The sequence below is a fragment of the Nocardia sp. NPDC088792 genome, assembly GCF_044750615.1.
In the GTDB taxonomy this organism is placed as follows: domain Bacteria; phylum Actinomycetota; class Actinomycetes; order Mycobacteriales; family Mycobacteriaceae; genus Nocardia.
The window spans coordinates 115,343-170,649 of sequence record NZ_JBIVKC010000005.1; the positions used below are offsets into that span (position 1 = coordinate 115,343).

Annotated in this window: 55 protein-coding genes (2 of these 55 running past the window's edge); 22 read left to right on the forward strand and 33 right to left on the reverse strand. The window is 67.9% G+C overall.

The window, feature by feature from the left end; genetic code table 11:
• Positions 1-953, forward strand: the 3' portion of a protein-coding gene (locus tag ACIP5Y_RS32720; RefSeq protein ID WP_400356056.1) for a serine/threonine-protein kinase. Its footprint begins 940 nt before the window's first position; only the last 953 of its 1,893 coding nucleotides appear in the window; its start codon lies beyond the left edge, outside the window; its stop codon occupies positions 951-953.
• Here the strand turns inward: ACIP5Y_RS32720 and ACIP5Y_RS32725 are convergent.
• The 8 genes from ACIP5Y_RS32725 to ACIP5Y_RS32760 all read right to left on the reverse strand — a co-directional run bounded on the left by ACIP5Y_RS32725 (position 923) and on the right by ACIP5Y_RS32760 (position 5,992).
• The gene (locus tag ACIP5Y_RS32725) at positions 923-1,375 is read right to left on the reverse strand and encodes a DUF1707 and DUF4190 domain-containing protein (protein ID WP_400356057.1); all 453 of its coding nucleotides are present in this window, start codon (positions 1,373-1,375) and stop codon (positions 923-925) included. The genes ACIP5Y_RS32720 and ACIP5Y_RS32725 overlap by 31 nt on opposite strands.
• Positions 1,376-1,462: 87 nt before the next feature.
• Positions 1,463-1,852: a DUF5313 family protein gene (locus tag ACIP5Y_RS32730; protein WP_400356059.1), complete on the reverse strand. Its 390-nt coding sequence runs from the start codon at positions 1,850-1,852 to the stop codon at positions 1,463-1,465.
• A gap of 94 nt (positions 1,853-1,946) precedes the next feature.
• Positions 1,947-2,408, reverse strand: a complete 462-nt coding sequence (locus ACIP5Y_RS32735; RefSeq protein WP_400356061.1) for an SRPBCC family protein — start codon at positions 2,406-2,408, stop codon at positions 1,947-1,949.
• Positions 2,409-2,489: 81 nt separating this feature from the next.
• Positions 2,490-3,452 (reverse strand): copper resistance D family protein, encoded by a 963-nt coding sequence (locus ACIP5Y_RS32740; RefSeq protein ID WP_400356917.1) that lies wholly within the window; start codon positions 3,450-3,452, stop codon positions 2,490-2,492.
• A 2-nt stretch (positions 3,453-3,454) separates the two neighbouring features.
• Positions 3,455-4,030: a copper resistance protein CopC gene (locus ACIP5Y_RS32745; RefSeq protein ID WP_400356063.1), complete on the reverse strand. Its 576-nt coding sequence runs from the start codon at positions 4,028-4,030 to the stop codon at positions 3,455-3,457.
• Positions 4,031-4,076: 46 nt separating this feature from the next.
• Positions 4,077-4,727 (reverse strand): YcnI family protein, encoded by a 651-nt coding sequence (locus ACIP5Y_RS32750; protein WP_400356065.1) that lies wholly within the window; start codon positions 4,725-4,727, stop codon positions 4,077-4,079.
• Between the two features lie 47 nt (positions 4,728-4,774).
• Complete coding sequence (locus ACIP5Y_RS32755; protein ID WP_400356067.1) at positions 4,775-5,341, reverse strand: hypothetical protein; 567 nt, start codon at positions 5,339-5,341, stop codon at positions 4,775-4,777.
• Between the two features lie 12 nt (positions 5,342-5,353).
• Positions 5,354-5,992: a DUF6474 family protein gene (locus tag ACIP5Y_RS32760; protein ID WP_400356069.1), complete on the reverse strand. Its 639-nt coding sequence runs from the start codon at positions 5,990-5,992 to the stop codon at positions 5,354-5,356.
• A 211-nt stretch (positions 5,993-6,203) separates the two neighbouring features.
• On the opposite strand from ACIP5Y_RS32760, the gene ACIP5Y_RS32765 reads away from it, so the two are divergent.
• The 3 genes from ACIP5Y_RS32765 to ACIP5Y_RS32775 all read left to right on the forward strand — a co-directional run bounded on the left by ACIP5Y_RS32765 (position 6,204) and on the right by ACIP5Y_RS32775 (position 10,336).
• The gene (locus ACIP5Y_RS32765) at positions 6,204-7,877 is read left to right on the forward strand and encodes a TM0106 family RecB-like putative nuclease (RefSeq protein WP_400356071.1); all 1,674 of its coding nucleotides are present in this window, start codon (positions 6,204-6,206) and stop codon (positions 7,875-7,877) included.
• Positions 7,874-9,820, forward strand: a complete 1,947-nt coding sequence (gene htpG / locus ACIP5Y_RS32770) for a molecular chaperone HtpG (protein ID WP_400356073.1) — start codon at positions 7,874-7,876, stop codon at positions 9,818-9,820. Before ACIP5Y_RS32765 ends, htpG begins: the two co-directional genes overlap by 4 nt.
• A gap of 315 nt (positions 9,821-10,135) precedes the next feature.
• A complete protein-coding gene (locus ACIP5Y_RS32775) occupies positions 10,136-10,336 on the forward strand; it encodes a cold-shock protein (RefSeq protein WP_033085228.1) in 201 nt (66 codons plus the stop codon).
• A 315-nt stretch (positions 10,337-10,651) separates the two neighbouring features.
• Here the strand turns inward: ACIP5Y_RS32775 and ACIP5Y_RS32780 are convergent, their stop codons facing one another.
• Positions 10,652-11,419, reverse strand: a complete 768-nt coding sequence (locus tag ACIP5Y_RS32780) for an SDR family NAD(P)-dependent oxidoreductase (protein ID WP_397008059.1) — start codon at positions 11,417-11,419, stop codon at positions 10,652-10,654.
• 266 nt (positions 11,420-11,685) lie between these two features.
• Between ACIP5Y_RS32780 and ACIP5Y_RS32785 the strand changes: the two genes are divergently transcribed.
• Together ACIP5Y_RS32785 and ACIP5Y_RS32790 are read left to right on the forward strand one after the other, a co-directional pair.
• A complete protein-coding gene (locus ACIP5Y_RS32785; RefSeq protein WP_400356076.1) occupies positions 11,686-12,597 on the forward strand; it encodes an SDR family NAD(P)-dependent oxidoreductase in 912 nt (303 codons plus the stop codon).
• Between the two features lie 27 nt (positions 12,598-12,624).
• Positions 12,625-13,272: a TetR/AcrR family transcriptional regulator gene (locus ACIP5Y_RS32790; RefSeq protein WP_400356078.1), complete on the forward strand. Its 648-nt coding sequence runs from the start codon at positions 12,625-12,627 to the stop codon at positions 13,270-13,272.
• A gap of 21 nt (positions 13,273-13,293) precedes the next feature.
• On the opposite strand, the gene ACIP5Y_RS32795 is transcribed toward ACIP5Y_RS32790, so the two are convergent.
• The 3 genes from ACIP5Y_RS32795 to ACIP5Y_RS32805 form a co-directional block, all read right to left on the reverse strand.
• Complete coding sequence (locus ACIP5Y_RS32795; protein WP_400356080.1) at positions 13,294-14,067, reverse strand: TMEM165/GDT1 family protein; 774 nt, start codon at positions 14,065-14,067, stop codon at positions 13,294-13,296.
• Between the two features lie 296 nt (positions 14,068-14,363).
• Entirely contained in the window at positions 14,364-14,885 is a 522-nt protein-coding gene (locus tag ACIP5Y_RS32800; protein ID WP_400356081.1) for a peptidase, read from the reverse strand.
• 287 nt (positions 14,886-15,172) lie between these two features.
• The gene (locus tag ACIP5Y_RS32805) at positions 15,173-15,796 is read right to left on the reverse strand and encodes a superoxide dismutase (RefSeq protein ID WP_397008069.1); all 624 of its coding nucleotides are present in this window, start codon (positions 15,794-15,796) and stop codon (positions 15,173-15,175) included.
• A 196-nt stretch (positions 15,797-15,992) separates the two neighbouring features.
• Between ACIP5Y_RS32805 and msrA the strand changes: the two genes are divergently transcribed.
• Positions 15,993-16,673 carry a peptide-methionine (S)-S-oxide reductase MsrA gene (gene msrA, locus ACIP5Y_RS32810; RefSeq protein ID WP_397008071.1) on the forward strand — a complete coding sequence of 227 codons (681 nt, stop codon included), beginning with the start codon at positions 15,993-15,995 and terminating at the stop codon, positions 16,671-16,673.
• A 48-nt stretch (positions 16,674-16,721) separates the two neighbouring features.
• Here the strand turns inward: msrA and ACIP5Y_RS32815 are convergent, their stop codons facing one another.
• Positions 16,722-17,333 (reverse strand): hypothetical protein, encoded by a 612-nt coding sequence (locus ACIP5Y_RS32815; RefSeq protein ID WP_400356084.1) that lies wholly within the window; start codon positions 17,331-17,333, stop codon positions 16,722-16,724.
• Between the two features lie 330 nt (positions 17,334-17,663).
• On the opposite strand from ACIP5Y_RS32815, the gene ACIP5Y_RS32820 reads away from it, so the two are divergent.
• The 4 genes from ACIP5Y_RS32820 to ACIP5Y_RS32835 all read left to right on the forward strand — a co-directional run bounded on the left by ACIP5Y_RS32820 (position 17,664) and on the right by ACIP5Y_RS32835 (position 21,086).
• Positions 17,664-17,996, forward strand: coding sequence for a rhodanese-like domain-containing protein (locus ACIP5Y_RS32820; protein WP_400356918.1), 333 nt, complete (start codon positions 17,664-17,666; stop codon positions 17,994-17,996).
• A gap of 18 nt (positions 17,997-18,014) precedes the next feature.
• On the forward strand, positions 18,015-19,238 hold the full coding sequence (locus tag ACIP5Y_RS32825) for a DUF4328 domain-containing protein (RefSeq protein ID WP_400356085.1): 1,224 nt from the start codon (positions 18,015-18,017) through the stop codon (positions 19,236-19,238).
• Complete coding sequence (locus ACIP5Y_RS32830) at positions 19,235-20,002, forward strand: glycerophosphodiester phosphodiesterase (RefSeq protein ID WP_397008077.1); 768 nt, start codon at positions 19,235-19,237, stop codon at positions 20,000-20,002. The genes ACIP5Y_RS32825 and ACIP5Y_RS32830 overlap by 4 nt, the downstream gene beginning before the upstream one ends.
• A 166-nt stretch (positions 20,003-20,168) precedes the next feature.
• Positions 20,169-21,086, forward strand: coding sequence for a DUF5926 family protein (locus ACIP5Y_RS32835; protein ID WP_400356087.1), 918 nt, complete (start codon positions 20,169-20,171; stop codon positions 21,084-21,086).
• A gap of 156 nt (positions 21,087-21,242) precedes the next feature.
• Here the strand turns inward: ACIP5Y_RS32835 and ACIP5Y_RS32840 are convergent, their stop codons facing one another.
• From ACIP5Y_RS32840 to ACIP5Y_RS32855, 4 genes are all read right to left on the reverse strand, one after another.
• Complete coding sequence (locus tag ACIP5Y_RS32840; protein ID WP_400356089.1) at positions 21,243-21,791, reverse strand: ferritin; 549 nt, start codon at positions 21,789-21,791, stop codon at positions 21,243-21,245.
• Positions 21,792-21,883: 92 nt separating this feature from the next.
• The gene (locus ACIP5Y_RS32845) at positions 21,884-23,758 is read right to left on the reverse strand and encodes an LCP family protein (RefSeq protein ID WP_400356091.1); all 1,875 of its coding nucleotides are present in this window, start codon (positions 23,756-23,758) and stop codon (positions 21,884-21,886) included.
• Positions 23,759-23,832: 74 nt separating this feature from the next.
• A complete protein-coding gene (locus ACIP5Y_RS32850) occupies positions 23,833-24,630 on the reverse strand; it encodes a CPBP family intramembrane glutamic endopeptidase (protein WP_400356092.1) in 798 nt (265 codons plus the stop codon).
• 127 nt (positions 24,631-24,757) lie between these two features.
• On the reverse strand, positions 24,758-25,528 hold the full coding sequence (locus ACIP5Y_RS32855) for a DUF2470 domain-containing protein (RefSeq protein ID WP_400356094.1): 771 nt from the start codon (positions 25,526-25,528) through the stop codon (positions 24,758-24,760).
• Between the two features lie 86 nt (positions 25,529-25,614).
• Between ACIP5Y_RS32855 and ACIP5Y_RS32860 the strand changes: the two genes are divergently transcribed.
• From ACIP5Y_RS32860 to ACIP5Y_RS32870, 3 genes are all read left to right on the forward strand, one after another.
• Complete coding sequence (locus ACIP5Y_RS32860; protein ID WP_400356096.1) at positions 25,615-26,040, forward strand: hypothetical protein; 426 nt, start codon at positions 25,615-25,617, stop codon at positions 26,038-26,040.
• A gap of 80 nt (positions 26,041-26,120) precedes the next feature.
• On the forward strand, positions 26,121-27,038 hold the full coding sequence (pheA, locus tag ACIP5Y_RS32865; RefSeq protein ID WP_400356098.1) for a prephenate dehydratase: 918 nt from the start codon (positions 26,121-26,123) through the stop codon (positions 27,036-27,038).
• Positions 27,035-27,697 (forward strand): histidine phosphatase family protein, encoded by a 663-nt coding sequence (locus tag ACIP5Y_RS32870; protein WP_400356100.1) that lies wholly within the window; start codon positions 27,035-27,037, stop codon positions 27,695-27,697. Before pheA ends, ACIP5Y_RS32870 begins: the two co-directional genes overlap by 4 nt.
• Positions 27,698-27,744: 47 nt before the next feature.
• Here ACIP5Y_RS32870 and ACIP5Y_RS32875 read toward each other — a convergent pair whose 3' ends face one another.
• From ACIP5Y_RS32875 to ACIP5Y_RS32900, 6 genes are all read right to left on the reverse strand, one after another.
• Positions 27,745-28,575: an ESX secretion-associated protein EspG gene (locus tag ACIP5Y_RS32875; protein ID WP_400356102.1), complete on the reverse strand. Its 831-nt coding sequence runs from the start codon at positions 28,573-28,575 to the stop codon at positions 27,745-27,747.
• Positions 28,572-29,765 carry a PPE domain-containing protein gene (locus ACIP5Y_RS32880; protein WP_400356104.1) on the reverse strand — a complete coding sequence of 398 codons (1,194 nt, stop codon included), beginning with the start codon at positions 29,763-29,765 and terminating at the stop codon, positions 28,572-28,574. The genes ACIP5Y_RS32875 and ACIP5Y_RS32880 overlap by 4 nt, the downstream gene beginning before the upstream one ends.
• A 15-nt stretch (positions 29,766-29,780) precedes the next feature.
• Positions 29,781-30,092: a PE family protein gene (locus tag ACIP5Y_RS32885; protein ID WP_397008099.1), complete on the reverse strand. Its 312-nt coding sequence runs from the start codon at positions 30,090-30,092 to the stop codon at positions 29,781-29,783.
• A 139-nt stretch (positions 30,093-30,231) separates the two neighbouring features.
• Positions 30,232-30,585 carry a metallopeptidase family protein gene (locus ACIP5Y_RS32890; RefSeq protein ID WP_400356106.1) on the reverse strand — a complete coding sequence of 118 codons (354 nt, stop codon included), beginning with the start codon at positions 30,583-30,585 and terminating at the stop codon, positions 30,232-30,234.
• A 10-nt stretch (positions 30,586-30,595) separates the two neighbouring features.
• Positions 30,596-31,756, reverse strand: a complete 1,161-nt coding sequence (locus ACIP5Y_RS32895; protein ID WP_400356108.1) for a septum formation family protein — start codon at positions 31,754-31,756, stop codon at positions 30,596-30,598.
• 60 nt (positions 31,757-31,816) lie between these two features.
• Complete coding sequence (locus ACIP5Y_RS32900; RefSeq protein ID WP_400356110.1) at positions 31,817-33,418, reverse strand: GMC family oxidoreductase; 1,602 nt, start codon at positions 33,416-33,418, stop codon at positions 31,817-31,819.
• A 246-nt stretch (positions 33,419-33,664) separates the two neighbouring features.
• On the opposite strand from ACIP5Y_RS32900, the gene serS reads away from it, so the two are divergent.
• The 3 genes from serS to ACIP5Y_RS32915 all read left to right on the forward strand — a co-directional run bounded on the left by serS (position 33,665) and on the right by ACIP5Y_RS32915 (position 38,387).
• Entirely contained in the window at positions 33,665-34,924 is a 1,260-nt protein-coding gene (gene serS, locus ACIP5Y_RS32905) for a serine--tRNA ligase (protein ID WP_400356112.1), read from the forward strand.
• Positions 34,925-35,023: 99 nt separating this feature from the next.
• A complete protein-coding gene (locus tag ACIP5Y_RS32910) occupies positions 35,024-36,892 on the forward strand; it encodes a putative bifunctional diguanylate cyclase/phosphodiesterase (RefSeq protein ID WP_400356114.1) in 1,869 nt (622 codons plus the stop codon).
• A gap of 43 nt (positions 36,893-36,935) precedes the next feature.
• Positions 36,936-38,387, forward strand: a complete 1,452-nt coding sequence (locus ACIP5Y_RS32915; protein ID WP_400356116.1) for an MFS transporter — start codon at positions 36,936-36,938, stop codon at positions 38,385-38,387.
• Between the two features lie 178 nt (positions 38,388-38,565).
• Here the strand turns inward: ACIP5Y_RS32915 and ACIP5Y_RS32920 are convergent, their stop codons facing one another.
• Complete coding sequence (locus ACIP5Y_RS32920; protein ID WP_400356919.1) at positions 38,566-39,498, reverse strand: DMT family transporter; 933 nt, start codon at positions 39,496-39,498, stop codon at positions 38,566-38,568.
• 229 nt (positions 39,499-39,727) lie between these two features.
• Here ACIP5Y_RS32920 and ACIP5Y_RS32925 point away from each other — a divergent pair, with 229 nt between their 5' ends.
• The gene (locus ACIP5Y_RS32925; RefSeq protein ID WP_400356117.1) at positions 39,728-40,747 is read left to right on the forward strand and encodes a MauE/DoxX family redox-associated membrane protein; all 1,020 of its coding nucleotides are present in this window, start codon (positions 39,728-39,730) and stop codon (positions 40,745-40,747) included.
• A 103-nt stretch (positions 40,748-40,850) separates the two neighbouring features.
• Positions 40,851-41,204, forward strand: coding sequence for a calmodulin (locus ACIP5Y_RS32930; RefSeq protein WP_400356118.1), 354 nt, complete (start codon positions 40,851-40,853; stop codon positions 41,202-41,204).
• Positions 41,205-41,261: 57 nt separating this feature from the next.
• Here ACIP5Y_RS32930 and ACIP5Y_RS32935 read toward each other — a convergent pair whose 3' ends face one another.
• Both ACIP5Y_RS32935 and ACIP5Y_RS32940 read right to left on the reverse strand, forming a co-directional pair.
• Positions 41,262-42,815: a Rieske 2Fe-2S domain-containing protein gene (locus tag ACIP5Y_RS32935; RefSeq protein ID WP_400356120.1), complete on the reverse strand. Its 1,554-nt coding sequence runs from the start codon at positions 42,813-42,815 to the stop codon at positions 41,262-41,264.
• Positions 42,816-42,859: 44 nt separating this feature from the next.
• Positions 42,860-43,645 (reverse strand): hypothetical protein, encoded by a 786-nt coding sequence (locus ACIP5Y_RS32940; protein WP_400356122.1) that lies wholly within the window; start codon positions 43,643-43,645, stop codon positions 42,860-42,862.
• 97 nt (positions 43,646-43,742) lie between these two features.
• On the opposite strand from ACIP5Y_RS32940, the gene ACIP5Y_RS32945 reads away from it, so the two are divergent.
• Positions 43,743-44,495 (forward strand): lysophospholipid acyltransferase family protein, encoded by a 753-nt coding sequence (locus ACIP5Y_RS32945; protein ID WP_400356124.1) that lies wholly within the window; start codon positions 43,743-43,745, stop codon positions 44,493-44,495.
• Between the two features lie 167 nt (positions 44,496-44,662).
• A complete protein-coding gene (locus ACIP5Y_RS32950) occupies positions 44,663-46,033 on the forward strand; it encodes an MFS transporter (RefSeq protein ID WP_400356125.1) in 1,371 nt (456 codons plus the stop codon).
• Between the two features lie 8 nt (positions 46,034-46,041).
• Here ACIP5Y_RS32950 and ACIP5Y_RS32955 read toward each other — a convergent pair whose 3' ends face one another.
• The 6 genes from ACIP5Y_RS32955 to ACIP5Y_RS32980 are packed head-to-tail and all read right to left on the reverse strand — an operon-like array spanning position 46,042 to position 53,903.
• Positions 46,042-46,731: a hypothetical protein gene (locus ACIP5Y_RS32955; RefSeq protein WP_400356126.1), complete on the reverse strand. Its 690-nt coding sequence runs from the start codon at positions 46,729-46,731 to the stop codon at positions 46,042-46,044.
• Positions 46,728-48,395 carry an ABC transporter family substrate-binding protein gene (locus ACIP5Y_RS32960; protein ID WP_400356128.1) on the reverse strand — a complete coding sequence of 556 codons (1,668 nt, stop codon included), beginning with the start codon at positions 48,393-48,395 and terminating at the stop codon, positions 46,728-46,730. Before ACIP5Y_RS32960 ends, ACIP5Y_RS32955 begins: the two co-directional genes overlap by 4 nt.
• A 48-nt stretch (positions 48,396-48,443) precedes the next feature.
• Positions 48,444-50,108: an ABC transporter family substrate-binding protein gene (locus tag ACIP5Y_RS32965; protein WP_400356129.1), complete on the reverse strand. Its 1,665-nt coding sequence runs from the start codon at positions 50,106-50,108 to the stop codon at positions 48,444-48,446.
• 11 nt (positions 50,109-50,119) lie between these two features.
• Positions 50,120-52,012: a dipeptide ABC transporter ATP-binding protein gene (locus ACIP5Y_RS32970; RefSeq protein ID WP_400356131.1), complete on the reverse strand. Its 1,893-nt coding sequence runs from the start codon at positions 52,010-52,012 to the stop codon at positions 50,120-50,122.
• Positions 52,009-52,929, reverse strand: a complete 921-nt coding sequence (locus ACIP5Y_RS32975; protein ID WP_400356133.1) for an ABC transporter permease — start codon at positions 52,927-52,929, stop codon at positions 52,009-52,011. Before ACIP5Y_RS32975 ends, ACIP5Y_RS32970 begins: the two co-directional genes overlap by 4 nt.
• Complete coding sequence (locus ACIP5Y_RS32980; RefSeq protein ID WP_400356920.1) at positions 52,929-53,903, reverse strand: ABC transporter permease; 975 nt, start codon at positions 53,901-53,903, stop codon at positions 52,929-52,931. Before ACIP5Y_RS32980 ends, ACIP5Y_RS32975 begins: the two co-directional genes overlap by 1 nt.
• Positions 53,904-54,093: 190 nt before the next feature.
• Here ACIP5Y_RS32980 and ACIP5Y_RS32985 point away from each other — a divergent pair, with 190 nt between their 5' ends.
• Complete coding sequence (locus tag ACIP5Y_RS32985; protein WP_400356135.1) at positions 54,094-54,933, forward strand: HAD family hydrolase; 840 nt, start codon at positions 54,094-54,096, stop codon at positions 54,931-54,933.
• 201 nt (positions 54,934-55,134) lie between these two features.
• Here the strand turns inward: ACIP5Y_RS32985 and ACIP5Y_RS32990 are convergent, their stop codons facing one another.
• On the reverse strand, positions 55,135-55,307 hold the 3' end of the coding sequence (locus ACIP5Y_RS32990; RefSeq protein WP_400356137.1) for an N-acetylmuramoyl-L-alanine amidase. It continues 1,927 nt past the right edge of the window; 173 of the gene's 2,100 nt are visible here — the last part of the coding sequence; its start codon lies beyond the right edge, outside the window — the gene reads right to left on this strand; its stop codon occupies positions 55,135-55,137.

A 55,307-nucleotide genomic window follows, 5' to 3' on the forward strand; every position in this document is an offset into this window, starting at 1 on the left:
CCACCCTGCGCCGGGTGCTGCTGAAATGTCTGGCGCCGGACCGCGCGGATCGCTGGCCGTCGGGTGCGGCGCTGGCGCAGCAGCTGGAGCTCGTCCTGGACGAGCGGGCGCGGGATCTGGTGGATCCGCCGCCGAACAGCTTGCGGGCCAAGGTGGGACCGTGGGCGTTGCTGCTGCTCATCACGGCGGCCAGTGTGCTGGGCGATTTCCTGGGCATGCTGTACAGCAATCTGCACAATCATCCGTTGTTCCAGCTCTGGTTCTCGCCGGGGGAGCGGGCGAGTATGCAGGCGGTGGGTCTGTCGCTGGCGCTGGTGACGACTCCGGCGGCCATGGTGATCACGAATGTGCTGTGCCGCCGGGCCTTTCTGGTGTGGCGCGGCGTGCGGCGGGGCCGGGATTACGGTCCGGCGACGCTGGCGGCGGCGCGCCGGGACACGCTGATCGACGGTGACCGGGTGGCGCTGGTGGCGTTCGGCTGCTGGGTGGTGTCGGCGGTGGTGGCCGCGGCGGCGTTGGTGGCGTGGACGGATCTGGCGCCGGCCCGGATCGCGAATCTGGCGGTGACGCTGCTGGTTTCGGGGGCGATCGCGGTGGCGTACCCGTTCTTCGTGGTGAATTTCTTCGTGGTGCGGTGTTTCTATCCGCGGTTGTTGCGGCACGGGGAGACGGCCAGTGATCACGAGGCGCTGCGGGCGCTGGCCCGCCGGTGCACGCGGTATCTGGCGGTGGCGGTGGCGATTCCATTGATCGGCGTGGTGACCAGTCTGATGTCCCTGTCGGGGCCGGAGGCGGCGCTGGTGCTGACGCCGATCAAATGGTTGTGCGTGCTGGGGGTGCTGGGTTTCCTCGGCGCTTACTGGTTGTTCCGGCAGACGGAGGCGGATCTACGCGCGTTCGATCGTGCGGTGTCGGCGCCGCCTCATCGGAAGACGCCGACGCCTTTGATGTAGAGCCAGCCGAAGATGAGCATCCACATGGCGCCGACGGCGAGTCCGGCGATGGCGAAGCCCTTGTCGTCGCGGCGTTCCGGGTCGACGGTGAGGGCGATGAGGCCGAGGACGACGGCGGGGACGGCGGTGAGTCCGCAGAGGAAGCCGAGGACGCCGAGTACGAAGGCGGTGATCCCCATGCCGTGCGTGCGTGGCGCGACCGGTTGGTAGAACGTCGGGGAAATCGCGCGCTGCCATGGTAATCCGGTCATGACCGCGTCCAGGTCGGCGAAGGTCCGGGCGTTGAGCGCGTATCCGATGCGTTCGGACAATTCGTCCGCATTGATGCGCCCGGCTTGGAAGTTCTGTTTGAGTGCTTCGATCGCGCGTTCCCGATCCGCGTCGCCCGCGTAGAAATGCCCGCTCGCCCAGTGAGGTTCCATGGTGGTTCTCCGTCGAACCGAGGCCGGAATTGCTTTTGTCTCAGCGTATTCCTGTGCGCGGGTGCGCCGCTCGAATCGAGATGCGGATTACAGGTTTTCGCTGGGCGGGTGCTGTTGCCGGTAGGCGGCGCGGGCGGCGGCTTCGCGTTGCCGGCGGTCGAGGTCGGCGAGCGCCGGATCGAGGCCGTGCTTGATGAGCCGGTTGCGCCGGAACACGTAGGTGAGTGCGGCGGTGAAGTAGATGAGCGGAATGTAGAGCAGCGCCATCATGGCGAGGCCCATCCAGAGTGGTCCGGGGATGAGCAGGAACAGGCACAGCACCGGAATGATCGGCAGCAGGATGCGCAGCAGGTAGCGGCGGGTGGCGCCGGGTCCGGTGATGTCGTCGAGTACCCAGGCGGCGAGGGAGGGCGGCAGGGTGCGGCCGCAGATGTAGCCCAACCGCTGGAAGGGTGTCGGCGCAGTGCGTTCGGGCATGCGTCCAGGATCCCTGGTGCGGGTCGGGGCGGACAACCTCGGGGGCCGGCGGCTCTGACGGCCCCGCCCGGAGGGCAAGGGGAGGTGCCGGTGATCAGGCGTTGGTGCGTTCGGCGTGGAATGCGCGGACCTGGGTGACCAGGTTCTTGGTGGAGCCCTTCACGGCGAGCTTGACGAAGGGTTCGATGGTCTTGCCGAGGAGTTTGCCCGCGAAGCCGCCCGGCACCCGGTAGTCGACGATGGCGTCGATGGTGCAGGATTCCTCGCCCTTGTCGTGGAAGAGGAAGGTGGATTCGATTTCGAAGCCCTTGATGGATTTCACGGCGATGGCGTAGCCGGGTTCGTGCCGCACGATCTTGATGGTGGAGTGCAGGGTGACGGGCCCGAGCGAGATGGTGCCGTCGAAGGTGGCGTCCACGCCCTCGGTCTGATCGGTGATCGGCGTGAAGGCGCTGATCTCATTGATGAATTTCGGCAGGTGCCGGTAATCGTTGACGTAGGCGAAGGCCGATTCGGCCGAGGCGGCGCAGTCCGCGACGATCTTGACTTCGGTCATGGCAGAGACAGTAACGGGTTCCAATTCCACTCGCAGACGACGTGGTGGAGGCCACTGCGTGCCCGCCCCGCCGGTTCTCGGTCACGCGGTGACGGCCAGGGTGCCCGCCAGCCCGAAGGCCACGGCCATCACCAGCACCTCGAAAATCGCACGGCGCAACGACGATTCGGCGCTCATCCGATGGTCCTCGGCGACCGGCACCCACCGGCGCCGCCACCACCAGCCGAGCCCCAGCAGTGCGGCGAGAATCACAGTCTTGGCGAGCAGGATCCGCCCGTACCCGGTGGTCACGAACGGGGTCAGTCCGTGCTCGTGCACCAGCGCGTTGATCACCCCGGTCACCGTCACGGTGGCGGCCAGCGGCAGCGCCCACTGCGAGAACCGCGGCAGCAGCACCGCCCATTCGCCGCGGGTGCGCACGGTCAGCGCCAGCGCCAGCAGCAGCCCGAACCAGGCGGCCGCGGCCAGCGCGTGCACGGCCCCCAGCACCGACCCGAAGGTCTGCTGCGACATATGGCCGGTGATGGGCCGCAGCGCCAGCGTCACCGCCGTGAAGACCAGCACCAGATCCGGAGCGGCCCGGTCGGGGCTGCGGAAACCGAAGGCGCCGTAAGCCGTGACCGCGCCGCAGCCGATCAGCAGTGCGATGCCGATCTGCCCGCCGCTCGCGGTCGAGAGATAGTCCCCGAGCTGCGGTGCGCTCAACCGGTGCGCCGGAATGCCTTGCACTGCGGCGGCTTCCAGCACCAGCATGGTGAATTCCAGTGCCGTCCACAGGGCCGCGATCACCGTGAGCAGCCGCCATCGCGGCGGTAGCCGCACGGACAGCCGGGGCAGTGCGGCCAGGCCGAGCACGATCGCGCCCGCACCGTCGGCACCGGCCCGCACCGCCGCCTCGTCCTGTACCGGATCGTTTCCGGCCAGCAGCCAGGCCAGTGCCGCACCGGCGAGGCCGAGCGGGACGACCAGGAGCAGCAGCCACCGCAGTGAGCTGCTGCCGCCGGTCGTCCCGCGCTCCCGGCGACGATCGGTGCGGTCGGACAGGTTCACTCGGCCTGCTTGCCCCGTCCGCCGAACAGCGCGAAGGCCAGGCCGCCGCCGAACAGCACGACCGCGCCGACGATGAACACCCACAGCGGCACGCCGCCGCCGCTCGAGCCGCCCTCGGACTTGGCCGCGCTGTCGGCCTTCGGGCCCGGAGTTCCGTTGCCCGCCTTGGTCAGCGTGAAGGTGCGCACGCCGCTGACCGGATGCCCGTCCGCGGAGGTGACGCGGTAGGCGACCTTGTATTCACCGACGGGTCCGAGCTCGCCGACCGGGATGCTGATGGTCGCGCCCGTGATGGCGGGTTCGCCCTTCGACCACAGGTTGCCGTCCGGTCCGGTGACCGTCATGGACGGGAAGGCGGTCTGCAGGTTCTCGTTGAACGTGATGCTCGCCTGCGCCGGGGAGGTGTCGAGCTGCGCGCCATTGTCCGGGCTGGAGCTCACCGGCACCGAATGCGCGCTCGCGACACCACCGCCCAGCAGGGCGAAACCGAGGGCCAGCAACGCGGTCACCAGTCCCGCGAGCAGGGCGCGGCCGGTCGGGTGTGCGCCCGATGTCCTTGGGCGGATGCTCATGTCGGTTCTCCGGCTCTCGTGGTGCGGATGCTGTCGCCGGATCCGTTCACGATCGGCGGCTTCGGATGACGCTGCCCAGTCCGAGTGCCGCGCCCAGCGCGCCGAGCGCGAGGCCGATGCCGCCGAGCCAGCGGGCGGTGTCGTCGGTGCTCTTGCTGTCGGCGGCTTCGGGGGCGGGCCCGCCGTCGTCGTCACCGCCCTTGCCGGCCGCGAGGGTCAGCAGAGGCGCGGGGTTCTCGGGTTCGCTGCCGTCCTTGCCCATGGGCTCGTTCCAGTTCACGATCTTGCCGTCGCTGTAGGTCTGGACGGCGTTGAAGGTGACCTTGTCCTGCTTGGGCAGCGGCCCGACCGCGATGGCGAAGCGCTGGAACTGATCCGGCGCGATGCCCGGGTTGCCGGGGTTGGCGGTCCAGGTGACGCCGGTGATGTCGCCCTGCGGGCTCTTCTCCAGGGCGGCGGTCCAGCCCGGAATCGGTTCGGTGCGAGCGCTCTTCAGGCTGGGCAGGGCGATGGTGAGCTTGGTGGTGGTGGCCGTCGCCGACTCGTCGGGGACCCGGAAGGTGGCGACGGCGTAGCCGCCCTGCGTCGCACCGGGCGCGTCCACGACGACGTGCGCGGACGCGATGCCCGCGCCGAACAGGGTGAGACCGGTGACGGCGCCGCCGGTGACGAGCGCGCGCGAAAGGGAGGTGTGCATGGAGTGAATTGCCTTCTCTGACGAAAGGTTACGGGGTGAGTGGGGTTTCACGCCGTGACCGGTGGGGCGCGCGGCCCGATCGCACCCAGTCCGGGAAGGGTTTTCGGTACGGTGACCGACTGCGCCCACGGCGCCCGCATTCCGCTCGCCGCCCGCGCATGCGGCCGGGTCAGGGCGACCCGGACCGCCTGCGAGACAAGCGCATACAGCCGTTCGGCGACGAGAATCAGGAGCGCGCAGGCGACCGCCGCCGCGGCGTGCGCGGCCGCCATCATCCCGTCCATCGTGAATCCCGTTGCGGGGAAACCCGTTGCGGGGAAACCCATGGTCCCCGAACCGTGCTCGTGCGCCATGGAGCCGCTCAGCACGGTGTGGCAGGCGGGCTGCCCGAGCGTCATCAGCGCGGGCAGCGTCCACGGCGAGCGCAGTGTCCCCGCGCCCGCGCCGAGCGCGAGGGCCGCGAGCGCCAGCAGCGTGAGCCCGGAGGTGTCCGGGTACCCGCCGCCCGCGAGTCCGTGCGCCGCGACCGCGAGGGCCGCCATGGCGAGCCCGGTCAGCCCACCGCGCACCGCCCGAACGCCCTGCGGGCCGGTCGTGCGTGCGCGGTTGTGCATCGGGGCAGGGGTTCAGTTCACGCCGAGGCGTGCGAGCACGTCGGCTTCGATGCCGGAGAGCTCGTTGGAGATGGAGGCGTGCACGGCGCGGCGGCGCGGCACCGGCATCTGGGCGGCGGTGCGGATCGCGGCGGCCAGGCTGTCCAGGCGGTCGCGGGTGGCCGCGGCGAACTTCTTCGTCTCCACGTCGGAGTTCTTGCGCTCCAGATCGTTCAGCGTGGATTCGATGCCGGCCAGCCGGGCCTGCAGTTTGGCGCCGGGTCCGGAGAATTCGCTGAGTTGATCGAGGCCGACACCCAACTGCTGGGCGCGGCGGGTGTCGATCTGCCCGCGCAGCAGGGTGGCGCCGCGGTAGGCGAGGGGCGCCAGCACCGGCAGCAGCAGGCGCGCCACGCCGAGGTACTTGCGGACCGACGCCACGCTGAACACATCGCGCTCGGCCTTGGCGGCGAGCTTCAGCGCGACCTTCTCCTCGGCATTGAGTTTGGCGATCTCCGCCTTGGCGACCTGGCGCTGGGTGCGCGCCTCGGCGCGATGCTTCTTCCGCTCGTTGCGGGCGCCGAGCTTGGCCTCCACGGCGGCCTTGTGCTTGAGGGCTTTCGCTTCGGCCCGGCGGCTGACCGGCTTCTTGCGCTTGGTGAACAACCCCATTGGTGGCCTCCGTCATGCTGGTTCGCCATGGCAGCACAGGGCCGGGGGAAATGCCTGTCCGCCCATGAAACACAGTGTGCGAATCACCCTAACGGTACGGGTGGCGGTTACACCGCCACACCCCTGTTCGAGGTCGCGAATTCGACTCATGAGTGCACCGGTTGGGGGCGGGGCACGGGGTATGTCGGGGGTTGAGGCCATACTTCTAGGCGTGTATTCGGGCATCGGTGACCATGGCGAGCGGGCCGCGTTTCTGGACGCGCGCGCGCTGATCGGGTGCCGGCACCGGCTTTTTCTGGACGCCCACCACCCTGGGGTGTTGACCGGAGTGGCCGAGGACGCCGGCGTGCAACAGCGGCGGGAGGCGGCGGCCCAGCATCGATTGCAGGTGCGGGACACGCTGGTCGCGGCCGATCCGGACCGCTGGACGATCATCGCGCCGGGGCAGCCGGCGGGGCAGCGGGCGGCGGCCACCATGGCCGCGATCGAGGCCGGGGCGGAACGCATCTGGGGTGGCCTGCTGCCGCAGGAGTCCGATACGGGCCGCCGCGGCGGGTGCGAGATCCTGTGGCGGGACACCGATCGGGGCGGCTATATCCCGATCATCGTGGTGAATCACAAGGTGACCGATCCCCGGCAGCCGGATCCGGCCGATCATCATCCGCTGACCAGTGACCTGTATCGCTGGAATCCGCAGCCGGACAAGCATGTCCGCACCCGGCCGCAGCCGCGGGATCAGCAGCGGCTCGCGCATCTGTATCGGATGCTGCAGCGGCACGGGCAGGCCAGTCCGTCGCTGGCGGGCGGCGCGATCGGCTATCACTTCGACCGGATCCTGGTGCACGATCTGGGGCCGATCCTCGACGATTACGACCGCCGCTACGCCGAGCGCATCGCGGTGGTGCGCGGGGAACTGCCGACGGTCCCGTCGAAGGTGCCGGAGTGCCGGCAATGCCCGTGGTGGACCCGCGCTCCCGAGGAGGGCGATCTCAGTTGTGCGCAGTGGCTGTCCGAGCATCGGGACGTGAGCCTGGTGGCGCCGGGTTCGCGCGCCGAGGTGCTGCGCCGGCACGGCGTGGAGACCATCGACGATCTGGCGGCCTGGACGGGCGACGATCCGGACGACTGGCAGTACGAGCCGTTCACGGAAACGATTGTCACGGCCCGCGCCTGGGCCACCGGCGCCCCGCTGGTGCGGCGGGTGGATCGGGTCCGGGTGCAGCGCGCCGATGTCGAGGTGGATGTGGACCTGGAGAGTTTCCAGGAGCACGGCGCCTACCTGTGGGGCACCCTGCTGGACGGCGTGTACCGCCCGTTCGTCACCTGGGATCCGCTGCCCACCGAGGACGAGGGCCGCTCCTTCGCCGAGTTCTGGACCTGGCTGATGGAAGTGCGCGCCGATGCGGCGGCGACCGGCAGAACCTTTGCCGCCTACTGCTATTCGCGCACCGCCGAGGACAAGTGGCTGTACGAGTCGGCGCGGCGTTTCGCGGGCCGCCCGGGTGTGCCCACCGAGCGTGAGGTGCAGAAGTTCGTGGACGGCCCGCAGTGGGTGGACATGTTCCAGGCGGTGTCGGAGCAGTTCATCTGCCCGAACGGCAAGGGCCTCAAGAAGATCGCGCCGGTGGCGGGTTTCGCGTGGCGGGATCCGGAGGCGGGTGGTGAGGCGTCCATGTCCTGGTATCGGCTGGCGGTCGGTTACGACGGTGGCGAGCCGGACATGTCGCAGCGCACCCGCATCCTCGAATACAACGAGGACGATGTGCTGGCCACCAAGACGCTGCGGGATTGGATGACCGATCGGGCCGACGCCGAGGTGCCGGCCATCGCGGATTTCGCCCGCCGCCCCGCGGCGTCGGGGGCGGACAGTAATATCGCGTCGTGACCGAACACGTCGAACACCTGGAGTTTCAGGCCGAAACCCATCAGCTGCTCGAGCTGATGATTCACTCGGTCTATTCGAATAAAGACACCTTCCTGCGGGAGTTGATCTCGAACTCCTCGGACGCGCTGGACAAGCTGCGCATGGAGTCCTTCCGAGACAAGGACCTGCAGGCCGATATCTCCGATCTGCATATCGAGCTGGCCGCCGATCGGGAAGCACGCGTACTCACGGTGCGCGACAACGGCATCGGCATGTCGCGCGCCGAGGTCGTGGATCTGATCGGCACCCTGGCCAAGTCGGGTACCGCGCAGTTGCGCAAGCAGTTGCTGGAGACCAAGCCGGACACCGCGGCCGAGGAGTTGATCGGCCAGTTCGGTATCGGCTTCTACTCGACCTTCATGGTGGCCGACAAGGTCACGCTGAGCACCCGCAAGGCCGGTGAAACGACCGGTACGCGTTGGGAATCCGCGGCGGGCAGCCCGACCTACACCATCGAGGAGCTGGCGGAGGCCCCGCAGGGCACCACCGTCGAACTGCATCTGAAGCCGGCCGACGAGGACGATCACCTCTTCGACTACACGCAGGAGTGGAAGCTCCGCGAAATCGTCAAGAAGTACTCGGATTTCATCGCCTGGCCGATTCGCATGGATGTCACCCGCACCGTCATGGACGGTGAGGGTGAGGACAAGACCGAGAAGGAACTCACCGAAACCCAGACTCTGAACTCGCAGAAGGCGCTGTGGACGCGCCCGAAGAGCGAGGTCTCGGACGAGGAGTACAAGGAGTTCTACAAGCACGTCTCGCACGCCTGGGACGATCCGCTGGAGATCATCCCGATGAAGGCGGAGGGCACCTTCGAGTATCAGGCGCTGTTGTTCCTGCCGCAGACCGCCCCGTTCGACCTGTTCACCCGCGAGCACAAGCGCGGCGTGCAGCTCTACGTGCGGCGCGTGTTCATTATGGACAACTGCGAAGAGTTGATGCCGGAGTACCTGCGCTTCGTGAAGGGTGTGGTCGACGCACAGGACCTGTCGCTCAATGTCTCCCGCGAGATCCTGCAGCAGGACCGGCAGATCCGGGCGATCCGCAAGCGCCTGGTGAAGAAGGTGCTGTCCACCATCAAGGACCTGAAGAACGCCGAGGACCAGGAGAAGTACCGGACCTTCTGGCGTGAGTTCGGCCGGGTCCTGAAGGAGGGCATGCTCTCCGACACCGACAACCGCGAAACCATCCTGGCCGTCTCGTCTTTCGCGTCCACCCACTCGGAGAGCGAGCAGACCACCCTCGCCCAGTACGTCGAGCGGATGCCGGAGAGTCAGCAGGCCATCTACTACCTGACCGGCGAATCCCGGCAGCAGATCGAGAATTCGCCGCATATGGAGGCGTTCCGGGCCAAGGGCCTGGAGGTGCTGGTGCTGACCGATCCGGTCGACGAGATGTGGGTGGGTTCGGTGCCGGAGTTCGACGGCAAGCCGATCCAGTCCATCGCCAAGGGTGAGATCGATCTGGAGTCCGAGGACGAGAAGAAGGCGTCGGAGGCGTTGCGGGAGCAGCAGGAGAAGGATTTCTCCGAGCTGCTCACCTGGATGCAGCAGGCGCTCGACGCGTCGGTGAAGGAGGTGCGACTGACCGCACGGCTCACCACCTCCCCGGCCTGCATCGTGGGCGATGTGTTCGATTTCACTCCGATGCTGGAGCGCATGTACCGCGCCTCGGGGCAGGAATTGCCCGACAGCAAGCGGATTCTGGAGCTGAACCCGGCGCATCCGTTGGTCACGGGACTGCGTGACGCGTATGCCGAGCGCAAGGACGGCGACACCACCGGTCTGGCCGAGACCGCCGAACTCCTCTACGGCACTGCGGTTCTCGCGGAGGGTGGCGAGTTGAAGGATCCGGCGCAGTTCGCGCGGATTCTCGCGGAGCGCCTGACGAACACGCTCTGAGCTCGCGGCTTGTCCGGGCCCCCGCGGTGTCGCCGCGGGGGCCCGGTCTCATAGCGAGCGGGAATTGGTCATGCTTGGAATGTCACAACTGTGATGCCGGTTATGACCAGTGAATCCGGGGAACTTCACGCTCGCGCGTACGTTGTACGTCTTGGTCGTACGTTTTCGTGTTTGTGTTCAACTGCTCGCGCGGAACATTGTGCGGGCGTCGCTACACCTTGCAAGTCAAGTTGTCAGCCGCCTTCTGATTCGACCCGGCTGCCGCTACCGCGGCCGCCACGCACCAAAAGAGAAACACCTCGTCAGGAGAAGGTAATGGTTCAGGGCACCGTCAAGTGGTTCAACGCGGAGAAGGGCTACGGCTTCATCGCCCGCGAGGACGGCCCCGACGTTTTCGTTCACTACTCGGAGATCGAGGGCAACGGATACCGTCAGCTCGAGGAAGGCCAGGCGGTCTCCTTCGAGATCACCGAAGGCAAGAAGGGCCCGCAGGCCGCCGCAGTGCGTCCTCACTGAGGCTGTTCGCCCTCACTGATTCGGTCCGGACGCCCGCCTAGCGAGCGCCGCCCCGCTTCGAAACAACAAAGCCCGCACCGGGATTCGGTGCGGGCTTTGCTCGTTCCAGGGGACCTTCCCCGCCCGGCCTCAGCGGGCATCGCCGTGCGAGCCACGGGGATTGGGCTCCCCCTCTTGCGCCGGGGCAAGGGACCCTCCTCCACGGGGTTTGGGTCCTCCATGGGGTTTGGGGTTCCCGCCCTCCTTCAGGGGTGTGGGGGCTTGCCCCCACATTTCCCATCCGGGGTACGGGGGCGTAGCCCCCGGGACCCAGCGTCAGCGCGGCGCCATGCGGAGGGCGCCGTCCATGCGGATGGTCTCGCCGTTCAGGTAGTCGTGCTCGGTGATGTACTGCGCGAGCTGCGCGTACTCGTCCGGCCGGCCCAGGCGGGACGGGAACGGCACGCCGGCCTCGAGGCCCTTGCGGTACTCCTCGGTGACGCCGGCGAGCATCGGGGTGTCGATGATGCCGGGCGCGATGGTGTTCACGCGGATGCCGAACTGTGCCAGGTCACGCGCGGCCGGGATGGTCATGCCGGCGACGCCGCCCTTGGAGGCGGAGTAGGCGATCTGCCCGATCTGGCCTTCGAACGCCGCCACGGAGGCGGTGTTGATGACCACGCCGCGCTGGCCGTACTCGTCGACCGGATCGGTCTTGGAGATGGCGTCGGCGGCGAGCCGCATGACATTGAAGGACCCGAGCAGGTTCACGGTGATGACGGTGCGGAACAGCTCGAGGTCGTGCGGTCCGTTCTTGGACAGGATGCGTCCCGCCCAGCCCACGCCGGCGCAGTTGACGACGATGCGCAGCGGCACACCGGATTCCACGACCGTGGCGACGGCGGCCGCCACCTCGTCACCGCTGGTGACATCGGTGGGGATCAGCGTGACGCCGGCCGGGACGCTGTCGCCGGCGCGTTCGATGGACTGCGGCAGGTCCAGCCCGAACACGGTCGCGCCCGCATCGGCGAACCGCTTGGCGGTGGCCGCGCCCAGCCCGGATGCGCCTCCGGTGATGATGGCGGCGGAGCCCGAAATCTCCACGGTGGTTGGTCCTCTCTGACGTGGACGGCCCTCTCACTGGCCTTCCGTCAACAAGCACCATAACGGGACAGGCATTGCGGACATTCGGGGGCCGGGTTGTGTCTCGGGGCGGGTAGGAGTAGTGGCGGTCGCCGCTGAGCTGCGGTTGTGCAACTTTCACAAGATCGTTCCGGGCTTGCGGCTCATGCGAACTCGGCGAGCATTCGCCCGCTCATGGGCTGAATTTCTGCGAACATGCGTGTTCGTCTAGTGGTACGGTGACTTGCATGAACGCCCGCACGGCCCGACGACTGCGCCGTGGTCTCCTACGACCGGCTCCGCAGGTGGCCGGGAAACGCATCTTGGTCACGGGAGCGGCCCGCGGCATCGGCGCGGCCCTGGCCCGTCAGTTGCACGCGCACGGTGCGCATGTCGCACTGCTCGGTATCGAGCAGGACCTGCTCGCGGAGGTGGCCGCCGAATGCGGTGAGGCCCCGTGGCGGTACTGCGATATCGGTGATCCGGCGCAGGTGGAGCGCGTGATCAATTCTCTCGCAGCCGAATTGGGCGGCCTGGACGCGGTGGTCGCGAACGCCGGCATCGCCCGCCAGCTGTCCCTGCTGGGCGGCGATCCGACGATCATGGAGGAGACGCTCGCCGTCAATGTCCTCGGCGCCTACTACACCTTGCGCGCCGCGGGCCCGCACATCGCGCACGCGAACGGCTATGTGCTGCTGGTGACTTCGCTCGCCGCGGCCGTGCATCTCCCGTTGGCGGGCGCGTACAGCGCCTCCAAGGCCGCGGTCGAGGCGCTCGGCAACACCCTGCGAATAGAACTGCGGCACACCGGCGCTCGCGTCGGCATGGCGTATTTCGCGGAACTCGACACGGAGATGACGAGCCGTGGTTTCGGCACGGCGGCCGCGCGCGACATTCTGGGCCGTTCCACGGTCTCCGGTATCGCGCCGCTGGGCCCGGCCATCGATGCCATGGAGCAGGCTCTCGCCCGTCGTTCCCGTCGCATCGTGTCCCCGTATTGGGTGGGTGCGGTGCTCTGGTGTCGACCGCTGGCGCAACGTGTGATCGACTATGCGTTGCGGGGCGGCGTCGCGTCCGGATTGGATATCGCCCGTGCCGAACCGGCGTCGTTCACCACCGATCAGCCCGCTCGTCCCCGCAGAATGAGGAAGCTCGCCTGACCACCCCGGCACAACGGAGTCCACCGCATGACCGATTCGGCCGTCACCGCCCGTCAGCTGCCCCGTGGCCGCCACGGGTTGCCCCGCGAGACCGTGGTCGCCGCGCAGCGGGATCGCATCCTGCTGGCCATGGCCGAGGCGATGACCGAGAACGGTTATGTCGGAACGCCTGTGGCCGCGGTCATCAAACGCGCCGGTGTCTCCCGCGAGACCTTCTACGAGCAATTCCGTTCCAAGGAGGACTGTTTCGAGGCCGCCTACGAGCGGGCCGCGGAACTCATGCTGACCGGCATTCTCGCCGCGACCGGTACGGAGTTCGAGGGTGAGACGCATGCGCACCGCATCGAACGCCTGCTCACCGCCTACTTGGACGCCCTGTCCGCCGAACCCGCCTACGCCCGCCTGTTCCTGGTGGAGGTGTACGCGGTCGGCACCGAGGCCATTGCCCGCCGCAGTCAGCTGCAGGAGACCTTCGTCGCCATGGTCGCCGATATTCTCGGCGCGGACACCGATGCACAGTTCTTCGCCTGCCAGATGCTGGTCGCCGCACTGAGTTCCATGGTCACCGCCCGGATCGCGGTGGGTGACCTGGAGGGCCTGCGCGCCCTGCGTGAACCCTTGCTGGCCATGATCCGCCGCAGCGGCGAACTGTTCGGCCTGCCGTTCGGGGAGTGATCGCCCGGGCCGCGGTGCCGTTCAGGCCGTGCGTCTCCGGGCGGGGGTCTCGGTAGCCGCGCTGTGGGGCGCAGGGATGGGCGCGATCGCGGGTTCCCCGGTTGTTTCCGCGGCGGGTGCACTGTTCTCCCGCCGGCGCAGCAGCACGATCACCAGCCCGGCGAGTGCGGGCAGGACGGCGGAAGCCAGCGCGATCACGACCGTGCCGAGGTGCTCGGCGTAGGCATCGAGCAGGGTCATGCCCGCGAAGTACAGGAACAGCAGCCCGGAGCAGACCGCGATGAACCGTTCCGGAATGTGCTTCCCGACGGTCACGCCGATGAGGATGGCGAGCCCGCCCGCGGCGACCATGCCCAGGCTGGACCCGAGCCATACGCCCAGCCAGCCGTTCTTGGTGGCGAGCGCCATGGCGGCGAACATGGTCCGGTCGCCGAGTTCGGCGAGCAGGAAGGCGGACAGCACCACCAGGAAGGCATTGCGTGTTCTGGCTTGCGGCGCAGCCTTTTCGGTGTCCTCGCCGGTATCGGGTTGCAGGGTCTCGCGCAGTGTGAACACGCCGACGATGAGCAGGGTGGCGGCGGCGAAGATCGCGATGACGGTGGTGGGCAGTGCCGCCCCGAGGAAGTGCCCGACGCCGACGGCGATGAGGTTCACGGCGAAGCTGGCGACGGTGATGGCGGCGAGCACGGTGGCCCAGTGGTAGCGCAGCGCGAAGGTCAGGGCCATGAGTTGCGATTTGTCGCCGAGTTCGGCGAGGAACAGCACGCCGAATGTCAGCAAAATCGTGGTGATCATGGTGGGTCAGCTCTCCAGGTCTCCGGCCTGTCAGCTGAATGCGGGGGTGCTTCAGCCGACACCGCACCGGTAAAACGGTTTGGTTTTCTTCGGCCGAAGGTCTCGCCCACCGGAGGTCCGGTTCGTGCAGCCGGATCCCGGGGTGGGACCAGTATGTCGACTGCGCGATTGGGGGCTACTCCCCTTCGCTCGCCGCCATGCTACTCCGGCAAACCGGGCGCGTGCAAACCCGGCGTGTCGAAATCGCAATGCGCGCAATAAGTTTGGATGTACGGATGGTTGGAGTTCGGGAACCCTTAAGCGGCCAGCAGCATGGCCAGAACCGCGGTATCGGGATCACTGATCGGGTCGACCCCGACCCGGGAAACCATCGAGGTCACCGCGCCGTCACTGTCTGTTTCCACCCACGCCGCCCGATGTTCCAGCCCGAGATGCGGCAGCCCCGGCAGCAGCAGGCAGCCGGAGGCCGCGCCGGAGCATTCGGGGAGCGAGGGCCGGGTCTCGCGCGGCGGATGCAGCATGATCAGGGCAGGCGGCACATGTCCGGCAAACTTCCCGGGCTGCAACCCTTCCTGACCGAGAATCGTGCCTTCGGCGATGACCAGGCCGACCATGCCCGGTTGTGGTTCGTCGGGCAGTTCCTCGCGCGCCCCGAACACCGTGGTGGTCGGCAGCAGGCCCGGCAGGCCGGCCACGCGCACGGCGAGGACCAGCAATTGTGCCCATTCCTTGGTGGAGTCCGGCCAGCGGCCGGAGATCACGAATCCCCGCAATGATCCGTGTGCGTGGAACGGCATGACGCCGATCTGCTCACTCATCGTGTGCCTCCCGAAAATCGAACCCGGGGCGGCTTTGCCCGTCCTGCTGCTGGGAACACCAAGATGCGCCCGAACGGAACTGGCACACAAGTACCAGAGAGTGCTAGCAGCCGCATTGCACGACGCACAACGCGCCGCTCCGGCCCCGGAAACGACAAAGGGCCCGCGAACCTCCATGGGTTCGCGGGCCCGAAACCCGGGCGTGTCGCCGGGTTCACCGTCCATTCGGGGGTTTCGGGGGCTGCGTCCCCGTCCGTCCCGTGCGGGGGCGTGCGCCCCCGGAGGCATCAGCCGAAGATCAGGCCCTTGCCCTGGCTGACGGCCTTGGCGTGCCGCTGCTCGATCTCGGCCCAGTTGACGACGTTCCAGAACGCCTTCACGTAGTCGGCCTTCACGTTCTTGTACTGCAGGTAGAACGCGTGCTCCCACATGTCCAGGCCCAGCAGCGGGATGATGCCCAACGGCACGTTGCCCTGCTGATCGGTCAGCTGGAAGGTGAGCAGCTTGCCGGACAGGGTGTCCAGGCCCAGCCACGCCCAGCCGGAGCCCTGCAGGCCGTTGGCGGCGGCGGAGAACTGCGCGACGAACTTGTCGAACGAGCCGAACTGGTCGTCGATGGCGGCCGCCAGATCGCCGGTCGGCTTGTCGCCGCCGTCCTTGGACAGCGTCTTCCACCAGATGGAGTGGTTGACGTGGCCACCCAGGTGGAAGGCCAGGTTCTTCTCGTTCAGGAAGATGGCGGCGTGATCGCCCTTGTCGCGGGCCTCTTCCAGCTTCTCGAGCGCGGCATTCGCGCCGGCGACGTAGGCGGCGTGGTGCTTCGAGTGGTGGAGTTCGTTGATCTGCCCGGAGATGAACGGTTCCAGAGCGCTGTAGTCGTAATCAAGTTCCGGCAGCGTGTAAACAGCCACGATGTCCCTTCCTCAGTGTCGGGGCCGTGCGCCCTCGGTGTTCCGAGAGTCACCCAACCATCATTCGTACACCCGCTTCCCGGCAACCGGGCTGCGTGCCCCCATATTCCGGCGGATGTATATCTTTCTCACCTGTTGGACCCGCGGTGATCGCAACATCGTCGCCCGCGGTATCCCGTCCCGTAGCATCGAATTCATGTCGTTCTTCGACGAGTTCGTCGGCCGTTTACGACTACCCGAGCCGACCATGGTGAAACGGGACCAAGCCCTGCCGGGCCGGGCCGAGGCACTGCTCGTGCCGGAGAAACATTTCGTGAACGGCCATCCACTGCAACCGCCGTTCCCGGCCGGAATGCAACTCGCGGTGCTGGCCATGGGCTGTTTCTGGGGCGCCGAACAGGGCTATTGGCAGCTGGACGGCGTCTACAGCACGGCCGTCGGCTATGCGGGCGGATTCACGCCGAACCCCACCTACGAGGAGACCTGTTCGGGCCGCACCGGGCATACCGAATCGGTACTGGTGGTGTTCGATCCGCAGGTCGTCGACTACGCCGGAATTCTGCGGCAGTTCTGGGAGAACCACGATCCGACGCAGGGCATGCGGCAGGGCAATGACCGCGGCACCCAATACCGGTCCGCGGTCTTCACATTCGATGACGAGCAGGCGAAGCTGCTGGCGGAGTCGAGGACGGCGTATCAGGAACGCTTGACAGCGGCCGGATTCGGCGAGATCACCACCGAAATCGCGCCGCTGCCGGACCTTTCCGCCTTCTACTACGCGGAGAGCTACCACCAGCAGTATCTGGCCAAGAATCCCGGCGGCTACTGCCCGGATCACGGCACGGGGGTCGCCTGCCCGATCGGGCTGGGCGCCTGAGCCTTCCGGATCCGGGATCGGGGGGCGCCGGCCCCCCGATATCTGCTGCTACAGCGGCGGCACGATATTCGGCCGCATGGTGCGCGGGTCGCCCGCGTCGTGCGCCTGCCACCAGCGCACACCGCCCGCGATGAACTGCTCGAGCGGAATGTCGTTGCCCTGCTTGCCGGTCACGGTGATGCCCTCGAACCAGACCCGGACGTCGAGTTCGCGCGGGTCGACGCCCTCCTCCTGGGAGATCTCCAGCATGTGGGCAGCCGGGGTTTCACTGATCACGGTGTCGAAGCTGAGCAGCTTCTTCCACTGCGTCCAGGCGGTGTCGTCGAGGTCGAAGAATTCCCAGCCGTGCAATCCGCCGCCGCCGAAGCTGTTCACCGCGTCGTGCAGGCCGTCGAGGGCGAGGGGGAGCACGACCGGCTCCAGATCGTCCCAGGCCTGGCGGCGCAGCGAGGCGGCGACGCGGCTGACCCCGGTGAGGGTCAGGTAGATATCGCAGTCGTCCGGCGGCGGGCCGTCGACCGGAAGCGTCAGTACGTCGAGTTCCAGCCGGAGTGTGCCTGCTGCCGTATCGACGTCGATGCCGAGGCATGTTGCCTCCGACAACGCGGTGTTGAGTCCGGTGATGTCCAGTCCGTCGAGTAGCCCCCTGCTCACTGTCATAGCGCCAGGCTACCGATCTTGCCCGGCAGGACCCAGTATTTCCTTTTTTCGGTAGTGTTGTCGTCTTTTTTCGGGTGACCCGGAACCATGGGCTCACCTGCGGCGTCAGAGTTGGTAGGGCCACTCCGCAGGGCCCTGTCGGCCGGCCGCTCCGGAACCTGGAGGGGACTTCCGGATCGGCCGATCCGGACAGGTCCGGACCTGTGGATCAGGTTGTGGATTATGTGGATAACTCCGCTGCGGTGGCCCAGCACACCACGCCCGCGCGGAGCCCGTGGCAGGATCGAAACCGTGACTAGCCCGCATATCCCCTCGGTACCCATCGACGCCGTGCCTGCGGAATTCGATGCCCCCGAGCCCTGGGCTGCCGACGAGCCCGCACCCGCCCAGCTCCTGGACGTCCGGGAGGACGACGAATGGCAGCTCGGGCACGCGCCCGGCGCGATCCACATCCCGATGACCGATGTGCCCGCCCGCATCGAAGAAATCGATATCGACGCCCAGGTCTACGTGATCTGCCGGCAAGGCGGCCGTTCCATCCAGGTCGTGCAGTACCTGAACAATGTCGGCTTCGAGGCCGTCAATGTGACGGGTGGCATGGTGGCCTGGCAGCAAACCGGGCGCCCGCTCACCGGCGACGGTGACGCACCGAAGATCTACTGACGCAGGGAGATGGAGCCGATGGCTGGGGGACGCGACTCGCGCACCACGGTGGTACAGCCGTGTGCCCGCTGCGGCGCCCGCTGGGCGGTACAGAACAAACCGCTGCACTGGTGCCCCCGCTGCCACGGTGTCCTGCTCTCGCCCGCACCCGTGGACGCGCCACCGCAGCGCCGCAACTATCGCTGGGTCGCGCGCCCGCCCGGCCGCCGCACCGCCGACCGCAATGGCGCACGCCCGCAGCCCGATCCGGGCACGCCCCGCTACACGCAGATGCCGCGCTGGGGTCTGCAGGATCGCCCGCCCGTCGAGGCGCCCGCGCCGCGCCGCCCGCTGGCGCCGCTGACCACGCGCGTCCCGCGACTGCTGATCGCCACCGCGGTCATGTTCGGCCTGGCCGCGCTGGCCGAATTCGGCCGCTACGGGGTGTTGCTGTACAACCGGTCCCGGCTCGTCCAGCCCGCGGTGCTGTGGACTTCCGATGTCTCCGTGATCATTACGTCCGCGCTGTCGCTGGCGCTCGCGCTGGTGACTGCGGTCGCCCTGGTGGGCTGGCTCGCCGAAACCCGTAAGGGCGCGTATGCGGCTGCGGGTGAAGAGGATCCGCGGTCCCTGCGCCTGCTGGTGCTGGGTTGCGTGGTGCCCGTGGTGAATCTGGTGTGGCCGGGCGTCTTCCTCACCGAGATCGTGCGGGTGGGCGAGCGTGCCGCCGCCCGCCGGGCCGCCATGGGCAAGCGTCGCGTCGCCGCATCCGGATCGCCTGCCGCCGGATCTGCCGGTGCCACCGGCGATTACGCGCTGCTCGGGGATCCGCGACTGCTGCGCGCGGTGCGGATCTGGTGGGCCGTCTGGGTACTGAACGCGGTCCTGGTGGTGATCGCGTCGCTGTTCCGGCTGACGAACACACTGCAGGCGCAGGCCAACGGCGTCGAGGTCACCATCCTGACGAACCTGGTCGCGGCGGGAGTCGCGGTGCTGTCGCTGGCCCTGGTGCGGGCCTTCGCCGGCCTGGATCTGCGCGGCCACCCGCGGGTCGTGCACCGCTGGCTGATGTCGACCGGACCGGCTCGTCCGGTCATCGAACCGGTGCATGCCGGGGCCGCCCGGAGCGAATCCGGTTCCACCGGACGCGCGCCCGCGGCCGCCGTCGGGAATGATGAGCTCACCGCACCGATTCCGGACGACGGCCCCGCCGTCACCGACGGTGCGCCGCAAGCCGAGCAAGAGGAGGTATTGGCGAAGTGAGCCGGGCCAGTCGTGCGCCGTTCGTGGTAGCGCACCGGGGGGCGTCGGCGGCGCGACCCGAACACACCCTCGCCGCATACGAACTCGCCCTGCAGGAGGGCGCCGACGGTGTCGAATGCGATATCCGGTTGACCAAGGACGGGCACCTGGTCTGCGTGCACGACCGCACCATCGACCGCACCTCCACCGGATCGGGCGCGGTCAGCGAACTGACCCTGGACGAGTTGAACGCTGTCAACTTCGGCACCGCGGAACAGCCCGAAGGCGTCCTGACACTCGCGGCGTTGATCGAACTCGTCCTGGACTGGAAGAGCCGCCCCACCAAACTCTTCATCGAGACCAAGCACCCGGTCCGCTACGGCGCCCTCGTCGAGACCACCCTGCTGAACGAGTTGCAGCGCTACGGAATCGCGGCCCCCGCCTCCGCGGACCACTCCCGCGCCGTCGTGATGTCCTTCGCGGCCACCGCCGTCTGGCGCATCCGCCGCGCGGCCCCGCTGCTCCCCACGGTCCTGCTCGGCGAATCCTCCCTCTACCTCGCAGGCGGCGCCGCCCACACCGTCGGCGCAACGGCCGTCGGCCCCTCGGTCCGCACCCTGCGTGAGCACCCCGACCTCGTCGACAAGGCCGCCGCCGCGGGCCGCGCCACCTACGTCTGGACCGTCGACGAACCCGACGACGTCCGCCTCTGCGACGACCTCGGCGTCGACTGGGTGGCCACCAACCTCCCCGGCCGCACGAAGAGCCTGCTCACCCCGGCCTGAACTGCGAAACTTCCACCGACATAAGCCATTACCCTCAGGTTCGCGGCCCGGCTCGGTCTGGACTGAGTGGAGCGAAGCGGGGGAGCGGAGGGAAGACCGAGCTAGCAGGGCCGCGAACACGCCCGTAGCGAAGCGGAGGGCCAAAGGCACGGTAGGTTTGCCAGCTATGGGTAAGAGCAAGCGCAACAGTCCCAAGCCGGACAGCAACCGCGCGCAGAAGCTGGCCGCCCGCCGCGCCGCACAGGAGCAGGCGGCGCAGACCGTCACGCGGCCGTTCGAGGGCTTGGCCGCCGAGTGCGATCTGGTCGCGCTACGGGAGTTCGTGCCGTCCGCGACCGCGACGCTGAAGTTGTCGTCGAATGTCGCCGCCGAGCGTGCGGTCACGCTCGCCACCGTGCTGCCGGGTGCGGTCGCCGCGCTGGTGCGGGCCGGGGACGAGCCGACCGGTTTCGTCGGCACGCAGGTGCAGTTCCAGTCCGCCGATCCTTCCCAGGATCTGGCCGCCGCCATCCTGTGGACCCAGTCCGCCACCCCGGGCGAGTCGCTGACCACCGCGAATGTGGATGCCGCGCCGCGTCTTTCGGAGGTGCTGGATCCCGGCGCCGCGCTGGACCTGACCGTGCACCAGAACTTCGACTGGTGGGTGCCCGAGGGCGTCACCCCGGATCCGCAGGTGGCCGCCACCATCGAGCAGGCCAACCAGGCGATCATGCCGTCGGCCCGCCTGGAACTGGGCGCGGACGCGGTGGGCGCCGCCTGGTGGGTGGATGCCGGTGAGAAGGCGCACGTGCGCTGGGTACGCCCGGAGGACGAGGATCAGCTCATGCTGGCGCTGGCGCGGCTGCACGCGGCCGGCACCTTGAGCCTCGGTGAGGGTTCGCGTTTCGCGGGGTCGTTCCGCACGCACGGCCTGCTGGTGCCGGTCTTCGATCTGGACCCGGAGCGGCACGCCACCGAATGGGAAGCCGGCGCACGCGAATTCGGCGCCCGCCTGGCGGAGGCGCTGAAGGTGGATGCCCCGCTGACCTCCGAGGAGCGGCGTTCGCGCGACGGCCTGCGCTCACGTCAGGTCACCCTGCGCTGAGTCCGCTCGGCACCGCACCGATCTCGGTGCGCACATGACACTCGACAGGCCCGGTCCACCGTGTGGACTCGGGCCTGTCGAATACTGAATATCCAACCGAGCGCTCAGAATCCGCGCCGAGCGCTGCGCCGAACTATCGTCGAGCGCGGTGCCGAATTACAGCGAGCCGCCGGCGGCGTGCGGGGCGCCCGACGCGTCCTTGGGGCCGCTCATTTCGCGGGAGACGAAGTTCTCCAGATCGAACATATTGCTGCTGGCGCGCTCGGCGACGGTGAGGAGCGTCTTCATGGTCGCGACTTCCTCGACCTGCTCCTTCAGGAACCACTGCATGAACTGCTCGCCCTGGTAGTCGCCTTCTTCGCGAGCGGTCTTGGCGAGCTGGATGATCTGCTCGGTGACCGTCTGCTCCTGAGCCAGCGCGAGGGCGATCGGCTCCTTGGCGTTCGCGAATTGCGATTTCGCGGCGTCGATATTGGTGAACTCGACGCCCAGGTCCTGATCGACCAGGTACTGCGCGAGCATCATCGCGTGATTGCGCTCTTCGACGGCCTGCTTGTAGAAATACTTGGCCAGCACCGGCAGGTCCGCATTGTCGAACCACACCGCGATCGCGCGGTACTGGTGTTCGGCATTGAATTCGTTGCGGATCTGGTCCTGCAGCAGGGCGTGGAACTTGCTGCTCTTGGTTTGGGTTCGGGTGGACATGCGGAAGACATTAGCCCTGGTCAAAACGCGTGTCATCCAAGTGCAGCCTTATTGAGTGCAGCCTAAATGAGGCAAGTATTGCCTAATTTTAGCTAGGTGCCGACGGTGGTCACCAGATCGGCGGGTACCTGTTGATCCTTGGCGAGTGCGTCGAAGAACCTGGAGGCCTTGTCCTTGTCCCAGAGCAGCACGTTTCCGCTCGCGGTGTCCTCGAAACCGCCCACCGGCACCGTGGTCGCCACGGGGTTACTGTCCAGTGCCCGGCCCAGTGTCGCGAGATTCCAGACGTGCGCGCCCTTGTCCACCTGCAGCGCGTTCGTGGCCCCGGTCAGCAGTGGCCAGAAACGGAACGGATCGATGAGCGTCCACGGGCTGGTCGACTTCTTCAGCAGCGCATTCAGGAACTTGCGCTGATTCTGCATACGATCCAGATCCGCGAGCGGAGTGGCGCGTGATCGCACGAATCCCAGAGCCTCGGCGCCATTGAGTTTCTGGCATCCCGCGGACAGGTTGATACCGGCCAGCGGATCGTTCATGGGTTGGTCCAGGCACATATCGATACCGCCGACCGCATCGACGACATTCGCGAATCCGCCGAATCCGATTTCCGCGTAGTGATCGATATGCAGTCCGGTCGCGCCTTCGACGGTCTGTACCAGCAGATTCGCGCCGCCGATGGCGAAGGCCGCATTCAGCTTGTCCGTACCGTTGCCGGGAATGCTCACATACGAATCGCGCGGCAGGCTCACCAAGGTCGGCCGTCCCGACTTCGGAATATGCACCAGGATGATGGTGTCGGTCCGCGCCCCTTCCACGTCGGACGCATCACCGGTGGACAGCTGTTTTTCCTGTGCGGCGGTGAGCCCGGTCCGGCTGTCCGAACCCACCAGAAGCCAATTCGTCCCGGGCGTGTCGCCGATCCGCCCCGGGTAGTCGGCCAGCGCATCGGTCCGCGTCAGATGCGTGTCCACATAGATCCCCGCCCCGATCGGCAGAATCAGAACGAACAGCACCAGAGCGAGCAATATCCGCCCCCACCGGAACCGCCACCTGCGCCGCGGCCGCGGCTCCCGCGCCGGCCGCGCCCGCTTGGTCCGCGGCGGCGGCGACAATGGCGGCGCCGCACCCTGATTCCCCCCGGGCCGCTGCCCGGGCCCTTCGGGCGTGTACTCGCCGGCCGCGTACCGCCGGGTGGCATTCGGCGGCACCCGATCTCCTGCCGCCGGACTCCCATACGCCGGGCCGCGATTCCCGCCGGCCGGATTACCCTGCGCGGGGCCGCGATTCCCGCCGGCCGGATTATCCTGCGCCGGGCCGCGATTCCCGCCGGCCGGATTACCCTGCGCCGGGCCGCGATTCCCGCCCGCCGGATTGCCTTGCACGAGACCCCTGTTGCCGCCTGCCGGATCACCCTGTGCGGGACCTCGATTGCCGTCCATCGGATTGTGCTGTGTGGCGCCCGGATACGCGCCCGCCGCGTTACCGCGCGCGGGGCCTCGATTGCCGTCCGGCGGATCACCCTGCGCGGGCCCTGGCATGCCCCGTGCGGGACCTCCGTTGCCGCCGAGTCTCGCATTGCCCGGTGCGAGGCCGCGGTTTCCGCCGGGGCCCGGATTGGCTTGCGGGGGCGGTCTGTTGCCGAGGGGTGGCCGATCGGCCTGCGGGTTTCCTTGCGGCGGGAGGGGCTTGCGGGGGCGGTCGGGGCGGCGGGGGCCGCCGCCCTGCTCCCAGGGTTCGGGTTCGCGGGACCAGGCGAGTTCGGGGGTGTGGTCCTTGCGGTGAATGATGCTGGTCGGTTCGATGCCGGCTTGCCCGTCGCGGTCGAACCAGTCCGGTTCGGGGTCCTGGCCGCGCGCTGGGGGATTCGGTCGCCCGGGGTTAGCTCGGGCCGCCGGGGGCTCGCCTGCCCGGTCCGGCGGCGGCTCCCGGCGCAGCCGTGCCTCGTGCCGCGGGTCATCGCCGTTCATCACTGGAAACTGTACTTATCCGAGCGGCGGAGTGGTTCATTCCGATCGCATCACGGCCCGGTAGGAGACCGGTATCACGGCAGCCAGGAGACGTGTCCATGCAGGAAGGTGTACCCGATGTAGGCCACCGAATCGATGATCGCGTGTGCCAGCAGCAGCGGCCACAAACGATTGGTGTGCTGCCAGTACCGCCCGAAGATCAGCCCCATCACCAGGTTTCCGACACCCCCGCCGAGCCCCTGGTAGAGGTGATAGCTGCCGCGCAGCAGCGCCGACGCCAGCAGCGACCGATTCTCGGACCAGCCCAGCGCCCGCAACCGCGTGATCAGATAGCCGACCACCAGCACTTCCTCGGCGGCCGCATTGGCCCACGCCGACAACACCAGGACCGGTAGTCGCCACCAGTGTTCGAGCGAACTGGGCACGATGGTCACGCTCACGCCCAGTGCATGCGCCACGAGATACAGCCCCAGCCCGGGGATTCCGATGACCGCCGCGAGCACCAGCCCCGGCAGCACATCGGCCTGCCACCGCAGCCGCCGCACCAGCCCGATGGCGTGCGGCGCGATCCCGCTGCGCCACAACAGGTACAGGCCCAGTGCCGCCCACCCCAGCAGCCGCGCCACACTCAGCAACTGGAAGAACAGGTCGATGGTGGATTGCGCGGCCCGCGACGGATTCAATGCGACCGTCTGCCCGCCCACGCCCCCGGGCGAGAGCGCGCTCTCCAGCAGCGACAGTGCCGCACTGGCCCCGCTCAGCCCGAAGGTGACGACCAGCACCACCGCGATCTCGAACCGGATGCCCCGCCGTTCCGGCTCGGACGATTCGGGTTTCGGCCACACGGGACCGGACTCTGCAGCCGCACACATGGCAGCCAATCTAGGCGCGCGACCTGATCCGGTCCCGCAGCCGCGGCACTATGTGCTGCACAGGTTCGATCAGCTGACCGGTTCGCGTGTCTGCCGAGTCCGCGGCCCGGCGCGCCGGGGTGCGTGCTCAGATGCGTTCGAGTCCGCCGCGGAAGGGATTGCGCGCCAAGGCCTGTACCGCGCGGCTCAGCGATTCGATGTCGTCGGCCGGGCAGGGAAACGGGATCCGGACATCGTGGTCGGCGTCGACGGCTTCGACGCGCAGGGTGACGCCGTAGCGGTCGATGGCGAGCGGGTGGATGAGCGCGCCGCGCCGCATGGTCGGCGGCAGTCGCCGCGCCAGCCGGTCGATGACATCGGCGTGGTCGGCGTGCAGGTGCTGCAGCCAGGCGCCTTCGAGCGCGACGAACGGGTCGGGCCGGGCGCCGCGCAGCTGGTCGCGGCAGACGGAGTCGGCGCCGGAGTTGTCGGCGACCACGGCCGAGTCGATGACCAGCCGCAGCAGGGTCGAGGTGTGCCCGACGTCGAGCAGCGCGGGGTGCGGGTGGTCCTCGGCGACGGCGGTGGCGAGTGCCCGCTGGGCGTGCCGGGGTACGGCGTGCACCCAGCCGCGCAGCCACACCAGGGCGCGGACGGGTTCGCGCAGGGGGAGGGGTGCGTGGTCGGTGAGTTCGAGGACGGCGGGGGAGCCCTGTGCGCCGCAGCCGTCGACGAGTCCCGCGGCGGCGGAGTGCATGGGTACGGCGATGACGATGTCGCCGCACTGCCGCAGGAAGTGCACGGAGGTGGGTGCCGGGTCGAGGCCGGGTAGTGCGAGTTGTGCGCTCTCGGCGTGGGCGCAGGCGCTGTGCACGCGTTCGGCGGTATTGGGTGCGACGAGCGGGGCCGCTTCTTGCATACACACCTCCAAGGGGAATTAGGTAAACCTAAGCTAAGTGACGGTGTGATCTCGCGCAACCCTGCCACTCACATACGGTGAAACCCGTGCCGCACGATTCCGCCCCCGCGCCCGAACCGGTCCTCATGCAGCTGTCCGTGCCCATCAGGTCCGAACAGCGCGCCCTCACGGCGGGCCTGGTGCGCCCCATCAGCGCGGATCCCGGCACCGCGGAAATCCTGGAGCTGACCGCCGACGACGGGACCGTCTCGGAATTCCTGGTCCGAATCGCCCACGGCGACACCGGCTTCATCGCCCGCACCGATTCCGGCGACCGGGCGATCGGCATCGTCGCCGCGACCGTCGCCGCCCTCATGGGCGAGGACATCCGCGCCGCCCTGGCCGGCCCGGACATCGCCTTCCTCACCGGTCTCGGACAACCCGCGATCGATGCCCTGCACGAGGTCCTGCTCGCCATCGAATCCGCGGATCCGGACGCGATCACCCGGTCGCTCCGCGTCTTCGATGCATAACTCGCCCCGTCTGGGAAGCGTTTACCGCTCAGTCACACAAAGGACAAGGTGATCCGGCGCACGCAAGTAATGTCGTAACCGTGCCGCGCATCGCCTACTTCGGGCCGTCGGGAACCTTTACGGAGATGGCCCTCGCAAAACTCGAATCCGCCGGAGTCTTCGGTGGACCGGTCGAGCGTGTCCCGGCCCCGAGCCAGGGCGCGACCATCGAGCTGGTCCGGGCCGCCCAGGTGGAGGGCGCGGTGGTCCCGATCGAAAGCTCCGTGGAGGGCTCGATCGCACCCACCCTGGACGCGCTGGCGGTCGGTCCGCGCCTGCAGATCATCGCCGAGACCGATCTGGACGTGGCCTTCACGATCCTCGGCCGGCCCGGCATCGAACTCGCCGACGTGCGGACGGTGGCCGCCTATCCGGTGGCCGCCGCGCAGGTGCGGCTGTGGCTGGCGCGGCGGCTGCCCCAGGCCGAGATGTACACCTCCGCCTCCAATGCCGCCGCCGCCGAGGATGTCGCGGCCGGGCACGCGGACGCCGCGGTCTCCACGGCCCTGGCCGGCGCGCGCCTCGGCTTGCCCTCGCTGGCGGACGGCGTCGCCGATGTCGATCAGGCGGTCACCCGTTTCGTGCTGGTCGCGCCGCCGCAACCGGCGCCGCCACGCACGGGCGCCGACCGCACCTCCATCGTGCTGGAACTGGCCAACGAGCCGGGTTCGCTGATGCGGGCGTTCGCCGAATTCGCTACCCGCGGTATCGATCTCACCCGCATCGAATCCCGCCCGACCCGGACGGGCATGGGCACCTACCGCTTCTACCTGGACTGCGTCGGACATATCGACGACACCGCGGTGGCCGAGGCCTTGAAGGCCCTGCACCGCACCGCCGCCCGGATCCGTTACCTCGGATCCTGGCCGGCCACGGCGGCGACGGGCACCCCGCCGCCGCCCGACGAACCCGCGGCGGACTGGCTGGCGGATTTGAAGAAGGGAGTAGCCGACCTGTGACCGGCAAACTCATCCTGGTACGGCACGGCGAGACGGAGGGCAATGTCGGGAAGATCCTCGACACCCGGCTGCCGGGCCTGCCACTGACCGAACGCGGTGTGGCGCAAGCGAAATCGTTCGGCGCGAACCTGGACACCGCACCGCAGCGCCTGTTCTCCTCGGAGGCCCTGCGCGCCAGACAGACCGGCGGCTACATCGAGGAGGCCACCGGTGTCGGCCTGGAAGTGCTTCCCGGCCTGGAAGAGGTGCAGCTGGGCGAGCTGGAGGGCCTCAACACCAGGGCCGCGCACGAAACCTTCCAGAACGTCTACCACGCCTGGCATTTCGGTGATCTGGCCGCCCGCGTCCCCGGCGGCGAATCGGGCCTCGAGGTTCTCGACCGCTACATCCCCACCCTGCACCGCCTGCGCGACGAATTCCTCACCACCCCCGGCGCACCCGACGTCATCCTGGTCAGCCACGGCGCCGCCATGCGCCTGGTCTCCCGCGAATTGACCGGCGTCCCACGCCTCTTCGCCGCCAACAACCACCTCGACAACACCGAAACCATCGAACTCGTCCCCGGCCCCGACGGCACCTGGGACTGCCTCCGCTGGGGCCGCTACCCGGCCCCCTTCACCGGCGCCATCGCCCCCACCGGCGACGACCCCATGGGCTGACCACCGGCCGCGGCTTTCCGCCGTGCTCGGCGACAGGCAGTGATTCGTCAGTCGTGGGGTGGGGTTGCCGGGAAGTCTGAGCGGAGCGGTAGGGATGCGATGAGGTCCTGGAGGGCGGTGCGGAGGCGGGCGGGCGTGCCGGTGGAGAGGGAGGTCCACTTGGTGCCGTCGTCGGCGCGGCTGGTGGTGGCCAGGAAGCGGCCGTGGCGGGTGTCGAAGACGGCGAGGTGATTGTCGGTCACGTCGCGGCTGGCGTCGCCGTAGCGGATGCCGGTGATCTCGGCGTGGGCGTCCACCTGGATCAGGGCCGAGGCCAGGGTGGCCGCGTCGCGGTCGGGGTTGCCGACGCGGGCAAGGTTTTTCGCGGTGGTCGTGACATCGCCGGCGTCGTCGAAGAGGGGGGCCAGTTCTTCGGTGGGCGCGTTCATGCCGGTCAGTTCGAGGGGGTCGGCGGTGCCGATGGCCGCCATGACGGTGCCGGGGAGGTCGTGGCCGGCCGTGTCCAGCACGTACGAGTCCGGGCCGCGCAACGCGATCACTTCGAGGTCGTCGCCCTTGGCGAGGCAGAGGCGGTTGACCTGGCCGTGCACATACCAGCGCAGGGCGACCACCCAGTGCGGCCGGTTCAGCACGCGCAGCCGCTCGGCCAGTTCGGGATGCACCCTCCCCTCGTCGAGGAGGCCGCGTTCGGTCAGGGTTCCGGCGGCGGCGCGCAGGGCGGCATCGTGTTCGCCGGCATTGTCGTAGCGGCCCATGGCATTCAGCACCACGGGCAGCTCGTCGATCTCCGATGTCTCCAGCAGGCACTGCATTTCGTCGAGGGACAGCGTGACCGCGCCCAGCAGCGACGGCCCGCGGCCGGTGCCGAGTACGGTCACCGGTCGCCCGGGGGATCGCCGCCGATGACGGAGGGCGCGAGCGCCCGCCCGTCGGCGAAATGCTCGACCGAACGCCCGTAGTCGTGCCCGTGGCGCGTGTCGTCCTCCTCGTCGCCCTGGCTGCCGAGCAGTGGGTTGCCCGACCGCACGGGCCCGGAGGTGGACGCGGACGTATTCGGTGCGACCGCAACGGGTTCCGCGACCGGTGCGACCGCCGCGGCCGGAGCCGGTGCGCCGCCGGATCCGAGCCCGGAACCCCAGCCCTCGGGGAGTTTCAGAGTGCCGCCGCCGTTTCCGATGTTCACGGTCCCGAGACTGCCGAGCCCGCCGCCGAAGGACACGGCCTGCGTGCTGAGCGCGGCCCCGCCCACACCCGCGGCGGCCAGGCCGCCCTCGGCGATCATCGGCGCCGGATGCCCACCGCCCGCCGCGACCTGGGTCAGCTGGGTGACGGCCGAGATCGCGCTGCCCGCAACATTTCCCACGCTACTGGCGCCGGTGGTGACCACCGAACCCGCCACCTGCGCGGCCTGCGAGACCGCGCTGGTCACGGCCGGGTTCTGCGCGAGCGCCGCCGCGGCCGCCAGGGCCGCCTGCACCGGGTCGCCGGCATTGGAGGCGTCGGACCCGCCGTTCGCCGAGCCCGCGCCGAGTGCGATGGGCGGCGGCATGAGGAAGGTGCCGGGCGTGGTGACCATGAGAGTGGTTGCGGCCTCGTAGGTTTCCATGACCAGCGCGGCCCTGATGTCGAGGGCCAGCTTGGCGGCCTCGGCCGCTTCGGCGCTGCCGTTGAGCGCGCCACCGCTGGAGTAGGCCGCGACCCGCGCGGCTTCGACCGCGGCGATCTCGGGCAGGCTGGGCATGGCGATGGAGGCGACGGTGTACGCAATGACGTTTGCTGATGCCTTGCCGGCCATCACACCCGCCATTACGGCCTGCTGCTCGGCCCACACGGTGAATCCACCCAGCCGGGCCAGCACATTGAGCCCGTTCAACCCCTGTAGACCCACCCCCACCTCGGCCATTACCCGGGCGACGGTCGTGGTGGCATCCACCCATGCGGCGGTGAGCACGCCCCACGAGGTGCCGGCCGCCGAGATCGGGATGGCGTGCGCGCCCGCGTTCAGCGTGACGGAGTTCAGTTCGGCCATGCGGGGCAGCCAGAACACCCCGGTGATCCCCAGTGTCATGCGTGTATCTCCCCTCTACACCTGGATGGCGTCGATACCTGCGGCGCGCAAGGCGTCCTGCGCGAGGTACTGCGCGAGTTGCATGCGCAGCGTCGCGGCCGCGTGGTGCAGTTCGAGAATGCCCTGCGCAACGGCCCGATCATGGGTCAGCGCGGCCTGATTGAAGTGGGCGGCGGCTAGAAACGAGACTTCTTCGGTGCCGGAAGGGATCACATGCGTGGTGGGTCCGCTGAAAGTCGAAGCGGCCGTCAGCCGCTCGGCCAGCAGGTCCAGCTCGAGCGCCGCCGCGAGGACGACCTCGGGCTGCACGAGAACGTGACCGACCATGATGGGACTCCCTTCGACGTTCAACTTCCCAGCCCCGGCGGGGTTTCAGGGGCTGCCCCTGAGAGCTCCGAGAGTTGGTTTCTCCCCCGGTTATGAAGATTGGACGCAGAGGTTTGCTGATCGGTTCCCAGCTGACGCGTCAGCCCCATCCCAACTGATGCAGGCGGTCGTCGTCAATCCCGAAATAGTGAGCTATCTCATGAATCACTGTGATTGCCACCTCTTCGACCACTTCTTCTTCGCTGTGACACATCTCCAGGATGGTTTCGCGATAGATGGTGATCGTGTCCGGTAGCGCGCCCCCGTAATGGGAGAAGTCCCGGTTGGTGAGCGCAATCCCGTGATACAGCCCGAGCAGATGCGGATCCTCGGCATTGCGCGGCTCGATGAGCACCACGACATTGTCGATGGCCTCGGCCAATTCCTTCGGAATCAGGTCGAGCGCGTCCCCGACGAGCTCTTCGAAGCGCTCGTCGGACAGGTGGACCGGCATGGTCCCGCCCCTACCGCGACGGCGGGATGACGGGCGGGGCGGCGCCCGGCAGTGGCGGCGGCGTGTAGCGGCCGTTGTTGGGCGGCGGCACCGGCGCCTGCCCGTCGATCTGGATGTCGCCGCGGGCGGTGCCGGTGATGCTGGCGAACCCGTCCTGGTCCGCGCCCTTGCCGACCATGCAGTTGAGGCTGCGGCTGCCGGCCAGCCAGCTGCGCGCGTCGAGGAAGTCCCAGAACAGGGTCAGGGTCTTGTTGCGCAGTGCGTCGGGGGCGCCGAGGTAGTCGCCGGCGTCCTTGCCGCACTGGTCTTCCATGAACTTGTCCTGGTCGTCCTTGGACGGCGGGCCGCCCTGGAACTGCTTGCCGAGGTCGACGGTGGACACGATCTCGTAGGCGTGCGGCTGGGTGCAGTCGACCGGGTCGGTGGGCAGGTTGCCCTTGATGCCGATGCAGGTGCCGACGTCGTAGACCTTGGACTGGTTGCTGTCGCGCACGCTGCCGGTGATGGGCCGGGTGGCGACGCCCTGACTGCCGGCGACCTGCAGGCCGCAGCGCAGGGTGCGTTCGCCGGCCTTCCAGCCGGCCTCGCCCGGGTTGATCAGGCCGACCGCGAATTTGCCGCGCGGGTCGAGCTTTCCGCCGAGGTAGACCTGGGCGGCGCTGACGCAGTGCTCATCTCGCAGTTCGGAGAAGCGCAGCGAGTCGGGGAAGCGCGAGCCGGGCCCGAATTCCTTGCCCGGGTACTTGCTCAGGTCGACATCGGCGGTGACTTCGAACAGATGCTTGCCGCCGCAGTCCACCTTGCTCAGGTCGCTGGCGTTGGGCTTGGACCAGTTGAGGCAGTCGCCCTGCCGGGCCGTGCCGAACGCCGCGCCCGCGACCGCGCCGGTGGGCTGCGTGCCGCCCGGTGTGTGCGCTTCGACTCGCCCGGAGTCGAAGCCGGAGATGAGCAGTGTGATGAGCGCGGCCACCACGGCGCCGACGGCGACCGCGAGCAGTCCCCAGCGCAGGGTCGGCGCCGACAGCGGACCGTCGGAGTCGAGCTTCCCGCGCAGATTGCGCAGGGGTCCCAGCGGCCCGCCGCCCTTTTTCCGGGCGCGGCCGCGAGGCCCGCCGGGCATGCCGGGACCGGGCTGCGAGAACGGAGGCGGAGGCAACTGTTCGTCTGACATCGCGTCCCATCATTGCAGCGCGATCAAGCCCTCGCCACGAACTGATCAGCTTCGCACCCCCTAGGGCGCGATCAGGTCGGCTGCTTTCTCTCCGATCAGGACCGCGGGGGCGTGGGTGTGGCCGCGGGTGATGACCGGCATGACCGAGGTGTCGACGATGCGGAGTCCTTCGACGCCGCGGACGCGGAGTTCGGGGTCTACGACGCCACTGTCATCGGAGGTCATGCGGCAGGTGCCGACCGGGTGGTAGAGGGTGTGCGAGTGGTCCTCGAGGCAGCGGCGCAGGACCTCTTCCATCGGGGTGTCGGCGGGGACGGGCGGTTGCATGATGTCGCCGATATGTCCTTTGAGCGCAGGCTGATTCGCGATGTTCACGCACAGTTGCAGGCCGGCGAGCAGGGCTTCGCGGTCTGCGGCTTCGGTGCAGTAGCGCGGTTCGATGCGCGGCGGGGTGAAGGGATCGGGGGAGGTGAGGGCGACGAGTCCGGTCGATTCGGGTTTCAGCAGCACGGCCGCGAGGGTGATGGCGTGCCCGTCGGGTTCGGCGAGGCCCTCGCCGATGTAGGGGGCGGGCGCGAAGATCAGTTCCAGGTCGGGCAGTCCGAGATCCTCGCCGGCCTGCGCCTTGCTGTGCGCGAAGCCGTAGGCCTCACCGATGTTCGAGGTGAGTTGCCCGCGTCGCAGCAGCAGGTAGTTGCCGAGTTCGAGGAGGTTCTTGTCGGCGCCGTAGAGGCTGCCGCCGCGGGTGCGGTAGACGATGGGCGCGGCGAGGTGGTCGCGCAGCCGGCGGCCGACGGCCGGATTGTGGTGCAGCACCGGGATTCCCAGTTCCCGCAGGTCTTCGCCGTGCCCGATGCCGGAGAGCATGAGCAGTTGCGGGGTGTTGATGGCGCCGGCGGAGAGGATGACCTCGCGCTTGGTGTACATGATCTTGGTTTCGTCGCCGATCCGGTATTCGACGCCGACCGCCCGGTTCCCGTCGAAGACCACCCGCGTGACATGCGCGTCGGTCACCACCGTCAGATCCCGGTGCCGCTGCAACGCGGGCCGCAGATAGGCGTCCGCCGTACTCCATCGGGCCCCGCGCTTCTGCGTCACCATGGTCTCGGTGAACCCTTGCGGCCGTTCGGTATTCGCGCGTTCGACCGTATAACCGGCCTCGGTGACCGCCTGCAGGAAGTCCCGGGTCAGCGCCCGCGGGCTGCGCTGCTTGGAAATATGCAGCGGCCCTTCGGTGCCCTCGCCGGGTTCGCTGCCGCCCTCCACGGTCGCCATGCGCTCGAAGTACGGCAGCACGTTCTCGTAGGACCAGCCGGGCCCGGCGTGCATGGCCCATTCGTCGTAGTCGGCGGCGAATCCGCGCACCCACATCATGGCGTTCATCGAGGAGGAGCCGCCGAGCATCTTGCCGCGTGGCCAGTAGATCCGCCGCCCGGCCAGCGCGGGCTGCGGTTCGGTGCGGTAGTTCCAGTCGTTGGCGCCCTCGAACAACTGGTTGAATCCGGCCGGAATGTGCGCGAACTTGTCCTTGTCCTCGCCGCCGGCCTCGAACAGAACGACGCTGGTCCGGGGCCGTTCGGTCAGTCTCGCGGCCACCGCCGCTCCCGCGGACCCCGCTCCCACGACGACGAAATCGGCTGTGCTCGGCATGTATTGGGGCATGGGGACTCCTCGGACTTCACCACGGCAGCTGCCCATCACTATGGCCTGGCCTCGAGGAGCCAGTCGAGGATTAGCGGGATCCGGCCAAAAAACTGTCATGGTTCGCGGCCGGCTCGATTCTGGACTGAGTGGAGCGGGGGAGCGAAGCGGAGGAGCGGAGGGAGGGAAGAATCGAGACTTAGGGCCGCGAACCCCGCCCGGAACGCAGTGGAGGGCAAATTAAACACAGCCGATAGGCTTGCTCTTATGATCGACCTTCGATTCCTGCGGGAAAACCCGGATGTGGTCCGTGCGTCGCAGCGTGCTCGCGGCGAGGACCCGGCCCTGGTGGATGCCCTGCTCGAGGCGGATGCGGCTCGTCGCGCCGCGGTCGCGACGGCGGATACGCTGCGCGCCGAGCAGAAGGCTCTCGGCAAGAAGGTCGGCAAGGCTTCCCCGGAGGAGCGCCCGCTGCTGCTGGCGCAGGGCCAGGAGCTGTCGGCGAAGGTGAAGGAGGCGGAGGCCGCCGAGAACGCCGGCAATGCCGACCTCGACGCCGCGCAGCGCGCCCTGTCGAACGTGGTGCAGGAGGGCGCCCCCGCCGGTGGCGAGGACGACTACATCGTGCTCGAGACCGTCGGCACGCCGCGCGAATTCGATTTCCAGCCGAAGGATCACCTGGAATTGGGTGAGGGTCTCGGCATCCTGGACATGGAGCGCGGCGCGAAGGTGTCGGGTTCGCGGTTCTACTTCCTCACCGGTTACGGCGCCATGCTGCAGCTCGGCATGCTGCAGCTGGCCGCGCAGAAGGCGATGGCCAACGGCTTCACCATGATGATCCCGCCGGTGCTGGTGCGCCCGGAGATCATGGCGGGCACGGGTTTCCTGGGTCAGCACGCGGCGGAGATCTATCACCTCGAGGAGGACGACCTGTATCTGGTCGGCACCTCGGAAGTGCCGCTGGCGGGCTATCACTCGGGCGAGATCCTGGATCTGAGCAACGGCGCCAAGCGGTATGCGGGCTGGTCGTCGTGTTTCCGCCGGGAGGCGGGCAGCTACGGCAAGGACACCCGCGGCATCATTCGCGTGCATCAGTTCGACAAGGTGGAGATGTTCGTCTACACCCGCCCGGAGGACGCGGATGCCGAGCATCAGCGCCTGCTGGCGTGGGAGCGGGACATGCTCGCCGCGGTCGAGGTGCCGTATCGCGTGATCGATGTGGCGGCGGGTGATCTCGGTTCGTCGGCGGCCCGGAAGTTCGACTGTGAAGCATGGGTTCCGACCCAGCAGACCTACCGCGAACTCACGTCGACGTCGAACTGCACCACGTTCCAGGCGCGGCGCTTGAATGTCCGCTACCGGGACGAGAACAACAAGCCGCAGACCGCGGCCACGTTGAACGGCACGCTGGCCACCACACGCTGGATCGTCGCGATTCTGGAGAACCATCAGCAGGCCGACGGTTCGGTGCGGGTGCCGGCGGCGCTGGTGCCGTTCGTCGGAACCGACGTCCTCACGCCGCGCTGAGCTTCGGAATCCATGTGTTAACCGATCGTTCGCGCTCGGTGCGGTCATTTCCGGCGGTTGTGTCTACCGTCGGCAAACCTTTTGTTTAGGCTGGTGCCCGTGCGAGGAATCGGGTCTCGCGGCGATACCCGAACGCGGGTGCGGGCGGCATCGGCGCTGGCGACAGCAATGGTCATGGCTCGGACCACCGGGGCGTTCTACGTCATGGGCGGGGTGCTGGGTCTCATACTCACTGCCGTCGCTCCGGGTGATGAGGGCAATCGGCCGCTGGTCGGGGTGGCGGCGCTGGTCGCGCTGCTGCTGGGATTGAGTCTGCTGATCTGGGGTCCGCGGCTGCCGCATTCCGTGCATCACGGGTATGTGGCGGCGGCGACCGTGCTGGTGACCATTGCGGTGCACTGGTTTCCGAATACGGTGGGCGCGATCAGCCTGGCGGCGTTCTATGTGTTCGTGGCCTGTGATGCGGCCATCTTCTTCTCGTGGCGGTGGCTGGGCGCGCATCTGGCGTTCGCGATCGCCTGCTGTTTGTGGGTGGTGCCGTCGCGGGGGCTGCCGTGGTGGTCGGGTCTGATTCCGGCGGGTATCACGTTCGGGATCGGCATCGTGGTGGGCATTTTGACGCGGATGGCGTCGGATGCCGATATCGATGTGCTGACGGGTCTGTTGAATCGCCGTGGTTTCGATCGCGCGTTGAACAATGCGATCGCGCATGCCACTCGCTCGGATCAGGGGCTGGCGCTGGTGCTGGTGGACCTGGACCGCTTCCAGAAGATCAATGACCATCTCGGCCATCGGGCCGGTGACGCGGTCCTGCAGCGGGTGGCGGACACCTGGTCGAAACTGCTTGCGCCGGACCAGCGTCTGGCCCGGTACGGCGGTGACGCGTTCGCGTTGCTGCTGCCGGGCACCACCGAGCAGGCCGCGATTCTGCTGACCGAGCAGTTGCGGGCCGCGGTGACCACCGGTTGCTCGGCGGGCGTGACCTCTTGGCAGCCGGGCGAATCCGGATCACTGCTGGTGAGTCGTGCGGATGTCGGCCTGTACCGGGCGAAGCAGGCGGGCCGCAATCGCACCGTGCTGGAGTCGTCGCGGCAGCTGCCGCTGGCGGTGGAACTGCGCGAGGCCATCGACCGCGGCACCCTGGACGTGCAGTACCAGCCGATCGTGTCGCTGTCGGACGGCGCGACCCGCGCGGTGGGTGTGGAGGCATTGCTGCGCTGGTCTTCTCACGCGCAGCCGGAGGTGACGACGGAGGGCCTGATCCGGGTCGCGGAGGAGTACGACCTCATCTCGGATCTGGACGAGCTGGTGTTGCGCCGCGCGTGCGCGGATGCCGCCCGCCTGCAGGAGACTTTCGCGCAACTCGACCTGACCCTGAACGTGAACGTCTCGGGCCTGGAACTGGCCGAAACCGAGTACGCGGACCGGGTTTCCGGCATCCTCAGCGAAACGGGCTGGCCCGCCGACCAGTTGGTGCTGGAGGTGACGGAGAGCGAACTGGCCGCCGAATCCGATACCGCCATCGCGAACCTGCACAAGCTGCGCGAGCGTGGCGTTCGTATCGCCATCGACGATTTCGGCACCGGCTACTCCTCGCTGAGCCGCCTGGCCACCCTGCCTTCGGACATCCTGAAGGTCGATCAGTCCTTCGTGGCCGCCATCCGCTCCGATTCCCCCGCGCCCCCGCTGCTGGGTGTGATTGCGGCCCTGAGCAAGTCCCTCGACCTACAGGTGATCGCCGAGGGCGTCGAAACCGAATACCAGGCCGCGGTCCTCACCGAACTGGGTTTCGCGCTGGCTCAGGGCTACCACTACAGCGACTCGCACCCGGTGGCCGAACTCATCAACGACCTGAACGAACGCCACGGCCTGGTGGGCGCCGCCATCGCCGACCACGAACCGAACACCAATGGCTGGATTCCCCTCGACAATCCTCTCGACGGTGGTCCCGCGGGCGCGCAGAATTGATCACATGCGTCTCCTGACCTACAACTGTTGATCTTCCCGCTCGGTGCGCGGCCTGACCGCCCGCACCCTCCTGTTCGCTTTCACCGCGGACCTGATCCCGCTCTACGCCCTGTACGCCCTGCTCTTCGCGGCGCACGGCCTGAGCACCGCCCGGATCTCGGCCCTGCTGGCCATCTGGTCGGCGACCACCTTCCTCCTGGAGATCCCGACCGGCCCCTGGGCTGACACGGTCTCCCGCCGGGTGTTGCTGATCCTCTCGGGTGTCCTGTTGACCGCCGGCTTCACCGTCTGGACCGTCTTCCCCTCGTTCCCCGGTTTCGCCCTGGGCTTCGTCCTCTGGGGTGCGTCGACGTCCCTCCGCTCCGGCACCTTCGAAGCCCTGATCTACGACGGCCTGGCAGCCCGATCGGCAACCGACCGCTACCCCCGGCTCCTCGGCTACCTCCGTGCCGCCTCCGAATCCGCCGCCCTCCTCGGCATTCTCGCGGCCGCCCCGCTCTACGCCTGGGGTGGCTACCCCCTCGTCTCCTGGTCCAGCATCGCCATCGCCGGCCTGCACACGGCCTCCGCCTCGACCCTGCCGAGCGCACCGAAGGCGGTAGCCGCTGCGGCAGTCGACAGCCTGGAGGACGAACCACACACGCCCGCGCCGCGATCCGGAACTTCCGAGGCCGCGCCGCGATCCGGGGCTTTCGAGGCCGCGTCGCGATCGGCGACGTCCGGGGCCGGAGCCGCTACCGTCGCAGACCTGCCGCCGATCTCGTCGGCCGGTGACCGGACTCCGGGGCCCGGTACCGCACCTCCCGCGTCGATCGATGACGATTCACCCCCGAAAGTCGCCGTGCCGCAGCCTGTCTCGCCACAGTCCGCAGTGTCCGGTGCGGCGCGGTATGCGGGGATGCTGCGGGCCGGTGTTCGGGAAGCGCTGCGGGTCCGCGTGATTCGCCGCGGGGTGATCCTGGTGGCGCTGCTGAACGGCGTCACGGCCTTCGATGAGTACTTCGCATTGCTGGCAGGTCATGCGGGTGCCGGCCCGTCCCTGGCAGCGGTACTCGTCGGTCTGACCATGGTGGGCGCGCTCGCCGGCGCCGCACTGGCGGGCCGCACGGAAGGCATCCGGCCGCGCACGATGGCGGCGGCCCTGTGCGTCGCCGGCGTCCTGTTCATCGGCGGTTCGCTACTGGCCGGCCTGGCCGCCCATTACCCGGCCGCGATGTACGTCCTGACGGCCGTGGGCTTTTCCTGCGTCGGCATCGCCTACGGCATCGACTTCGACGCCGATGTTCTCGCGTCGGCCCGTCTCCAGGACGCGATCGAGGGTCCGGCTCGCGCCACGATCACCTCGGTCTCGGGTTTCGTCACCGAGGTGATCGCCCTGCTGGTGTTCGCCTTCGTGGCCGTGGTGTCGGCCTGGCTCCCGATATCGGTCGTGGTCGCGCTGCTCGGCGTGCCGCTGCTGCTCGCCGGTGCCTTATCGGCGATCTGGAGGGGATGACGGTCGTGCGGTCGTGATCACGCCGCCGAGGTCGCCCGGCGGCAGGATGGATCGGGCAGTGGCGGTGCCGGGCACCCCGATCCTGTTGGCGGCGTAGCCGATCCCGTGCTCGGCTGCCGCCGCGCAGGCCCGTTCCGGCCCGATCGCCGACTGCCGGAGGGGGTCCGCGCAACAGGGTTCAGTTGCGTGAGCGGGTGGCGAGGGCGACGGCGACGAAGGTCAGGCCGCAGCCGGTCACGGCCGCGGCGGACAGTCCGGTGCCGGTCGGGGCGATCGTGTCGAGGACCACCGAGGCAAGGAGTTGTCCCGCTACGGAACTCAGCCCGAGCAGCAGTACGCCGATCCACCGCACCACCAGGACGGCCAGCCAGACGAACGAGATTCCGATCAGGCCACCGAGATACAGCCATGGAGCGGTGGGGAAGTGGGGTAGGTGTTCGCGCCGGGCCAGGACTGCCGCCTCGATGAGCACCAGGGCCGCCGTGCCCGTGGCGAAGTTCGCCAGTGTTGCCGAGAGTGGGCCGCCGATCGCTCCGACTCGGCCGTTCACTGCCTGCTGCCACGCCACCAATATGCCGGCCACGAGCGGCAGCACGATGAGTATCACCGTCGACCCGCCATGGGATCCGGTCGAATTGCCGCTGCGGCCGAGCACGGCCAGCAGGACGGCCGCGAGTCCGAGTAGGGCGCCGCCGATCCGCCACCCGGTGATTGGCGTCCGCCCGCCGGGGCCGAGTCCCATACGATCGACGATCAAGCTGCTGACCAGCTGTCCTGCCACGGCCGCGACCGTGAATGCGGTGACCCCGATGGTGGCGACGGTAAGCCCTTGGCAGGCGACGAAATACGCGCCGGACAGGCCGCCCAGCAGCTGCCACCAGGAGAGTTGGCCTGCGGCGACGGCGGCTCGCACCTGTCCGATCCCGCCGCGCAGTCGTCCGCTCGCCGCGTAGAGGACGGCGAGCAGCAGTAGTCCGGAGCCGAAGCTGATGGTGGCGGCGGCGATGCCGTCCCCGAGTTTCTCGCCCAGTTCTCCGTTGATCCGGGCCTGTGTGGCCACGGCAGCACCGATGGACCCCCCGAACCCCAGCCCCAGCCATCGCCGCACCATCACCGCCCGATTCTGCCGACTACCGTCCAGTCTCGAACGCGCGGCTCCCGCCGTGTCGTTTCGGAATACGGCCATCCGGCCGCCGAATCGCGTCGCGGTGGCAGCGGCTGCCCGTGCACGCGCTTGACCGGTGGGTTCCCGGTAAGTGGAACCAACCGGCTGTTCGGTATCGAAAGTCGTTCGAGGGATTCGTAATTCGCTGTCCATATGAGTGTGCAATGGTGCGGTCATGGCTATCGACTACGGGGTGTGGTGCGCGCGTCTGGTACTTGCCGTCGTGTTCGGGCTCTCGGCTTGGGGGAAGTTCGCCGATGGGGTGGGGACCCGGAAGGCGGTGGGGGAGTTCGGGATTCCGATTTCATGGGTGCCGGCGGTGGCGTGGGGGTTGCCGGGGGTGGAGGCGCTGGTGGCGGTGGCGTTGCTGCCGCCGTGGACGGCCGCGGCCGCGGCGCTGGTGGCGATTCTGCTGCTGGGCATGTTCACGGGCGCGGTGGTGCGGTTGCTGCGGCAGGGGAAGCGGCCGTCGTGCTCGTGTTTCGGGGCGTCCAGTTCGGCGCCGATCGGCCGCGGGACGGTGGTGCGCAATGTGCTGCTGATCGTGCTGGCGGGGTCGACTGTCGTTGCGACGCTGGCGGATCCGCAGGTTCCGGGAGTGCTGTCGCTGGATCGGGCGGTGGCGATGGCGGTGGCGGCGGGATTCGGCGCGATGCTGGTGTCGCTGTGGGGTGAGGTGCGGATGCTGCGGCGGCGGTTGGATGAGCAGGTGTTGTCGACGCTGGGCGGCGAGGGTTTGCCGGTGGGTGCGGTGGCGCCGGAGTTCGAGGTGTCGAACACGGCCGGTGGCCGGGCCGGTTTGGACGAGTTGCTGTTGCCGGGCAAGTCGCTGCTGCTGGTCTTCGTGCATCCGGCGTGTGAGATGTGCGCGGCGCTGGCGCGGGAGTTGCCGCGCTGGCAGGCCAGGACCGCGGATGTGCTGACCGTCGCGGTGCTGGGTAACGGCGATGTGGACGAGCATGCGGTGTGGGCTCGGGAGCAGGGGCTGGGGGAGATTCCGGTGCTGGTGCAGCAGGGAAATGAGGCGGCATTGCGGTATCGGGTGCGGGGAACTCCGTCGGGGGTCTTGATCGATCCGGACGGACGCGTCGTGGCTCCGGTGGCGCGCGGCGCAATGGCGGTGCGTGACTTGATAATTCGGACAAAACGAACCGCTAGGCCCTCGAATCCGCGGACAAACGGGGCGGTTCTCTAAATCTATTGCCGCACAATCCCTTTCGGCATTCTGCGCGGTTTGTCGGGCTTACCATCGAATGGCAAGGCTCTATCCACCCATCCGCGCAAGCGAGGGAAACATCATGGCCTACTTCGCATTCACCGACTATTCCGGCAAAGAATTCGTTTTCCAGCTGAACAACCAGCAGCGCATCGACGAAGCACGTCGCATTCTGTCCGGTGACGAGACGATGTCGACCCATGTTATGGGCAGGATCCGGAAGCGGAAGGCGCCGTACAACCCCGGCTGGGATTACTCGCTGGACCCGGACACCATTTCGTTCTTCACCATGGCGATCGAGGTGTGCGACGCGAGCATCGAATATGTCGAGGACTATCTCGACGAGGCGGGCGGCGCGTTCCTGCCGGGCCTGATCTGGTGTCCCTGGTCTTCGCGCCTCACTCGTGAGCTGAAGGATTCAGAGGTCCAGGGCTGAACAACCCGCAGGCTCGATTCCCGGCCGGTGCCCTCGCGGCGCCGGCCGGAACCGTTGTCAGGACTGCGCTTCGAGTTTCCGCGACCGCAATTCGTGGCCCTTGGACGTCTTGCACCGCCCGGATTCCAGATCCCACTGCCAGCCGTGCAGATTGCAGGTGAGGGTATTGCCCTCCACCACACCGAATTTCGACAGATCCGCCTTGAGGTGCGGGCACCGTCGCTGTACTTCCCAGCCGTCGAGTTCGGTGGAGGCGGAATCGTCGTGCGCCTCGTTGAACCAGCCGTCGGCGTAGGCGATGCGCTCATCGGTCAGGCATTTGAAGAACGTGTAGAGGAATTCGTTGTAGCCGCCGACCCGCCAGGTGGTGAAGCGGGTGGACAGGAAGATGGTGTTCACCCAGTCGGGTTCGTCATCGCGCAGCACGGTGCGCACCAGCTGCGGGTCGATGCGGAATCCGTAGCGGTACTTGCCTTCTCCCTCGATGGGTTCGCGCACCACCCGCTTGGGGAAGTCGAGCACCACGGTCTCGTCGCCCATGACCAGCCCGACGGCGTAGCCGATGCCGTCGCAGATGAGGTCGCTCTGCGCCATGATGGGCTCGAACTTGGCCTTCACCGCGGGCAGCAGCGGCTCCCCGGTTTCCTCGGCCCAGGTGGCCTTTTCGGCGGCGAGCACGGGCGCCATGCGCTGGGCCATGGCCTCGATGTAGGCGGCCTTGTCCCCGTAGATGGTGTCCGGGTCGACCGGGTGGGTGAGCGAGTTCAGTTCCTTGCCACGCAGATCCGCGGTGGAGCCGGGGATCATGAGCAGTCCGCCCTCGTTGCCGTGGATGCGCATCTGCTCGAGGAAGACCATCTGGTCGGGGAAGATATTGCCTTCGTCGCCGCGGTCGTCGTTGAGGTAGCGGAGTTCGTCGTCGAGGAAGACCGGCGGCCCGGCGGACGGGACGACCCAGGTGGCGCCGACCTGTTCGATGTAGGAGCGGCAGCGGTCCATGCCGCGCTGGCGCTTCTGCTTGCCGAAGTTGGCCTTGGTCTTGGCGGGGATGTCGTAGACCATCGGGTACCAGATGGCGCCGGAGTACTGCAGCAGGTGGATGTCCACGTGCCCGAAGGAGTCGTGCAGTACGTCCATGTCGACGGGCCGGGCGTCGTTCATGTTGAAGCAGACGGTTTCGCCGTCGGAGACGACGAGTCCGGAGTCGCCGATGGGTCCGTCGGCGGGCGCGCGCAGCGCGATGATCATGATGTCGAGGTCGCCGCCGGGACCGGTCACCGTGTGCTTGACCGAGTCCTCGGTCTCCACGAACTTGTGGAAGCCGAGCTTCTCCAGCTCGCGCTTGAGGTCCGGCACCGGGTAGTCGGGGAGCAGGACGGTGGTGTCCTTATTGATCTTGTCGGCGAGGTGCTTCGCGTCCCAGTGGTCACGGTGCAGATGCGAGACGTACAGGAAATCGCAGTTGCCGAGTTCGTCCCAATCCAGCTGGGTGTTGTCGGGGAACGGGAACCACGATCCGAAATAAGCCGGATTGACCCACGGATCGCACAGGATCGTGCCGGCCGTGGTGCGGATGTGGAATCCGGCGTGTCCGACGCTGGTGATCTGCACGAGCTTCTTCCTCCCTGACCGTTACCAGCCACCCAGAGTACTGGCTAGCCCGAGACGTCGCCGATGCAGTAACCCTCCGCGCCCGACTTCAGGGTGTATGTCTGTTTCTTCTGGATTCCGGTGGTGCTGGTGACGGGTACCGACACGGTGATCGAGTCCCCGCGCTGCCAATCGGACTTGATGGCCTGATCCTCGAACGCCGCGATGGCGGCCGGATACCGATCCTGCGCCGAGCTGTCGCACAGCAGCGGATAGCGGCTCTCGACATCGGCGGGATCGAGCGGTTTCCCGGCCAGCCGGGACAGGAAGCGCCGCACGGTGTGCCGCGCGTCGGCATCGTCGAAGGCGGGTTCGGTGCCGGACGGGAAGACCCGCGGGCAGGCGTATCCGGACGCGATATCGCTGTCCTCGGCGACGACGGTGACCTCGTCGTTCTGCCAGGTGGCGGTGCTGCCGTCGGCCGTGCCCGCACGCGAGAGCGCGTCCAGGATCGGTCCGGGATCGGCGTACATGGTCTGCACATTGCGCGGCGCCATGGTCCAGCAGCGGTCCGCCATCCCGTCCAGCCCGTGTGTGCGCAGGTCGGTGGCCCAGTGCGCGACCGCGGCCGCCGCCTCCGGTTGCCCGAGGACCGCCGCCACCTCCGCCGAGGTGGCCGGCGTGGTCCCGGCGCTGGTGGCCGCCGGTTCCTCGGTGGCATAGAAGTCGGTGCCTTCGAACCCGACCTTGGAGTGGTCGCAGCCGCCTGCGAGGCAGGCCGTGGCGATCAGGAGACTTCCGAGCAGCCCCGTGCGGAAGTGTTCACGCAATGCTGTCCGGTCGGTTACCACTCGGGCGAACCTCTTTCGTGTCGAGACGTCACTGCTGCTGACAGGTGTTGCCTGGATCACTGGATGCCGCGCGGGCAGCGACTACGCTAGCGGACTTGTGGAACCCGTCTACTTCCCCGTCATCGGGCTGGCGCGCACGATCTTCGCTGCGCAGGGCCTGAAGTTCACCGTCAAGGGCGACGAAAACATCCCGGCGACCGGTGGTGCGGTCGTCGCCATCAATCACACCGGCTATATGGACTTCACGTACGCCGGCCTGCCCGCGCGTACGCCGAAGCGCTACATCCGCTTCATGGCCAAGAAGGAAGTGTTCGATTCCGCCGTTTCGGGCCCGATCATGCGGGCCCTCAAGCACATTCCCGTGGACCGCGCCGCCGGCGCCGAGTCCTATCACGAGGCGGTGAACCGGCTCCGCTCCGGCGAATTGGTCGGCGTCTATCCCGAGGCGACCATCAGCCGCAGTTTCGAGTTGAAGGAATTCAAGTCGGGCGCGGCACGCATGGCCATCGAGGCGAACGTCCCGATCATCCCGATGGTGATCTGGGGCGCGCAGCGGGTGTGGACCAAGGGGCATCCGAAGCGCCTGGGCCGCACCAACACTCCGATCTCGATCTCGGTGGGCAAGCTCATCCAGCCCTATGAGCCCGCGTCCGCGCTGACCGCGGAACTGCATTCGACGATGGCGGAACTGCTCCTCGATCTGCAAAAGGATTACGTCCACGAGCCCGGCGCCTACTGGGTTCCGGCGCGCCTGGGCGGCAGCGCGCCCACACTCGAAGAGGCCAATGCCCTCGATGCCGCCGAGGCGGAGGAGAAGGCCGCGCGCCGCGCGCAGAAGCCCGCCGAATAATCCGGTCGAGCGCCGTATCGCGTGCGGCGCTCGTATGGAGTTGCTCACAGCGCGGATCGTGTTCGGGGCCGGTGTCCAGCACCGGCGAGTAGACGTCCCGAGCAGGCATCTCACATGCTGATAAAACGGTTGAACTGGAGTGTGCTCCAGCTCTTACCGTGTGTGAAATGAGCTCGTCGACAGCGGTTTCGGTCGAACGCACCGGTAAGCGCTATCCCGCCGGAGTCACCTTGGGCGCCTTGGCGCTGGGCTTCGTGATGGCGACCCTCGACGCCACCGTGGTGAATATCGCGGGGCCGGGTATCAGCGCCGGTCTGCATCTCTCGCTGTCCGGATTGACCTGGGCCATCGACGGTTACACCCTCACGTTCGCGTCGCTGCTGTTGCTGTCGGGCTCCCTCGCGAACCGGGTCGGCGCCAAACGCATGTACCTGGCCGGTTTGGCGGTATTCGCGATTGCCTCCGCGGTCTGCGGATTCGCGGTCAGCGGCGGCATGCTGGTGGGCGCGCGCATGTTGCAGGGTGTCGGTGCGGGCATGTTCATGCCGAGTTCCCTGAGCCTGCTGGTGTTCTCGTTTGCGGAGCCGGGCCGTCGCGCCCGCATGCTCGGCCTGTGGGCGGCCATCGTGTCGATTTCGGCGGGCCTGGGTCCCGTGGTGGGCGGTGTCCTGGTCGACACGCTCGGCTGGCGCAGCATCTTCATGGTCAATATCCCGATCGGCCTGGTGGGCTTCCTGCTGGCGCAGCGCATTGTCAGTGCGCCGCCCGCGGTCCCCGGCCGGGTGACGGTCCTGAGTCACGCCCTGGGCATTCTCACCTTGGCCGCAGTGTGTTTCACGCTCATCGAGGGCCCGGTCTACGGCTGGGGTTCCGCGCCGATCATCGGCTCCGGGGTGTTCGCATTGTGCGTGGCCACCGTGTTCGTGCTGCGTGAGCGCCGCGCGGTGCTGCCGATCATTCCGCGGGAATTGCTGCGGGACCGGGTTTTCACCGCATCGAATGCGATCGGCTTCCTCATCAATTTCGGTTGTTTCGGCGGAATCTTCGTGCTGGGCTTGTTCTTCCAGAATGCGCGTGGCGCCCGGCCCTTCACCGCGGGTCTGGAGCTGTTGCCGATCATGGGCATATTCCTGGTCGGAAACCTGATTTTCGCGCGGATCGGCGATCGGGTGAGCGCCCGCCGGGTCATGTTGATCGGCCTGCCCGCGGGCGCCCTGGGCGCGGTGTCGCTGACCCTCTTGTCCCCGGGGACGCCGTACTGGCTGATCGTGGTGGTGATGGGCGTCGTGCATCTCGGTGTCGGCATCAGTGTTCCGGCCATGACGACCGGCCTGATGTCCGCCGCCGGTCCGAGCCACGCGAATATCGCGGGCGCGTCCCTGAACGCCAACCGCCAGATGGGCACGCTGGTGGGCGTGGCCGTCGCCGGTGCGCTGTTCGCCATTGCCGGCTGGTACGGCGGCGCGGCGGACGATTTCGGCGTGATGGCGGGCTGCTACGCGCTGGCGGCCCTGCTCACCTGCCGCTTCATCCGCTGACCCGCGATTCAGCTCGGATCGGAGCCGCGCACCGCCGCCAGCCAGGTGGCGGTCACGGCGGCGACCACGGTGGCGCCCGCGAAAGCCGGTAACCCGCCGCCCGCCACATAAACCCACAAGAGTCCCGCGAACGGCCCGGCAATGGCGGATTGCCCATCCAGCAGCAGCCGCCGCCCGAGGCCCGCCGCCCGCGCCGCGGCCGTCACCGCCTGCGCACCGGGCCGCACGGGATTGTCGATGAGCCGCCCGACCGGCTCCGAATCCCGCACGCGCCCCGCCGGATACACCCGCAGCCCATCGATCCGCACTGTCCGGCCGCCCAATTCAGCGGTCCCCTGGTCCAGCGTGGCCAGGGCAGGTTCGAAATACACCGGCAGCCACCGATTCTTCCCGCCCAGCGTGAATTCCAGCCACGACCGGCTCACCAGCCGATGCTGCTGCCGCACCCGCCGCACCGCCACGGCCCGCCCGCCCACTGCCGCGTGCGTCCCCGCCGGTGCGTCCGAAAGCCCCGCGGGCAGCACACCCGTCGCGACCGCGAACCGAAACCCGCTGTACCCCACGATGACCACCGCCACCGCCCCCAGCATGGCCACCTGCTCCGAATCGCCGAACGGCGCCCAGGCGAGACATACCGCGAGGGCGCCGATCGTCACGAGCAGCGGGTAGGCCAGGGGATGACCCAGCCGGAAACTCACTTCAGGAAGCCGACTTTGGTGTAGTCGGGGGATGCCATGCCGAACGCGCCCCAGTTGGCGAGGTTCGTGCGGACGGCGTGGGTGCCGGAGGCCTGGTTGAACGGCAGTGAGTGCACTTCGTCGAAGATCATCTTGTCGGCCTTGTTGGCGAGTGTGATGGCCTTGTCCGGGTCGAGTTCGGCGAGGGCCTGGTCGATGACGGTGTTCAGTTCCGGCGAGCCGATGCGGGACTTGTTGCCCTGCCAGTTGTTCGGGTCGTAGTAGTAGAACTGCTTGAGCGCACCGATGGGCAGCACGCTGCCGGAGATGCTCCACTGCGCGAGCTCGTAGTTGCCGGGGTCGATGACATTGGTGAACAGGCCGGTGCCGGGGACGGTCTGAATGTCCACGCGGACACCGATCTTGCCGAGGTCGGCTTGGATGACCTTGGCGGTGTCGACCCAGGCGTCCTGCTGGTACATGACGTCCCGCAGGATCAGCTTCTTGCCGTCCTTCTCGCGTACGCCGTCCTTGATCACCCAGCCGAGGGCATCGAGTTCTTTGCCGGCTTGGTCCAGGTTGAAGGGCAGGTCCTGTGAATTGTCCTGGTAGCCCTTCTGTCCCGCCATGTAGATGTGGTTGTTCAGCGGGGTCGGGTTGTCGACGATGCCGTGCTGGCTGTTGTTGACGATGGCCTGCCGGTCGATGCCCTTGGCGATGGCCTGCCGCACCTTCACGTCCTCGAGCAGTGAACCCGGCGCGCCGTTGAATCCGATGAAGCTCCAGCTGGGTTCGGCCGCGCGGCGGATCTCGACGCCGGCGGACTGGCGGGCGGCGGTCACGGCCTCCAGGCCGGAGACGTATGCCTCGTCGAGTTCGTTGTTCTGGATGGCGGGCACGATGGCCGAGTAGTCGAGCACGCTGAGCGTGATGTTGTCCAGCTTCGGCTGGTCACCCCACCATTTGGGGTTGCGGCTCAGGGTGATCCGGTTCTGCGTGCGGTCGATGTTCGTGATCACGAACGGGCCGGCGCTGAGGGGCAGCGAGTTGCGCGCCCAATCGTTGAACGCCTGCGGCGATTCGGTGTCGGCCTTCGGGTACAGCAGGCCGAACACACCCTTCCATTCGCCGTAGGGCTGGCTGAAGGTGACCACGGCCTGCCGGTCGTCGACGCCGCGCTCCACCTTGCCGATGTGGTCGTAGCCCGCGGTGCTGGCGGCCTGGTATTGGTTGTTACCGCCGTTCAGCGCCTGCCACTGGGACTTCAGGTCCTCCCAGGTGATGGGTGTTCCGTCGGTCCATACCGCTTTCGGATTGATGGTGTAGGTGACGACCTGCGGGCTGGTCGAGGTCAGCTGGATGTCGGTGAAGAAGTCGTGGTTGACGGTGAGGTCACCGGCCGCATCGCTGTTGAACGTGATCGGCAGTGTCGGCGTGACCACATCGGCGCTGTCCGTGGTGTTCCCGTCCACATGCAGCGTATTGAACGATGCCGGGAACGAGGTGAGCGACAGTCGCAGGTTGCCGCCGTCTTTCAGATCCGTCACCGGATGCGGGTTGATCGCGTTGGTGCTGCCGAGTATCGCGGTGCCGCCTTCGTTGCCGCCGGCGCTACATCCCGTCACGATCAGCCCGAACGCCGCCACCGGTATGGCGAATCGAATCATGGTCGAACGTATCCGCATGGACCGCTCCTTCCGCCGGTTCGGCGTTTGTCGTCTCGGGCTGTCGGTCTACTTCAGGAAGCCGATGCTGGCGTAGTCGTACGAGGCCAATCCGGCTGAACCGTAATTGGCCAGATCGGACCGTACCCCGTAGTTGCCTTCATCCTGCATCAGCGGCAGTGAGTGGCCCTCTTCGAAGACCTTGCGGTCCACCTGATTCGCCATCTGGATGGCCTTGTCCGGATCCAGTTCGGAGAGGGTCTGATCGATGAGCGTGTTCAGTTCCGGTGATCCGATGCGCCCGTAGTTGAGCTGCAGGTCATTGGGGTAGAGCCCGAACAACTGCGGGATGCTGCTGAACACGAACGCGTCCCCGGACAGCGTGAACTGGCAGACGTCGAAGTCGCCGGGCTGGATGACGTCGGTGAAGAACCGCTGCGCCGGCCGGGTGTCGATGGTGAGTCCGACGCCGATCCTGCTCAGGTCCTGCTGGATCAGTTTGGCGATCTGCACCCAGGTGTCGTCGTTGTAGAAGACGTCCCGGATGACGAGTTTCTTGCCGTCCTTGACCCGGTCGTTGCCCTGCTTCACCCAGCCGAGCGCGTCGAGTTCCTTGGCGGCGGCGTCCGGGTCGAAGCCGAGGCTGTTGTCCTGGTAGCCGTGCTGCCCGCGCAGGAAGACCTGATTGTTCAGCGGTTCCGGCTTGTCGACGAGCCCGTTCTGCATGGTCGCGGCGATGCGCTGCCGGTCGATGGCCTTCGAAATGGCCACGCGGAGTTGCGGATCGGCGAGGATGGAACCGGGAGCGCCGTTGAACGCGAAATACCGCCAGCGGTTCAGCGGCGCGTGCCGGATGGTCACGCCCGGGATCGAGCGCAGGTTCTGCAGGTCGTCGATGGTGCTGAGCAGCGCCGAGTCGAGTTCGTTGTTCTGCACCGCCTGGGTCCACGCGCTGCGGTCCAGCACCCGGAAGGTGACGGTGTCCAGTTTCGGCGTGTTGCCCCACCATTCGGGGTTGCGGGCCAAGGTGATCAGGCCGCCGGTGCGGTCGATGGATTTCAGCACGAACGGTCCCGCGGAGAGTGGGAGCCCGCTCAGCAGCGACTTGTTGAACGAATCCGAGGTGGCCGTCACCGATTTCGGATAGAGCATGGCGTTGCCGGCGAACTGGCCGCGCCAGTCGGCGTAGGGCTTGTCGAAGGTGATGACGGCCTGCCGGTCGTCGACCCCGCGTGTCACCTTCGCCACCCGGTCGAAGCCGTTGCTGATGGCGATCTGGAAGCCTTTGTCCTTGCCGCTCAGCGCGTTCGCCTCGGAGGCGAGATCTTCCCAGGTGATCGGCGAGCCGTCGGACCAGACGGCCTTCGGGTTGATGGTGTAGGTGACCACCTGCGGGCTGGTGCTCGTCAATTGCACGTCGGTGAAGAAGTCGTGATTGACGGTGAGGTTGCCTGCCGCGTCGGTGGTGAAGGCGCGCGGCATCATCCACCATTCGATCTCCGCGTAGTCCCCGTCGCCACCGTCGAGCTGGAGCGCATTCCAGTTCACCGGTATCTCGGGTGTCGGCAGCCGCAGGTTGCCGCCGTCCTTGATGTCGTCGCGCGGATGCGGATCGATATCGGCGGTTACGCCGAGGCTGCCCGTCCCGGTGGGGGCGGGCGCGGTGCTGCTACAGGCCGCGAGCGCCAGTCCGCTCGCGAGAAGCACTGCGGTGCAGGCTCGTCCAATGCGCATCCGACACCCTCCTATCGGGTTGTCACCGGAACCGGCACCGCATCGATCAGTGCGCGGGTGTACTCGTGTTCGGGTGCGGCGAAAATGCGTTCCGCCGGACCGTATTCCACGATCTGTCCCTGATACATGACCGCGATGTCGTGGGCCAGGTTACGGACGACGGACAGGTCGTGGGAGACGAACAGGTACGACAGTCCGCGTTCGGCCTGCAGGTCGCGCAGCAGGTTCAGTACACCTGCCTGGATCGAAACGTCCAGGGAGGACACGGGTTCGTCGAGTACCAGCAGTTCCGGATCCAGCGCCAGCGCGCGGGCGATATTGATGCGCTGCTTCTGGCCGCCGGAGAAGTCGGCCGGGTACCGGTCGGCATGCTCGGGGCGCAGGCCGACCTGTTCCAGCAGTTGCGGCACCCGCCGGTTGATCTCCTCGCGGGATCGCCCGTTGATGCGCAGCGGTTCGGCCAGTACGTCCGAGATCGGCAGCCGTGGATCCAACGACGCCGACGGGTCCTGGAAGACGATCTGCATCTTGCGGCGAATATCGCGGCGCTGCTGTTTGGTCAGCGTCGTCACGTCATGGCCGAGGATCTCGATGCGGCCGCTCTCCGGCCGCAGCAGATCCATGATCTGGGTGAGCGTGGTCGACTTGCCGGATCCGGATTCGCCGACCAGCGCCAGCGTGCGACCCGCGCGCACCTCGAAGCTGATGCCGTCGACCGCCTTCACTTCACCCACCTGGCGGCGGAACACCACACCCTTGGTGAGCGGATACGTCTTCCGCAGTTCGCTCACCTGCAGCACCACCTGGGTGGCGTCGACCTCGGCGATCTCCGCGGGCGCCTCGATCTCCTTGCGGTAGGCCGTGAACAGCTGCTCGCTGCCCACTTCGGCGGTGCGGATGCAGGCGGCCCGATGACCGGGCGCGGTGTCCTGCAGCGGCGGTTCCGCGGCCCGGCAGTCGTCGATGACGATCGGGCAGCGCGGTGCGAACGAACATCCCGGCGGCAGCGCGTGCATGGCGGGCGGCGCCCCGACGATGGGGATGAGCGGCGACCGCGCCGGACCGTCCATGCGCGGGATGGAGCCCAGCAGGCCGACCGTGTAGGGCATCCGGGGCGCGGTGAAGAGTTCCTGCGCCGCGGCGGTTTCGACGATCCGCCCGGCATACATGACCGCCACCCGATCCGCCAGGGTGGCCGCGATCCCCATGTCGTGGGTGATGAAGATGACGCCGGCCCCGGTGATGTCGCGCGCCTTGCGCAGCAGATTCAGGATCTGCTTCTGCACGGTCACGTCGAGCGCGGTAGTGGGTTCGTCGCAGATGATGAGTTCGGGATCGTTGGCGATGGCCATGGCGATCACCACGCGCTGGCGCATACCGCCGGAGAATTCGTGCGGAAAAGCCTTGGCGCGCTGGGCCGGATCCGGAATGCCCACCAGCTCCAGCAGTTCCACCGCGCGGGCCGCGGCCTCCTTCTTGCCCATCTTCCCGTGTGCGAGCAGGGCTTCCGCGATCTGATCGCCGATCCGGTACACGGGCGTGAGGGCCGACAGCGGGTCCTGGAAAACCATGGACACCTTGCTGCCACGCAGCCGGGACATCTGCTTGTCGCCGAGTCCCAGTAATTCCTTGCCGCGCAACCGGATCGAGCCCTGGATGCGGGCCTGTTCGGGCAGCAGCCCGATGACGGCCATCGAGGACACCGACTTGCCGGAGCCGGATTCGCCGACGATGGCCAGCACTTCGCCGTCGTTGACGGTGAAGTTCACGCCGCGGACCGCGTCGACCCGTCCCTCCTCACCGGGGAAGGACACGCGCAGGTCGGACACCTCGAGCAGGGGCGCCGTGGTCTTGACCGGTTCGGGCGCCGTGGTTTTCACCGGTTCGACCGCATCCTGGCTCATTTGCCGGCCTTTCGTGCCTGCTTCGCCCGCGCCTTCTTCGCGTTCGGGTCGAAGGCGTCCCGCAGTCCGTCACCCATGAGGTTCGCGCACAGCACGATGAGCACCAGGAACGCGCCGGAGAACATGAACGTCCAGGGGTAGGTGAGCGCGTTCTTCGAGTAGTCGCCGATCAGCGAGCCCAGCGACACATCGGGGGGCTGCACGCCGAATCCCAGGAAGCTCAAACCGGTTTCGGCCATGACCGCCGATCCGACCGCGAGCGTGGTGTCGATGATCAGGATGCTGGCGATGTTCGGCACCACGTGGGTGGTGATGACCGTCCAGGTGGAGGCGCCCATATACCGTGCGGCGCGCACGAATTCGCGTTCGCGCAGGGTCATCGACATGCCGCGGATGATGCGCGCCGAGATCATCCAGCCGAAGGCCGCGATCAGTACCATGAGCAGCACCACCGAACTGTTGCCCTTGGTCTTGGGCGCGAAGAGCGCGATCAGGATGAAGCTCGGCACCACCAGCAGCAGGTCGACCAGCCACATGATGGCCCGGTCGGTCCAGCCGCCCAGCAGGCCCGCCGTCGCACCCGCGATGGTCGCGATGAACGCCGAGATGAGGGCCGTCCCGAACCCGATCACCAGCGATTTCTGCAAGCCGCGCATGGTCTGTGCCAGCACGTCCTCACCGATGGTGGTGGTGCCGAACCAATGTTTCGCATTGGGCGGCTGCAGTCGCGCCGTCGAGTCGATATCCGTGTAGCTGTACGGCAGCACGTGTGGCGCGATGAACGCCACCACGAACAGCAGCACCAGGATCACCGCCGCGGCCACCGCGACTTTGTTGCGCAGGAAGCGCCGCCACACCAGCTTGCGCCGGCCGGCGGCCACGGGTGCGCCCTGGACGATGGTCTCCACCTCGGTCATCAGACACGCACCCGGGGGTCGAGAATCGCGTACACGATGTCGGACAGCAGGCCCGACAGCAGCACCACCAGGCCGGTGAACACGGTCACCGTGACGACGATATTGATGTCCTGGGCATTGATGGCGTCGACCAGCCATTCCCCGACGCCGTGCCAGCCGAAGATCTTCTCGGTGAAGGTGGCGCCGGTGATGAGTCCGCCGAAGCTGTACGCGAACAGCGTCGCCATGGGGATCAGGGCCGTCCGCAGTCCGTGCTTGTACAGCGCGCGGCTGCGGGTGAGGCCCTTGGCACGCGCGGTGCGAATGAAATCGCTGTCCAGTACGTCGAGCATGGCGTTGCGCTGATAGCGGCTGTATCCGGCCATCGCGCCCAGTGCCAGGCCGAGGGTGGGGACCACCATGTGCTGGAGGCGGTCCACGAACTGATTCCAGAGGCCGTTCACCGCGGTCGCGGAGGTCTCGCCGGTGTAGAGGAAGATCTGCTTGCCGGTGCCCAGATTGATCTCCAGCGCACCGTATTTCAGCAGTGTGGCCAGCAAGAAGATCGGCGTGGACAGCAACAGCAGGGATACGACCGTGCTGAAGTAGTCACTGAACTTGTACTGCCGCACGGCATTCGCCGCGCCGATCAGCACGCCCAGCACGGTGCCCACGATGGAACCGACCACCAGCAGCCGCAGACTCACCCCGATACGCCGGCCCAGCTCGTCCGTGACGGGCTGTCCGGCGATGGTGTTGCCGAAGTTGCCGTGCACGACACCGTCGGCCCACGCGAGATACCGCTGGGGGATCGGATCATCCAGATGCAGCTCCGCCCGCTTGTTATCGATCACCTGTTGCGTCGGCCGCGGATTCCGCTGCTCGAGGTAATCCAGCGGGGTGAACGTCAGTGACGCGACCGTGAACACGAGAAACGATGCCAGCACCAGCAAAACGACATAGTTCAACGCACGCCGCAGCAGAAATCCGGCCATCATTCCCTTTCGGGTCGGGTCATTAGCCCCAAATAATAGGGACAGCATCCGGCATCTGCGCAGCACGCACCGGCCCTTCCCGGACAATCTTCCAGTCCGACCGGTTGCTGTCGGTTCGGACGGCCTTCCGGCACCGGCTGGGTCTCGGTAGTGAAAATCTCCGGGCGAACCGGACCTCGGATGGGGCAGGATGGAGTGGGTGACACTCTTCCACCTGCCGAAACCCAAGATGGTCGCCTCCGACGTCGATGGCACGCTGATCGACCACAGCGAGCAGGTGAGCGCGCGCACGAAGGCCGCGATTGATGCCCTCATCGCGGATGGCGTGCCGTTCGTGCTCGCCACCGGCCGCCCTCCGAGATGGATCGACCCTGTCGTCGACGGGCTCGGTTACGCACCCTTGTGCGTGTGCGGCAATGGCGCGGTCATCTACGACAGCGCCACCGATCGCATCCTCGAATCCCGCACCCTCGACGTGGAGACCCTCGCCTGGGCGGGTGATCTCGCCGAGTCCTTGCTACCCGGCTGTGGCCTGGCCACGGAGCGGGTCGGCGCCACCGCCCACGACGCGGCGACTCCCCAGTTCGTGAGCTCCCCGGAGTACCAGCACGCGTGGCTGAACCCGGACGACACCCAGGTCTCGCGTGCCGAGGTGATCGCCGCCCCCGCGATCAAGATGCTCATCCGCCTGGCGGGCGCGTCCAGCGCCGACATGCGCGAGGTCCTGGAACCGCATCTGACGGGCCGCGCCGATCTGACCTACTCGACCGACAACGGCCTCATCGAGCTATCGGCCCCCGGCGTCTCCAAGGCGACCGGCCTGGCCACCGTCGCCCAGCGTCTCGGCGTCCAGCACTCCGCCCTGATCGCCTTCGGCGATATGCCCAATGACGTCCCGATGCTCCGCATGGCCGGCCACGGCGTAGCCATGGCCAATGCCCACGAGGAAGCCAAGGCCGCCGCCGACGAGATCGCCGCGGCCAACAACGAGGACGGCGTCGCCCGCATCCTCGAACGCTGGTGGACGTGAAACATACTGCCGCACAGCCCGGCTCGCCCCATCGTCGGTGATTCACGCCGTCTCACGGTGCGCGAGCTCCCTGCGCGGACCTCGCCTCAACGCGGTGGCCACGGGACATGCTGCCGCACAGCCGGTTACAGCAGAACGCGCCGCACCCGCGAGGAGCGGATGCGGCGCGGTGTCGGCAGCGGGCGGTCCCGCTGTCCGGGGCTAGCGCCCGGCGGCCTGCGGCAGCTGGTCGGGGGCCTGCGGACCCGCGGCCGGCGGAACGGCGACGATGCTCGGCGCGGCCGGGGTGGCCGGCGCCACCGGGGTGACCGGGTTCTGTACCGCGCCGAAGTTCTGCAGCACGGTCGTCACGATGCCGGTGACCTTGTCGAAAA

What these genes read in the sequence shown, in the direction of transcription:
- ACIP5Y_RS32835 (WP_400356087.1), top strand. Translation starts at nt 20,169, where the DNA reads ATGGGTAAGAGCAAGCGCAACAGTCCCAAGCCGGACAGCAACCGCGCG.
- ACIP5Y_RS32975 (WP_400356133.1), bottom strand. Translation starts at nt 52,929, where the DNA reads ATGACCGAGGTGGAGACCATCGTCCAGGGCGCACCCGTGGCCGCCGGC.
- ACIP5Y_RS32885 (WP_397008099.1), bottom strand. Translation starts at nt 30,092, where the DNA reads ATGGTCGGTCACGTTCTCGTGCAGCCCGAGGTCGTCCTCGCGGCGGCG.
- serS (WP_400356112.1), top strand. Translation starts at nt 33,665, where the DNA reads ATGATCGACCTTCGATTCCTGCGGGAAAACCCGGATGTGGTCCGTGCG.
- ACIP5Y_RS32725 (WP_400356057.1), bottom strand. Translation starts at nt 1,375, where the DNA reads ATGGAACCTCACTGGGCGAGCGGGCATTTCTACGCGGGCGACGCGGAT.
- ACIP5Y_RS32985 (WP_400356135.1), top strand. Translation starts at nt 54,094, where the DNA reads ATGGAGTGGGTGACACTCTTCCACCTGCCGAAACCCAAGATGGTCGCC.
- ACIP5Y_RS32950 (WP_400356125.1), top strand. Translation starts at nt 44,663, where the DNA reads ATGAGCTCGTCGACAGCGGTTTCGGTCGAACGCACCGGTAAGCGCTAT.
- ACIP5Y_RS32980 (WP_400356920.1), bottom strand. Translation starts at nt 53,903, where the DNA reads ATGGCCGGATTTCTGCTGCGGCGTGCGTTGAACTATGTCGTTTTGCTG.
- ACIP5Y_RS32925 (WP_400356117.1), top strand. Translation starts at nt 39,728, where the DNA reads ATGGCTATCGACTACGGGGTGTGGTGCGCGCGTCTGGTACTTGCCGTC.
- ACIP5Y_RS32800 (WP_400356081.1), bottom strand. Translation starts at nt 14,885, where the DNA reads ATGAGTGAGCAGATCGGCGTCATGCCGTTCCACGCACACGGATCATTG.
- ACIP5Y_RS32920 (WP_400356919.1), bottom strand. Translation starts at nt 39,498, where the DNA reads ATGGTGCGGCGATGGCTGGGGCTGGGGTTCGGGGGGTCCATCGGTGCT.
- ACIP5Y_RS32965 (WP_400356129.1), bottom strand. Translation starts at nt 50,108, where the DNA reads ATGCGCATTGGACGAGCCTGCACCGCAGTGCTTCTCGCGAGCGGACTG.
- ACIP5Y_RS32845 (WP_400356091.1), bottom strand. Translation starts at nt 23,758, where the DNA reads ATGAACGGCGATGACCCGCGGCACGAGGCACGGCTGCGCCGGGAGCCG.
- ACIP5Y_RS32970 (WP_400356131.1), bottom strand. Translation starts at nt 52,012, where the DNA reads ATGAGCCAGGATGCGGTCGAACCGGTGAAAACCACGGCGCCCGAACCG.
- ACIP5Y_RS32795 (WP_400356080.1), bottom strand. Translation starts at nt 14,067, where the DNA reads ATGATCACCACGATTTTGCTGACATTCGGCGTGCTGTTCCTCGCCGAA.
- ACIP5Y_RS32855 (WP_400356094.1), bottom strand. Translation starts at nt 25,528, where the DNA reads ATGCAAGAAGCGGCCCCGCTCGTCGCACCCAATACCGCCGAACGCGTG.
- ACIP5Y_RS32840 (WP_400356089.1), bottom strand. Translation starts at nt 21,791, where the DNA reads ATGTCCACCCGAACCCAAACCAAGAGCAGCAAGTTCCACGCCCTGCTG.
- ACIP5Y_RS32775 (WP_033085228.1), top strand. Translation starts at nt 10,136, where the DNA reads ATGGTTCAGGGCACCGTCAAGTGGTTCAACGCGGAGAAGGGCTACGGC.
- ACIP5Y_RS32735 (WP_400356061.1), bottom strand. Translation starts at nt 2,408, where the DNA reads ATGACCGAAGTCAAGATCGTCGCGGACTGCGCCGCCTCGGCCGAATCG.
- ACIP5Y_RS32755 (WP_400356067.1), bottom strand. Translation starts at nt 5,341, where the DNA reads ATGCACAACCGCGCACGCACGACCGGCCCGCAGGGCGTTCGGGCGGTG.
- ACIP5Y_RS32825 (WP_400356085.1), top strand. Translation starts at nt 18,015, where the DNA reads ATGGCTGGGGGACGCGACTCGCGCACCACGGTGGTACAGCCGTGTGCC.
- ACIP5Y_RS32745 (WP_400356063.1), bottom strand. Translation starts at nt 4,030, where the DNA reads ATGAGCATCCGCCCAAGGACATCGGGCGCACACCCGACCGGCCGCGCC.
- ACIP5Y_RS32815 (WP_400356084.1), bottom strand. Translation starts at nt 17,333, where the DNA reads ATGACAGTGAGCAGGGGGCTACTCGACGGACTGGACATCACCGGACTC.
- msrA (WP_397008071.1), top strand. Translation starts at nt 15,993, where the DNA reads ATGTCGTTCTTCGACGAGTTCGTCGGCCGTTTACGACTACCCGAGCCG.
- ACIP5Y_RS32880 (WP_400356104.1), bottom strand. Translation starts at nt 29,765, where the DNA reads ATGACACTGGGGATCACCGGGGTGTTCTGGCTGCCCCGCATGGCCGAA.
- ACIP5Y_RS32930 (WP_400356118.1), top strand. Translation starts at nt 40,851, where the DNA reads ATGGCCTACTTCGCATTCACCGACTATTCCGGCAAAGAATTCGTTTTC.
- ACIP5Y_RS32790 (WP_400356078.1), top strand. Translation starts at nt 12,625, where the DNA reads ATGACCGATTCGGCCGTCACCGCCCGTCAGCTGCCCCGTGGCCGCCAC.
- ACIP5Y_RS32760 (WP_400356069.1), bottom strand. Translation starts at nt 5,992, where the DNA reads ATGGGGTTGTTCACCAAGCGCAAGAAGCCGGTCAGCCGCCGGGCCGAA.
- ACIP5Y_RS32960 (WP_400356128.1), bottom strand. Translation starts at nt 48,395, where the DNA reads ATGCGGATACGTTCGACCATGATTCGATTCGCCATACCGGTGGCGGCG.
- ACIP5Y_RS32895 (WP_400356108.1), bottom strand. Translation starts at nt 31,756, where the DNA reads ATGTCAGACGAACAGTTGCCTCCGCCTCCGTTCTCGCAGCCCGGTCCC.
- ACIP5Y_RS32750 (WP_400356065.1), bottom strand. Translation starts at nt 4,727, where the DNA reads ATGCACACCTCCCTTTCGCGCGCGCTCGTCACCGGCGGCGCCGTCACC.
- ACIP5Y_RS32900 (WP_400356110.1), bottom strand. Translation starts at nt 33,418, where the DNA reads ATGCCCCAATACATGCCGAGCACAGCCGATTTCGTCGTCGTGGGAGCG.
- ACIP5Y_RS32785 (WP_400356076.1), top strand. Translation starts at nt 11,686, where the DNA reads ATGAACGCCCGCACGGCCCGACGACTGCGCCGTGGTCTCCTACGACCG.
- ACIP5Y_RS32730 (WP_400356059.1), bottom strand. Translation starts at nt 1,852, where the DNA reads ATGCCCGAACGCACTGCGCCGACACCCTTCCAGCGGTTGGGCTACATC.
- ACIP5Y_RS32890 (WP_400356106.1), bottom strand. Translation starts at nt 30,585, where the DNA reads ATGCCGGTCCACCTGTCCGACGAGCGCTTCGAAGAGCTCGTCGGGGAC.
- ACIP5Y_RS32850 (WP_400356092.1), bottom strand. Translation starts at nt 24,630, where the DNA reads ATGTGTGCGGCTGCAGAGTCCGGTCCCGTGTGGCCGAAACCCGAATCG.